Source organism: Streptomyces endocoffeicus, from assembly GCF_016741935.1.
GTDB lineage: Bacteria > Actinomycetota > Actinomycetes > Streptomycetales > Streptomycetaceae > Streptomyces > Streptomyces endocoffeicus.
Map to the genome: position 1 here is coordinate 113056 of NZ_JAERRG010000019.1, position 56717 is coordinate 169772.

Annotated in this window: 53 protein-coding genes (2 of these 53 only partly in view); 23 read left to right on the forward strand and 30 right to left on the reverse strand. The window is 70.4% G+C overall.

The window, feature by feature from the left end:
- The 3 genes from JK364_RS36100 to JK364_RS36110 all read right to left on the reverse strand — a co-directional run.
- Window positions 1–655: the 5' portion of an FAD-binding oxidoreductase gene (locus tag JK364_RS36100; protein ID WP_201855589.1), read on the reverse strand. The gene continues 761 nt to the left of window position 1, outside the view; only the first 655 of its 1416 coding nucleotides appear in the window; its start codon is at window positions 653–655; its stop codon lies off the left edge, out of view.
- 130 nt (window positions 656–785) lie between these two features.
- Complete coding sequence (locus JK364_RS36105; protein ID WP_201855590.1) at window positions 786–980, reverse strand: hypothetical protein; 195 nt, start codon at window positions 978–980, stop codon at window positions 786–788.
- Complete coding sequence (locus tag JK364_RS36110; RefSeq protein WP_201855591.1) at window positions 977–1762, reverse strand: restriction endonuclease; 786 nt, start codon at window positions 1760–1762, stop codon at window positions 977–979. The genes JK364_RS36105 and JK364_RS36110 overlap by 4 nt, the downstream gene beginning before the upstream one ends.
- Before the next feature lie 209 nt (window positions 1763–1971).
- On the opposite strand from JK364_RS36110, the gene JK364_RS36115 reads away from it, so the two are divergent.
- Complete coding sequence (locus JK364_RS36115; protein WP_201855592.1) at window positions 1972–2625, forward strand: ClpP family protease; 654 nt, start codon at window positions 1972–1974, stop codon at window positions 2623–2625.
- Between the two features lies 1 nt (window position 2626).
- Entirely contained in the window at window positions 2627–3232 is a 606-nt protein-coding gene (locus JK364_RS36120; protein WP_201855593.1) for a ClpP family protease, read from the forward strand.
- A gap of 44 nt (window positions 3233–3276) precedes the next feature.
- Here the strand turns inward: JK364_RS36120 and JK364_RS36125 are convergent, their stop codons facing one another.
- The 3 genes from JK364_RS36125 to JK364_RS36135 all read right to left on the reverse strand — a co-directional run bounded on the left by JK364_RS36125 (window position 3277) and on the right by JK364_RS36135 (window position 5955).
- Window positions 3277–3870 carry a helix-turn-helix domain-containing protein gene (locus JK364_RS36125; protein ID WP_307841476.1) on the reverse strand — a complete coding sequence of 198 codons (594 nt, stop codon included), beginning with the start codon at window positions 3868–3870 and terminating at the stop codon, window positions 3277–3279.
- 288 nt (window positions 3871–4158) lie between these two features.
- Window positions 4159–4821 carry a histidine phosphatase family protein gene (locus tag JK364_RS36130; protein ID WP_201855594.1) on the reverse strand — a complete coding sequence of 221 codons (663 nt, stop codon included), beginning with the start codon at window positions 4819–4821 and terminating at the stop codon, window positions 4159–4161.
- A 120-nt stretch (window positions 4822–4941) separates the two neighbouring features.
- Entirely contained in the window at window positions 4942–5955 is a 1014-nt protein-coding gene (locus JK364_RS36135; RefSeq protein ID WP_230993041.1) for an MASE1 domain-containing protein, read from the reverse strand.
- A gap of 294 nt (window positions 5956–6249) precedes the next feature.
- Between JK364_RS36135 and JK364_RS36140 the strand changes: the two genes are divergently transcribed.
- Both JK364_RS36140 and JK364_RS36145 read left to right on the forward strand, forming a co-directional pair.
- A complete protein-coding gene (locus tag JK364_RS36140; RefSeq protein WP_230993016.1) occupies window positions 6250–8514 on the forward strand; it encodes an RICIN domain-containing protein in 2265 nt (754 codons plus the stop codon).
- A 167-nt stretch (window positions 8515–8681) separates the two neighbouring features.
- Window positions 8682–9464, forward strand: a complete 783-nt coding sequence (locus tag JK364_RS36145; protein WP_201855595.1) for an alpha/beta fold hydrolase — start codon at window positions 8682–8684, stop codon at window positions 9462–9464.
- Here JK364_RS36145 and JK364_RS36150 read toward each other — a convergent pair.
- The 6 genes from JK364_RS36150 to JK364_RS36175 all read right to left on the reverse strand — a co-directional run bounded on the left by JK364_RS36150 (window position 9448) and on the right by JK364_RS36175 (window position 16663).
- Complete coding sequence (locus tag JK364_RS36150) at window positions 9448–10146, reverse strand: lytic transglycosylase domain-containing protein (RefSeq protein ID WP_201855596.1); 699 nt, start codon at window positions 10144–10146, stop codon at window positions 9448–9450. The genes JK364_RS36145 and JK364_RS36150 overlap by 17 nt on opposite strands.
- A gap of 84 nt (window positions 10147–10230) precedes the next feature.
- Window positions 10231–10920, reverse strand: coding sequence for a DedA family protein (locus tag JK364_RS36155; protein ID WP_201855597.1), 690 nt, complete (start codon window positions 10918–10920; stop codon window positions 10231–10233).
- Between the two features lie 252 nt (window positions 10921–11172).
- On the reverse strand, window positions 11173–11652 hold the full coding sequence (locus JK364_RS36160; protein ID WP_201855598.1) for a DoxX family protein: 480 nt from the start codon (window positions 11650–11652) through the stop codon (window positions 11173–11175).
- 138 nt (window positions 11653–11790) lie between these two features.
- Window positions 11791–13773, reverse strand: coding sequence for an FAD/NAD(P)-binding protein (locus JK364_RS36165; protein ID WP_201855599.1), 1983 nt, complete (start codon window positions 13771–13773; stop codon window positions 11791–11793).
- 296 nt (window positions 13774–14069) lie between these two features.
- Entirely contained in the window at window positions 14070–15833 is a 1764-nt protein-coding gene (locus tag JK364_RS36170; protein ID WP_201855600.1) for an alkaline phosphatase D family protein, read from the reverse strand.
- 170 nt (window positions 15834–16003) lie between these two features.
- A complete protein-coding gene (locus JK364_RS36175) occupies window positions 16004–16663 on the reverse strand; it encodes an HNH endonuclease family protein (RefSeq protein ID WP_201855601.1) in 660 nt (219 codons plus the stop codon).
- A gap of 733 nt (window positions 16664–17396) precedes the next feature.
- Between JK364_RS36175 and JK364_RS36180 the strand changes: the two genes are divergently transcribed.
- Window positions 17397–17978: a TMEM165/GDT1 family protein gene (locus JK364_RS36180; RefSeq protein ID WP_201855602.1), complete on the forward strand. Its 582-nt coding sequence runs from the start codon at window positions 17397–17399 to the stop codon at window positions 17976–17978.
- Window positions 17979–18175: 197 nt separating this feature from the next.
- Here JK364_RS36180 and JK364_RS36185 read toward each other — a convergent pair whose 3' ends face one another.
- Together JK364_RS36185 and JK364_RS57695 are read right to left on the reverse strand one after the other, a co-directional pair.
- Window positions 18176–18826 (reverse strand): HAD-IA family hydrolase, encoded by a 651-nt coding sequence (locus JK364_RS36185; protein WP_201855603.1) that lies wholly within the window; start codon window positions 18824–18826, stop codon window positions 18176–18178.
- A 484-nt stretch (window positions 18827–19310) separates the two neighbouring features.
- A complete protein-coding gene (locus tag JK364_RS57695) occupies window positions 19311–20366 on the reverse strand; it encodes a peptidoglycan-binding domain-containing protein (protein WP_201855604.1) in 1056 nt (351 codons plus the stop codon).
- A 164-nt stretch (window positions 20367–20530) separates the two neighbouring features.
- On the opposite strand from JK364_RS57695, the gene JK364_RS36195 reads away from it, so the two are divergent.
- Window positions 20531–22636, forward strand: coding sequence for an MFS transporter (locus JK364_RS36195; protein WP_201855605.1), 2106 nt, complete (start codon window positions 20531–20533; stop codon window positions 22634–22636).
- Between the two features lie 338 nt (window positions 22637–22974).
- Here JK364_RS36195 and JK364_RS36200 read toward each other — a convergent pair whose 3' ends face one another.
- Window positions 22975–23568, reverse strand: coding sequence for a GNAT family N-acetyltransferase (locus JK364_RS36200; RefSeq protein WP_201855606.1), 594 nt, complete (start codon window positions 23566–23568; stop codon window positions 22975–22977).
- Window positions 23569–23694: 126 nt separating this feature from the next.
- Between JK364_RS36200 and JK364_RS36205 the strand changes: the two genes are divergently transcribed.
- Together JK364_RS36205 and JK364_RS36210 are read left to right on the forward strand one after the other, a co-directional pair.
- Window positions 23695–24396, forward strand: coding sequence for a hypothetical protein (locus JK364_RS36205; RefSeq protein ID WP_201855607.1), 702 nt, complete (start codon window positions 23695–23697; stop codon window positions 24394–24396).
- Complete coding sequence (locus JK364_RS36210; protein ID WP_201855608.1) at window positions 24390–24950, forward strand: hypothetical protein; 561 nt, start codon at window positions 24390–24392, stop codon at window positions 24948–24950. The genes JK364_RS36205 and JK364_RS36210 overlap by 7 nt, the downstream gene beginning before the upstream one ends.
- 162 nt (window positions 24951–25112) lie before the next feature.
- On the opposite strand, the gene JK364_RS36215 is transcribed toward JK364_RS36210, so the two are convergent.
- Window positions 25113–26042 (reverse strand): NmrA family NAD(P)-binding protein, encoded by a 930-nt coding sequence (locus JK364_RS36215; protein ID WP_201855609.1) that lies wholly within the window; start codon window positions 26040–26042, stop codon window positions 25113–25115.
- A 121-nt stretch (window positions 26043–26163) separates the two neighbouring features.
- On the opposite strand from JK364_RS36215, the gene JK364_RS36220 reads away from it, so the two are divergent.
- Both JK364_RS36220 and JK364_RS36225 read left to right on the forward strand, forming a co-directional pair.
- Window positions 26164–26514, forward strand: a complete 351-nt coding sequence (locus JK364_RS36220) for a winged helix-turn-helix transcriptional regulator (RefSeq protein ID WP_201855610.1) — start codon at window positions 26164–26166, stop codon at window positions 26512–26514.
- A 190-nt stretch (window positions 26515–26704) separates the two neighbouring features.
- A complete protein-coding gene (locus tag JK364_RS36225; RefSeq protein WP_201855611.1) occupies window positions 26705–27850 on the forward strand; it encodes a serine hydrolase domain-containing protein in 1146 nt (381 codons plus the stop codon).
- A gap of 271 nt (window positions 27851–28121) precedes the next feature.
- Here JK364_RS36225 and thrS read toward each other — a convergent pair whose 3' ends face one another.
- From thrS to JK364_RS36255, 6 genes are all read right to left on the reverse strand, one after another.
- On the reverse strand, window positions 28122–29372 hold the full coding sequence (thrS, locus tag JK364_RS36230) for a threonine--tRNA ligase (protein WP_307841477.1): 1251 nt from the start codon (window positions 29370–29372) through the stop codon (window positions 28122–28124).
- 265 nt (window positions 29373–29637) lie between these two features.
- Window positions 29638–30828: an NAD(P)/FAD-dependent oxidoreductase gene (locus JK364_RS36235; protein ID WP_201855612.1), complete on the reverse strand. Its 1191-nt coding sequence runs from the start codon at window positions 30826–30828 to the stop codon at window positions 29638–29640.
- On the reverse strand, window positions 30825–31022 hold the full coding sequence (locus tag JK364_RS36240) for a ferredoxin (RefSeq protein ID WP_201855613.1): 198 nt from the start codon (window positions 31020–31022) through the stop codon (window positions 30825–30827). Before JK364_RS36240 ends, JK364_RS36235 begins: the two co-directional genes overlap by 4 nt.
- A 41-nt stretch (window positions 31023–31063) precedes the next feature.
- A complete protein-coding gene (locus tag JK364_RS36245; RefSeq protein WP_201855614.1) occupies window positions 31064–32308 on the reverse strand; it encodes a cytochrome P450 in 1245 nt (414 codons plus the stop codon).
- A 170-nt stretch (window positions 32309–32478) separates the two neighbouring features.
- Window positions 32479–33351 carry a sensor histidine kinase gene (locus tag JK364_RS36250; RefSeq protein WP_230993018.1) on the reverse strand — a complete coding sequence of 291 codons (873 nt, stop codon included), beginning with the start codon at window positions 33349–33351 and terminating at the stop codon, window positions 32479–32481.
- Window positions 33348–34082: a response regulator transcription factor gene (locus tag JK364_RS36255; protein ID WP_201855615.1), complete on the reverse strand. Its 735-nt coding sequence runs from the start codon at window positions 34080–34082 to the stop codon at window positions 33348–33350. The genes JK364_RS36250 and JK364_RS36255 overlap by 4 nt, the downstream gene beginning before the upstream one ends.
- 198 nt (window positions 34083–34280) lie before the next feature.
- Here JK364_RS36255 and JK364_RS36260 point away from each other — a divergent pair, with 198 nt between their 5' ends.
- Both JK364_RS36260 and JK364_RS36265 read left to right on the forward strand, forming a co-directional pair.
- Window positions 34281–35315 carry an SMP-30/gluconolactonase/LRE family protein gene (locus tag JK364_RS36260; protein WP_230993019.1) on the forward strand — a complete coding sequence of 345 codons (1035 nt, stop codon included), beginning with the start codon at window positions 34281–34283 and terminating at the stop codon, window positions 35313–35315.
- Entirely contained in the window at window positions 35312–36217 is a 906-nt protein-coding gene (locus tag JK364_RS36265) for a helix-turn-helix domain-containing protein (RefSeq protein WP_201855616.1), read from the forward strand. Before JK364_RS36260 ends, JK364_RS36265 begins: the two co-directional genes overlap by 4 nt.
- A 63-nt stretch (window positions 36218–36280) precedes the next feature.
- Here JK364_RS36265 and JK364_RS36270 read toward each other — a convergent pair whose 3' ends face one another.
- Window positions 36281–37696: an acyltransferase gene (locus JK364_RS36270; RefSeq protein ID WP_201855617.1), complete on the reverse strand. Its 1416-nt coding sequence runs from the start codon at window positions 37694–37696 to the stop codon at window positions 36281–36283.
- 393 nt (window positions 37697–38089) lie between these two features.
- Between JK364_RS36270 and JK364_RS36275 the strand changes: the two genes are divergently transcribed.
- From JK364_RS36275 to JK364_RS36295, 5 genes are all read left to right on the forward strand, one after another.
- Window positions 38090–39421 carry a phosphatase PAP2 family protein gene (locus JK364_RS36275; RefSeq protein WP_201855711.1) on the forward strand — a complete coding sequence of 444 codons (1332 nt, stop codon included), beginning with the start codon at window positions 38090–38092 and terminating at the stop codon, window positions 39419–39421.
- A 151-nt stretch (window positions 39422–39572) separates the two neighbouring features.
- A complete protein-coding gene (locus JK364_RS36280; protein WP_201855618.1) occupies window positions 39573–40913 on the forward strand; it encodes a sialidase family protein in 1341 nt (446 codons plus the stop codon).
- Window positions 40914–40981: 68 nt separating this feature from the next.
- On the forward strand, window positions 40982–41533 hold the full coding sequence (locus tag JK364_RS36285) for a YciI family protein (RefSeq protein WP_201855712.1): 552 nt from the start codon (window positions 40982–40984) through the stop codon (window positions 41531–41533).
- Window positions 41530–42084 carry a GNAT family N-acetyltransferase gene (locus tag JK364_RS36290; RefSeq protein WP_201855619.1) on the forward strand — a complete coding sequence of 185 codons (555 nt, stop codon included), beginning with the start codon at window positions 41530–41532 and terminating at the stop codon, window positions 42082–42084. Before JK364_RS36285 ends, JK364_RS36290 begins: the two co-directional genes overlap by 4 nt.
- Before the next feature lie 200 nt (window positions 42085–42284).
- Window positions 42285–44588 (forward strand): tetratricopeptide repeat protein, encoded by a 2304-nt coding sequence (locus JK364_RS36295; RefSeq protein WP_201855713.1) that lies wholly within the window; start codon window positions 42285–42287, stop codon window positions 44586–44588.
- A gap of 29 nt (window positions 44589–44617) precedes the next feature.
- Here JK364_RS36295 and JK364_RS36300 read toward each other — a convergent pair whose 3' ends face one another.
- A complete protein-coding gene (locus JK364_RS36300; RefSeq protein ID WP_201855620.1) occupies window positions 44618–45814 on the reverse strand; it encodes a helix-turn-helix domain-containing protein in 1197 nt (398 codons plus the stop codon).
- 758 nt (window positions 45815–46572) lie between these two features.
- Between JK364_RS36300 and JK364_RS36305 the strand changes: the two genes are divergently transcribed.
- Complete coding sequence (locus JK364_RS36305; protein WP_201855621.1) at window positions 46573–47004, forward strand: hypothetical protein; 432 nt, start codon at window positions 46573–46575, stop codon at window positions 47002–47004.
- A 23-nt stretch (window positions 47005–47027) separates the two neighbouring features.
- A complete protein-coding gene (gene fxsT / locus JK364_RS36310; protein WP_201855622.1) occupies window positions 47028–49286 on the forward strand; it encodes an FxSxx-COOH system tetratricopeptide repeat protein in 2259 nt (752 codons plus the stop codon).
- A gap of 448 nt (window positions 49287–49734) precedes the next feature.
- Here fxsT and JK364_RS36315 read toward each other — a convergent pair whose 3' ends face one another.
- The 4 genes from JK364_RS36315 to JK364_RS36330 form a co-directional block, all read right to left on the reverse strand.
- On the reverse strand, window positions 49735–50025 hold the full coding sequence (locus JK364_RS36315; RefSeq protein WP_201855623.1) for a hypothetical protein: 291 nt from the start codon (window positions 50023–50025) through the stop codon (window positions 49735–49737).
- A 172-nt stretch (window positions 50026–50197) separates the two neighbouring features.
- A complete protein-coding gene (locus JK364_RS36320) occupies window positions 50198–50458 on the reverse strand; it encodes a hypothetical protein (RefSeq protein WP_201855624.1) in 261 nt (86 codons plus the stop codon).
- Window positions 50451–50726 (reverse strand): hypothetical protein, encoded by a 276-nt coding sequence (locus JK364_RS36325; protein ID WP_230993020.1) that lies wholly within the window; start codon window positions 50724–50726, stop codon window positions 50451–50453. Before JK364_RS36325 ends, JK364_RS36320 begins: the two co-directional genes overlap by 8 nt.
- Before the next feature lie 493 nt (window positions 50727–51219).
- Window positions 51220–52404 (reverse strand): helix-turn-helix domain-containing protein, encoded by a 1185-nt coding sequence (locus JK364_RS36330; protein ID WP_201855625.1) that lies wholly within the window; start codon window positions 52402–52404, stop codon window positions 51220–51222.
- 133 nt (window positions 52405–52537) lie between these two features.
- Between JK364_RS36330 and JK364_RS36335 the strand changes: the two genes are divergently transcribed.
- The 3 genes from JK364_RS36335 (at window position 52538) to JK364_RS36345 (ending at window position 54943) form a co-directional block, all read left to right on the forward strand.
- Window positions 52538–53101, forward strand: coding sequence for a flavoprotein (locus JK364_RS36335; RefSeq protein ID WP_201855626.1), 564 nt, complete (start codon window positions 52538–52540; stop codon window positions 53099–53101).
- A gap of 514 nt (window positions 53102–53615) precedes the next feature.
- Window positions 53616–53975, forward strand: coding sequence for a hypothetical protein (locus JK364_RS36340; RefSeq protein ID WP_201855627.1), 360 nt, complete (start codon window positions 53616–53618; stop codon window positions 53973–53975).
- 608 nt (window positions 53976–54583) lie between these two features.
- On the forward strand, window positions 54584–54943 hold the full coding sequence (locus JK364_RS36345; protein ID WP_201855628.1) for a hypothetical protein: 360 nt from the start codon (window positions 54584–54586) through the stop codon (window positions 54941–54943).
- 158 nt (window positions 54944–55101) lie between these two features.
- On the opposite strand, the gene JK364_RS36350 is transcribed toward JK364_RS36345, so the two are convergent.
- Together JK364_RS36350 and JK364_RS36355 are read right to left on the reverse strand one after the other, a co-directional pair.
- Entirely contained in the window at window positions 55102–55428 is a 327-nt protein-coding gene (locus JK364_RS36350) for an antibiotic biosynthesis monooxygenase family protein (protein ID WP_201855629.1), read from the reverse strand.
- Between the two features lie 58 nt (window positions 55429–55486).
- On the reverse strand, window positions 55487–55897 hold the full coding sequence (locus JK364_RS36355; protein ID WP_201855630.1) for a DUF2000 domain-containing protein: 411 nt from the start codon (window positions 55895–55897) through the stop codon (window positions 55487–55489).
- A 712-nt stretch (window positions 55898–56609) separates the two neighbouring features.
- On the opposite strand from JK364_RS36355, the gene JK364_RS36360 reads away from it, so the two are divergent.
- A protein-coding gene (locus JK364_RS36360) for an AraC family transcriptional regulator (RefSeq protein WP_201855715.1) crosses the window boundary here: on the forward strand, window positions 56610–56717 show its 5' portion. 705 nt of this gene lie beyond the right edge of the window; the window shows 108 of its 813 coding nt (coding positions 1–108); the start codon lies at window positions 56610–56612; its stop codon lies off the right edge, out of view.

Consider the following 56717-nt stretch of genomic DNA (forward strand, 5'->3'; position numbering starts at 1 on the left):
TGAGCGGATGCAGGCGGAGGGTGAAGGCGGTGGCCACGCCGAAATTGCCGCCACCGCCATGGAGGGCCCAGAAGAGCTCGGGGTGCTCCTCCTCGTCGATGTGGAGTCGCTCGCCCTGCGCCGTGACGAGGTCCACGGCCAGGAGGTTGTCGCAGGCCAGCCCGAAGGCGCGGTCCAGCCAGCCCGCGCCACCGCCCAGCACGAACCCGCCGACCCCGGTGGTGGAGACCCGGCCTCCGGTCGTCGCCAGACCGTAGGCCTGCGTCCCCCGGTCGAGCTCGCTCATGATCGCCCCGCCGCCGACCCGCGCCGTACGGGCGCCGGGGTCGACCGTCACCGCGTTCATCCCGCGCAGATCGATGACGAGACCGCCGTCGACGATCGACATTCCGGCCACGCTGTGTCCGCCGCCGCGGACCGCGATCGGCAGGTCATGATCGCGGGCGAAGCGGATCGCGCGGGCGACGTCCTCCTCGTTCTCGCACCGCGCGATGGCGGCCGGGCGCCGGTCGATCATCGCGTTGAAGATCCCGCGGGCCTCGTCATAGCCCGCGCCGTCGCCCGGCGTGATCACCTCACCGACCAGCCGCTCGCCGAGGTCGGTGAGGTCGGCGAGGTTGGTGAGGGCTGTGCCATTGATGCCACCGGGTGCCATGGGGCCCACTTCCCGGAGTGAGGGTCAGTGAGGGCCGGACATCGCGCTCCCCCTGCCGACCCGATCGTCAGTCATCCCCCAATCCCCATCGTAAGGAGCGGTCCGGTCCGAGGCGCGCCGAGAACGGCGCTCAGCGGGTCCCGATGGGTTCGGTGAGTGAGCGTACGAGTGTCGTCTCCAGCGGCGTGGTGAGTTCGGCGGGCAGCCGTTCCCAGTGGCGCCGGGCCCCGAGCTCCTGGCGGAGCCACCGTGTCCATCGGTTCAGCGCCGGCGTGATGTCACCGCGGACGGCGAGGACGATATCGGTGTCCGAGCAACTGATCACGGAGGCGGGTGCGGTCCTCGATGGTGAACATCACGGTTCTCTCCTTCGCCGCCCGGCTGGGGACCCCCGAGGCTTCGGGGGCGACGGCGGGTGCGGTCGTTGCCCGTGCCGTTGAGGGGGAGCAGGGACTCCAGGGTGGCGCCCCGCACCCAGGCGCCGAGGAGGTTCCGGTGCAGGGCGAGGATCTCGTGCTTCATCGCGAGCTTCTCCGCCTCCCGTGTGAAGGCGCAGGTGGCGACGAACACCGCGACATCCGCGCCGTGTTCGGCCTTCGCCGTACCGAGGAACTTCTGCATATCGCCGCTCGGCACGGTGCGATGGGGTGCGTAGTGCTTGCACTGGATCACCAGCAGGCGGCCGTCCGGCATGCGGCCGATGACGTCCGCGCCCAGGTCGCCCGACCTCCCGGAGACGACCACCTGGGTGCAGCCGTCCCGGCGGCACAGCTCCGCGACGTAACTCTCGAACCGCTGCCACGTCATGGCGTCCACCTCGGCCATGGACCGCTCACGTGCCGCGTTCTCCTGCTCGGTCTGCCAGGCCCGGTGTCGCGTCACGGTGCGCAGACGCGTTTTCCACAGCCACCAGCCGATGGTGCCGAGCAGGCCGGCGAGGACCACCCCGAGGACGTACGGCCATACCGTCCTCCAGGTCAGGGCCAGCACGAGGGCCGCCGCCGCGCCGCCGCTCCAGGCCGTGCGGCGCAGCCGTGCCCTCGCCCGCCGTAATGCCGCTTTACGCCGTCGTCGCTGTCGCTGTCGCTGCCGCCCTCGTACGGTCATTGATCGCGCCCCCCTGTCGGCTCGTTTCCCTTCCCCCCCCCGCAGTGTCGGGAGCGGCGGGACGCCCCCGCAAGAGCGCCCCTCGCGCAGCGGCCGGGTCTGCCATGGGCGAATCTGCTGCGGGCCGAGATTCCTTACGGAGCAGGCGAATTGGGTCGATGGTGAAAGGACCGCGGCGGTGTGGGTCGCGGTATTCACAGGGAGGTCCGATGGGAACATTCACCACCGGCTGGGAGCCGGCGATGAGTCCGCGAGCCACGGAGGGGGATACGGCACCCACGCGGTTCGACGATCACCTCGCCGCGCAGCTGCTGACCCAGCGCATCGTCTTTCTCGGCACACAGGTGGACGAGGTGTCCGCGAACCGGGTGTGCGCGCAGATGCTGCTGCTCTCGGCGGAGGATCCGCGGTCGGACATCAGCCTCTACGTCAACAGCCCGGGCGGTTCGGTGACGGCGGGGCTGGCGATCTACGACACGATGCGGCTGATTCCGAACGACGTCTCCACGCTCGTCATGGGATTCGCCGCGAGCATGGGGCAGTTTCTGCTCACCGTGGGCACGACCGGAAAGCGCTACGCGCTGCCGAATTCCCGCATCATGATGCATCAGCCGTCCGCCGGTATCGGGGGGAGCACGGCCGATATCGCGATTCAGGCCGAGAATCTGGAATTCATGAAGCGGTCGATCGAGCGGATCACCGCGGAGCACACCGGACAGAGCGTGGAGACCATTTCGCGCGACGGCGACCGCGACCGGTGGTTCACACCGGAGCAGGCGAAGGAGTACGGAATGGTCGACCGGGTCGTGGCGTCGCTCGCGGACGTACGGCCCGCCGGTACGCGGCGCAGGATGGGGATCTGACATGGCGCAGTACACGATTCCGACGGTCGTCGAGCGCACCACGCAGGGGGAGCGGGCGTACGACATCTACAGCCGGCTGCTGTCCGAGCGGATCATCTTCCTCGGTACGGAGATCGACGACGGCGTCGCCAACGTCGTCATCGCGCAGCTGCTCCACCTCGAATCGTCGAGCCCGGAGCAGGAGGTCTCGATCTACATCAACTCACCGGGTGGCTCGTTCACCTCGCTGATGGCGATCTACGACACGATGACGTTCGTGTCCGCGCCCATCTCCACGTTCTGCGTGGGGCAGGCGGCCTCGACCGCGGCGGTGCTGCTGGCCGGGGGAGACCCCGGGCGGCGGTTCGCGCTGGAGCACGCCCGGGTGCTGCTGGGGCAGCCGGTGAGCGGGGGTCAGCAGGGGACGGTCTCGGACCTCAGTCTGCAGGCCAAGGAGATGCTTCGGATCCGCTCGCAGGTCGAGGAGGTGCTGGCCCGCCATACGCCCCACGACGCCGCCACGCTCCGCGCCGATATGGACCGCGACAAGGTCTTCACGGCGGAGGAGGCGGTGGCGTACGGGCTCGCCGACGAGGTGCTGAGCCGGCGGATGGCCCGGGGATTCTGAGGGCTCGGTGACTCGGTGACTCGGTGACTCGAGGGCTCGGTGGCTCAGGCGGCCAGGCGTACGTCGCCCTGCCGCCCCGCGTGCCGGGCCCCGCGGTCCACGACGGAGGCGGGGGAGGTGACGGACGTGACGGACGTGACGGACGTGGCGGAGGTGACGGACGTGAGGGACGTGACCGACATCGCCGCGCCGTCGCGCCGCCGCGGCCCGGAGACGAGCCGGATCAGCTCGCCCTGGGCCATCGCGAGAAGGTCGGCCAGGCCCAGGCCGAGTGCGCGGGCGGCGGCCGCGAGAACCTCGGACGACGCCTCCTTGCGGCCCCGTTCGAGCTCGGAGAGGTACGGCATCGAGATCCGCGCCGCCTCGGCCACGTCCTTGAGCGTGCGCTGCTGAGCGAGGCGCTCGCGCCGCAGCACGCCACCGACGACATCCCGCCACAAGGGCTCCTTCACCGGCTCCCGGCCGGGCCGCTCCGGTCCGCCGGGAGCACCCGGGGCGCCCGGAACGGCGGGGGATGCCGGGGCGGGGGCGGCCGTGGGGGATCCGGCCCCGGCGGTGGCTCCCGACCGGGGCGCCGGGTCCGCGGTGGCCGGACGCAGGGGAATGACGCGGGCTCGGTTCGACGCGTGGCTGCTCACCCCCTCAGGGTAGGAGCGTCGCGCCCGACGGGAAGGGGACAACGCTCTGCCCTTGGCGAATCGCTCAGGCGTTCGGTGCGGGGCGGGTGGCGCGAACCGGCCCGCGCGCACCCCGCGCATCCCCGGCGAGGAGCCCCGTTGTCAGTGCCGGGCCCTAGCGTATGGCTGTCCTTATTCACGCTTGCTGGGCTGCTTGCGTAACTCGGACACGGCGGGGGCCGGACCCAACAGCGCGGGTCCGGCCCCCGGCGGAAAGTCGGCTCGCTCGCCCGGGGGCACGGGGCCGGGTCAGGAGGTGATCCGCAGCTCCGGCGGATAGCCGGTCCAGCGCAGTGGCGCGGGCAGGTGCGCCATGTCGTTGGAGAAGAGCACCGAGGGCGGCCGGCCGGGCGGGGGACAGCGGATGACGGTCAGCGCCGCGTTGCACTGGTTGAGGCCGAGCCAGCGCCACTTCGGGGCGTCGAGCACGGCCCGGACCAGCCAGCCGATGAGGAAGTTGTGCGTGACGACCAGCTCATGGCGGTCCTCGGGGCCGTCCACCGGGCCCGTGAAGCGCTCCTCGGCGGCACGGGCCAGCAGCGGGCCGCGGGCGCGCTCTTCGGGTGGGAAGCGATGGACGAATTCGAGCAGGAAGTCGGCGGAATCGGCGGGCAGTTCGTCGCGCCGGGGCGTGTACGGCACATAGTCCCCGGCCGGTTCGCAGACATGGGCCGGTACGCCGTCGAGTTGGTCGCCGATCAGCCGGGCGGTCTCGGCCGCCCGGGGCAGCGGGCCGTGGTGGATCGCCGACAGCGGAACGCCCCGGAGCCGCTCGCCGAGCAGCGTGGCCTGGCGGCGGCCGGTGGGCGTGAGCCCGCCTTCGTCCGGCGTGGCCTCGCCATGGCGGGTCAGATAGAGATAGCGGGTGGCGTGGGGCGTGGGGGTTGGGTGAGTCGTTTGGGTCGCGGTCATGGTCCCTGTCCGTCGAGAGTCGTTGGAAGGGACGGCCGGTGGCGGGTGGCGGGTTCCGGCGGCGCCCGATTGTTCCGGCGGTGCCCGAGGCCACGTCCGGCGGCGCAGCGGTACGGCCCGCTAGCGCCTGTCCGGGGATCTGCGGTCGCCCTCGGGTGGGTGGGGCTCGTCCGGGGTCAGGCGGAAGACCACGTCGGCCAGCTGGGCGCAGACGCGTTCGATCTGGCGGCGGGTGGTGTTGCGTTCGGTGATGATCGCGGACAGGAGCAGGGCCGTCAGGGCCGTCGAGCCGTTGAACGCCTGGAGGGTGACCATCCGGGCCGGGAGCGAGTGGTGGGAGAACGGGCCGGTGCCCTTCGCCGTCGAGGCGATCGCGAGGACCGTGACGATGAGCGAGCACGGGGCGGCGCCCGCGAGCTGGAAGCGCAGGGCGGCCCAGATCAGGAACGGGAAGACGAGGAAGAGCAGGCTGACGTCCGTCCGCATGGCCACCAGCGCGACGGCCGCCGTGCCCAGCAGCAGGGCCACCGCCTCCAGCAGGCGGTACGGGCCGACGCCGCGCGGGAGCCGGGCGCGGCGGAGCACCAGCAGTACGGGGGTGATCACCAGGACGCCCATCGCGTCGCCCGTCCACCACACCGACCAGGCGGTCCAGAAGTCAGCCGCCGCGAGCGCGCCCGACAGCAGGAGCGCGGCGGTGCCCACCGTGGCGCTGATCAGCATGCCCGCCAGCGCGCCGAGGAAGACCAGGACCAGCGCGTCCCGCAGCCGGTCCACGGCGGGCCGGAAGTCCGCGCGTCGCAGCAGCAGATACGAGCAGACCGGGGCCAGGGTGTTGCCCGCCACGATCGCGAGGACGGCCAGGGGGGACGGGCCGATGGGGGCGTTGACCGCTACGGCGCCGAGGGCGACGCCCGGCCAGGCCATCGGGCCCAGCGTCAGCAGACAGGCCAGGGCGATGCCGGTCGGCGGCCACAGCGGGGTGACCTGACCGCGCACCAGCTCCTGGAGCAGTCCGATCCTGGCGCCCGCGTAGTAGAGGGCGGCGACGGTCACGAGCCGCAGCGCGGTGGCGCCGTGGCGCCGGAGGCCGTTGTTCCGCCGGATCCCCATGTCGCGCGCCACAGCCGCCATCAGACTACGGGCGCCCTCGGACGGCGCGGCTGACACGCGGCCACCGGGGCCGGGCTCGCCCGTACGCAGCACAGAGAGCCCCCACAGCCGCGCCCGTACGACTCACCCGGGAACAATTTCACGGCTTGACTTAAGGCTCGTATTGACACCGGAATCCCATGGTCATACCGTCCTCAAAGCCGCGGTACAGACCAACCAACTCGCCGGTGACAAGGGCTCGTTGGCACGCGCGGCGCCCGCCCTGTGACCGCACCGGGGCGCTCTTCCCCACCCCCACGAGGAGAGGCTTCCGTGATGCGAAGACCGGCACGATCCGCGAAACGCCCCGGGCTCCCACGAGCGCTCAGGCTCCCAAGAGCGCTCAGGCCCCGAAGAGCCCCCAAGTCCCGGAGAACCGCTCTGCTCGCCGTCTTCGCCCTGCTCACCGCCCTCTGCGGCGCCCTGGCGACGGCCCCCGGAGCGAGCGCCAAGGCCGCGGCGCTGCCGACGGGCTGGGCCACCGCCGTCAACAAGGGCAGCGGCAAGTGCGTGGACGCGCGCGGCGCGGCGACGGTGAACGGCACCGCCGTCCAGCAGTACGGGTGCAACAACTCCGCCGCCCAGCTGTGGAAGTTCGAGGCCACGGGCGACGGCTACATCCGCGTCGACAGCCGCAACGACGCCGCTCAGGCGTGGGACGTGACGGACGTGTCCACCGCCGACGGCGCCGCCGTCCAGCTGTGGACCTACGGCGGCGGCGACAACCAGCAGTGGCAGGCCGTGGACGAGGGCGGCGGGGCGTATCACTTCGTCAACCGGCACAGCGGCAAGTGCCTCGACGTGCCCAGCGCCTCCACGCAGGACGGGACGCAGCTCCAGCAGTACGCGTGCAACGGCAGCGCCGCCCAGTCCTTCCAGGTGGCCGAGGTCCCCGGCGACCCGGGCGGCCCCGACCTCGGCCCGAACGTCGCCGTCTTCGATCCGACGATGCCCGCGTCGACCATCCAGAGCCGGCTGAACTCCATCTTCCAGCAGCAGGAGCGGAACCAGTTCGGCTCCAACCGCTATGCGGTGCTCTTCAAGCCGGGTACCTACAGCGCCGACGTCAACGTGGGCTTCTACACGCAGGTGCTGGGCCTGGGGATGTCACCGGACGATGTGACCGTCAACGGCGCGGTGCACGCCGAGGCCGACTGGTTCCAGGGGAACGCCACGCAGAACTTCTGGCGCGGCGCGGAGAACCTGTCCGTGACCCCCGCCTCGGGCACCGACCGCTGGGCGGTTTCCCAGGCCGCGCCGTACCGCCGGATGCATGTCCGCGGTTCGCTCCAGCTCGATGACGGGGGCTGGTCCAGCGGTGGATTCATGGCCGATACGAAGATCGACGGCCAGGTGCGCTCCGGCTCGCAGCAGCAGTGGCTCTCCCGGAACACCCAGTGGGGAAGCTGGTCCGGATCGAACTGGAACATGGTGTTCGTGGGGGCCGTCAACGCGCCCTCGGGGAACTTCCCCAATCCGCCCTTCACGGTGGTGAACCAGACCCCGACCGTCCGGGAGAAGCCCTTCCTCTACGTGGACCAGGCGGGCGCCTACAAGGTCTTCGTGCCCGCGACGCGGTCGAATTCCCAGGGCACCACCTGGGCCGGTGGCGCTCCGGCGGGGTCGTCGCTGCCCATCGACCAGTTCTTCATCGCCAAGCCCGGGGTCTCCGCGTCGGCCATCAACGCCGCGCTCGCCCAGGGCAAGCATCTGCTGTTCACCCCGGGGGTCTACCACCTCAGTGAGACGCTGAGGGTGACCCGGCCCGACACGGTCGTCCTCGGCCTCGGGCTCGCCACCCTCGTCCCCGACAACGGCGTGACCGCGATGTCGGTCGCCGATGTGGACGGGGTCAAGGTCGCGGGGCTGCTGTTCGACGCCGGTCCGGTGAACTCCGCCACGCTGATGGAGGTGGGCCCGAGCGGGGCCGGCGGGAAGCACGCGGCGAATCCGACGTCCCTGCACGATGTGTTCTTCCGCGTCGGCGGGGCCGGGGTCGGCAAGGCGTCCAGGAGCCTGGTGGTCAACAGCTCGAATGTGATCGGCGACCATCTGTGGATCTGGCGGGCCGACCACGGTGACGGCGTCGGCTGGAACACCAACACCGCCGCCAACGGTCTGACCGTCAACGGTGACGACGTCACCATGTACGGCCTGTTCGTCGAGCACTATCAGCAGTACCAGACGATCTGGAACGGCAACGGCGGACGGACGTACTTCTACCAGAACGAAATGCCCTATGACCCGCCCGACCAGGGCGCCTGGACGAACGGGAACACCCAGGGCTACGCCGCCTACAAGGTGGGGCCGAACGTCACCGGCCATGAGGCGTGGGGTCTTGGCAGCTACTGCTACTTCAACGTGAATCCCGGTGTTGTCGCGGCCCGCGCCTTCGAGGTCCCCGACACCCCGGGCGTCCGCTTCCACCACATGGTCACCGTCTCGCTCGGCGGCACCGGCACCATCAGCCACGTCATCAACAACACGGGCGGGCCATCCAATTCCGGCAACAACGTGGCGAACCTCGTGAACTATCCGTAGCACCCCCGCCACACGGACGACCCCGCGCCCGCGATACGACCCCTCCCCGGGTCGTATCGCGGGCACGCATATGCGCATCGGGCTTGCCCACCCGAAGCGGGAGACGTCACCGTTGTCCCTCACGGGCACGCGCCGCGCGCCCGTATTCGACTGGGACCGGAGGTGCCATGGGACCGATCGTTCCACCCCTCGTTCCACCGTACGAAACCGTCGGCGACGGGCCGCACCATGTGATGGCGGTGCACGGCTGGTTCTCGGACCGGGCCGCGTACGCCGCGATGCTGCCGCACGTCGACCGGCGCGGATTCACCTATGTGCTGCCCGACCTGCGCGGCTACGGCGAGGCGCGCGACATTCCCGGCGCGTACACCACCGGCGAGGCCGGGGGCGATCTGCTCGCGCTCGCCGATCACCTCGGCTGGGAGCGGTTCTCGCTCATCGGCCACTCGATGGGCGCGGCCGTCGTCCAGCGCGTCGTGGCGGCCGCCCCGGACCGGGTCCGCCGGCTGGTCGGGGTCGCGCCGGTGCCGGCCAGCGGGGTGCCGATGGAGGGCGAGCAGTGGCAGCTGTTCGCGGCCGCCGCCGACCGCCCGGAGAACCGCCGGGAGATCATCGACCGCACCACCGGTGGCCGCCACCCGGCCGCCTGGCTGGATCTGATGGTGCGGCACTCACTGGAGCACAGCGACCCCAAGGCGCTCCGCGCATGGCTGGACTCCTGGGCGCTGGAGGACTTCCACGAGGACATAGCCGGTGCCCAGGTGCCGGTCCGGATCGTGGTCGGCGCCCACGACCCCGCGCTCACGGCGGAGGTGATGCGGCAGACCTGGCTGCGCTGGTACGTCAACGCCGAGCTGGTGGAGCTGGAGTACGCCGGGCACTACCCCGCCGATGAGACACCGCAGGAACTCGTACGGGCCGTGGAGGACTTCATCACGGCCGACGCGTAGCCGCCGGTGCTGAGTCGGAGGCGGGCCCGGACGGATCGCCGGAGGGCGAGGGGGAGGCCGGTGCGGAGGGTGCGGCGGAGGCACCGCTGGTGTGCTTCCCCTCGCTCCGCCGGTACTTCTCCTCGCTCTCCTGGTACTTGGGCAGCAGCTCCTTCAAGATCTTGTCGACATACTCCCGCGTCTCGAGGATCTTCGGGATGCCGCGCGCCCGGAGCACCGCGTTCGGCCCCGCGTTGTACGCCGCGAGCGCGAGCCGGGTCGCCCCGAGCCCGGCCTTGCCGCCCGGGACCGCCTTGACCACCTCGTACAGATGGCACATGTAGCGGGCCTGTGAGGGGATGGCGTCGCGGGGCTCCCAGACGTCCGCTTTGCCGTCGCCATCGCCGTCCTTGCCCCACTCCTTCCAGGTGACCGGGGAGAACTGCGAAATGCCCTGGGCGTGCCCGGAGTCCGCGTCCCGGCGCCAGCCGCTCTCCGCGTCGATCTGGGCGGCCAGCAGCGGCACGCTCAGCGGGGAGCAGGTGCGGACCGCCGCCTCCACGACGGGGCGCCTGGCATCGGGGATCACCGGCAGCTCGGGCTCCGAGGGCTCGGTGAGATGCCGTACGACCAGGACCGCGGCGACGACCAGGGCGAGGCCGGCGAGGAACGCGGCGACCATCCCGGCGGCGCGGGTCAGCATGCCGCAACCGGCACGATGGGGGTACGCATGCAGGGACCGTAGCCGGTATCGCGGGCCGATAAGTAATCGTTCGCCGACACGGCCCTACCGTGCCTGGTGGGCGCCGGGCAGCGGCTGCCCGGCCGGACCCGCGGGGAGCGGACCCGTCTCACCCCCAACCGGACGTTTCATCACATACGCCGCACCGGCGCCCGCCCCGAACAGCGCGAGCACCGAGACCGCCGTGCCGAGCCAGGTGGCGCCGAGCCACTGGCCGCCGACATAGCCGAGGGCCACGCTGTACGCCGCCCAGGCGAGCCCGGCCACCGCCGACCACGGCAGGAATTCCTTCACCCTCCGGTGTGCCGCGCCCGCGCTCAGGCTGACGACCGAGCGTCCCGCGGGCGCGAAGCGGGCTATCACCACGAGCGGGCCGCCGCCGCGCACCAGCGCGGTGCCCAACTTCTCCTGGGCGGAGGTGAGTCGGCGGGAGCGGGCGATGGCGCGGTCGAGCCGGTCGCTGCCGCGCCAGGCCAGCCGGTAGGCGACCATGTCCCCGAGGACGGAGGCGGTCGCGGCGCACAGCACCAGCGCGAACATGGCGGGGAAGTCGGCCGCGCCGGCCTGGCGCACCACGCCGACGGCGTCAACGGTGGTGCCGGCGGCCGCGGTGGCGGCGGTGATGACCAGAACCCCACTGGGCAGAACGGGCAGGAAGACATCGAGCAGGACGGATGCCCCGATCACCACATAGATCCATGGGGTGTTGGTCAGCGACCCCAAATGTTCCAACAACGTACTACTCCCGATCCCGGTCCCCCCGCTGCGCATGTCGCCGGGAAGCGGCAGGCGTCAGCCTGTTACAGCCATACAGCGTACGCCTGTGACTGAAGAGGATATCGGTAAGGGGTGTGATGATGTTGTTCGAATCACGCCATGCGGGGCGTTCGGCCCCGCATGGCGTGATGGGTGACGTGATGTCGAATGCGCGGAACTGACGGCTGGACGAGGGTGACGTCCGGCTGCCGTCCGTCCGGTCGCGGTCCGTCAGACCCGGGACGGCTCGGGCCGCGCCTCCGGCGTCGCCTCGCTCGCGCGGGGCGAGCCGAATATCCGGTCCAGTGCCCAGGGGCCGGGGCCGGTGAAGACGATCAGCAGCAGGGTCCAGCAGAACATCGCGGCGGGCTCGCCACCGTTCTGGATGGGCCACAGCTTCTCGGGCTGGTGCTCGTGGAAGTACGCGTAGGCCATCGAGCCCGAGGAGATGAAGGCCGCGCTGCGGCTGCCGACGCCGAGCATCACCAGCGCGCCGCCGACGAGCTGGATGACGGCCGCGTACCAGCCCGGCCAGGTGCCGGCCTCGATGGTCTTGCCGGTGCCCATCATGCCGCCGAACCAGCCGAGCAGCGACGAGGCGCCGTGGCAGAAGAAGAGCAGTCCGACGACGATGCGGAAGAGGGAGAGGACATACGGTCTGGCGCTGTCGAGCGCCTCACCGAGGGTGCGGGGGGTGGGGGAAGAAGGCATGGGAGGGAAGCTCCTTGCTCCTGGGGACGGGGAACAGCGGAACGCCAGGTTAGGTTCCCCTCACCTTTTGTTGCAAGTTCAAGTTCCTGCCAATCCGGGTGCCCCGGAAGCCCCTTCCCGACCCCCTGAACCCGCTCCTCAGAGCCCCACGGCGCACATCGGGGCACCTTCCTGTCGGGGCTCTCGCGCGGTCGTCACGCGCAGCACCGCCCGTGCCACGGCGTCCGTGTCGCAGAGGGTGACGGAGTTCACGCCCGGCCGCGCGCCCGCGGCCGTCACCCAGTGGACCCCCTCGGTCGGCACCCCGAGGGCGAACCGCCGCGGATGCGGGCGGCCCTGGGCGTCCACCAGCCGGTAGGGGGCGGTGGTGACATCGAGGCCGCCGGTCTCATAGCCCTCCACCCGGTGCGGGCGGCCCTGCCCGGTCTCCAGCAGATGGATCAGCAACTCATCGGCGGTCCGGCGCACATCGGGCTCCGGCAGCCGCGCCTCGATCAGGGTCGTGGCCGCCACCGGCGGACCCGGCACCTCGGCCGACCGCGCGGCGAAACCGGCCTCGCCTCCCCCTTGGTCTGGACTTTCCAAGGTCAGTTCAAGCCGTGGGCCGAGGACGTCCAGGACGCCCGCCTCGATCAGCGCGGCCATCTCCTCGATCCGGCGGCGCGGCGGGCCGATCGAGAGGAAGGCGTTGAGCGGGGTGTACCAGCGGTCCAGATGGGCGCGGCGGGACGCCCCTGTCAGCCCGCCGTGGTCGACGATCAGGCGCACCTCGTTGCGGAGGTCGCGCAGCACGTCGAGGGCGGCCTTGACCGGGCCCTCGACATTGCCCAGCCGCGCGTGCGCCGCGTCCTGGTGGGCGTAGGCCAGCAGCCACCGCCGGAATTCGTCACGCCCCGTGAACCGGCGTCCGCGGTGCGGCTGGGCCACCGTGTCCCAGGACCAGCGCTCCGCCTCCGGAATGCCGTACTCCGCGAGCATGGCGGCCTCTTCGGGGCTGCCGTGCTCGGTGGCCAAAAAGTGACGTCTGAAGCGTGCTGGGGTGAGCGGGGCGGGGGCTCCGGAGTCGGCCTCCAGGGCCTCCAGAGCCTCCGGGGTGGCCGGGGGATGGGTGTCGGGGGCGCGGAGGGCCAGCAGCGCCTCGTAGTAGACCGTCTCGGCCTCCTTGGCGACGAGTGGCCATATCTCGGTGCGGAAGTCCGGCGGATCGCCGGCGTCCGCGCGCTTGCGGAAGTGGCCGAGCGCATCGGGGGTCAGCAGCAGCGGGGTGTGGCGGCCGCACGGCCCCTTCGCGTTGTCGCCCCGCGCGTGGTACGGGATGCCGCGCCGCGACCCCGCGTACAGCCGTGGCTCGAGCCCCGAGGGCCGGTAGACCAGACCGCCGCGGCCGTTCGGGGCGAATGTGCCGCCCCGGCCCGCCGTCAGCAGCGCCATGTGGTCGAAGAAGTTGAGGCCGAGGCCGCGCAGCAGTACCGGCTCGCCCGGCGCGATGAGCGACAAGTCGACATCGGCGGGGTTGGCGGGCGGGTAGTAGCGCAGCCCGTACCGCTCCGCGTGGGCCGCGTACCGCCGCTCGGTGGCGTCGGTGGCCGCCGGAAGATGGCCCTGCGCCAGGACGACCGCGCGCAGCCCCTCCAGACGGCTCCCGTCGTCCAGCGTCAGCACCTGCGCGCCGTCGGCCCGTTCCTCCAGCCGTACGGCGCGGGCCCGGTGCGTCCGGACGGTCACCGTGTCCGGCGCGCCCCGCACCACCTCGCCGAACACCCACTCCAGATAGCGGCCGTAGAGCGCGCGGCTGGGGTAGTCGTCCGGGCCGAGGCCGGGCGCCAGCCCGTGCGCGGTGACCCATTCGTACAGACTCGGCCCGGTCCGCACCGGTCCGCCGCATTCGACGCTGGCGTCGGTGAACAGGGTGACCTGCGAGGCCACGGTGTTCATCAGCAACTCGTCCGGCTGGGCGGTGCGCCAGACCCGTCCCGCGCCGGGCGGGGAGGGGTCCACCATGTGCACCGTCAGCGGGGTGCCGGACGCCAGCTCCGGGGCCGAGGCGCACAGGCGCTCCAGCACGCTGGTGCCGCGCGGCCCGGCGCCGACGACGGCTATCGCGTGGGGGTCTCCGGCCAAGGCTGTGTCTCCCGGGGCAGATGTGACGCAGGATGCGCGCCCATCATGCCGCCCGCTCCACGCGAATCGACCCGGTCTCCGGAACCTGCCGCTCCGTTGTGGCCTGTATCACGGACGTACGCCGACATCACGTGACGTACGGCGCGGAACGGTGCCCAAGGGACGGCGCTCAACGGTGCCCAAGGGACGGCGCTCAACGGGGGGCGGATCTTTCCCCTCCCGCCCCTTCCCGCGGCATCGGTATGCGGCTCCGCCGCGTGGGAAGGGGCGGGGAGGAGAGCGGCCCGCCGCGGGCGTCACGATCCGCCGGACACCCCTTGGCCCGCCCAGTCCGTCTCCAGCGCCGTCACCAGCCGGGCGCCGCCGCCCGCGGGGTCCGACTGCGCCTGGTCCAGCCGCAGATGCGCGGTACGGCCCCGCAGAGTCAGCGTCATCAGCTGGTTGCCGAACCAGGGCCCACCCGTCTTGTGCCAGCTCAAGCGGGGGTGCGGCACCCGGCCATGGCGCCGGAACGCCCGGCCGAGGGCGCGGCCCGCCGCGCTCCAGCCGAAGCGGAAGCCGAGCCGTATCGAGGCGTAGATGCTGTTGTGGACCGGGGAGCAGGTCAACTGGCGCACCTGGCTGCGGGGCGGCCGGGACGGCCACTTCGACCAGTCCGGGGTGGCCACATAGGCGTGGTGCACATCGCCGGAGAGCACGCTGATCGTGGCGGGCGCCCCCGGCGCGCCGCCCACCGCGGCGATGGTGTCGGTGAGCGCGTCGAAGGACTCGGGGAACGCGGCCCAGTGCTCCAAGTCGCCGCGCTGCCGCAGATCCTCGGCGATTCGCGCCCAGCGCCCACCGCGTCTGCCGCCGCACACCGAGGCGTTCCACGCCTCCACGTCATGTACGAAGTGCGGCAGCAGCCAGGGCAGCGAGGTGCCGAGCAGCAGATGGTCGTAGCTGCCGGAGGTCTCGGTCTCCTCCGGGCCGGGTGGGCCGGGGAGGCCGGGGAGGCCGGGTGGGCCGCCCACGCCCTCCATGGCCTGCTCGCGCACCCAGGCGAGCTCCTTGTCGGTCAGCATCGCCCGCCGGCCCTCCTCGAGCACCCGCGCCGCGCGGGTGTCGACCATCAGCAGCCGGGTGCGGCCGAAGTCGCGGCGGTAGCTCCAGCGGGTGTACCCCGGATCGGCGTCGGCGCGGGCGGCGAACTCCCGCAGCGCCTCGGTGCCGTCCTCCGCCGCGCGCACCTCCGCGTAGAGCGGGTCGGCGGCCAGTTCGGCGGGGGAGAGGTTGCCCAGGTGCTGATGGACCCAGTAGGACATCAGCCCGCTCAGTATCCGCTCCCGCCACCACGGGGTGGCGCGCATCCGGCGCTGCCATGCCTCGCTGGTGTTCCAGTCGTCGATGACATCGTGGTCGTCGAAGATCATGCAGCTGGGGACGGTGGAGAGCAGCCAGCGCACCTCGGGGTCCAGCCAGGACTCGTAGTAGAGCCGGGTGTACTCCTCGTAGTCCGCCACCTGCTCACCCGGCGGCTCGCTCAGATCGCGGCGCTCGGCCAGCCAGCGGCGGGTCTCGGTGGAGGTCTCGTCCGCGTACACCTGGTCGCCCAGCAGTACGAGCACATCGGGGCGCGGGGCCTCCGGGGCGCGGGCGAGCGCCTGCGCGAGGGTGTCGAGCGCGTCGGGCCCCACGGGGTCGTGCGAGGCGTCGGAGGGCGGCGCGGCCCACCGGCAGGAGCCGAAGGCCACGCGCACGGGCGCGGGTTCCGTGGGGTCGGCCCCCGGGGCCGGGGTGCGGATCGTGCTGTCGGGGAACGGGGAGTCCGGCAGCGGCCAGACCTGCTCACCGTCCAGCAGCACCCGGTAGGGGGTCTCGCTGCCCGGCCGCAGCCCGGTGACCGGGATCAGGGCGTAGTGATGGTCCGCGATCCGCCAGGTGCGGGCGGTGCCGCCCGCGCCGTCGGCGCACCGCACCTCGGCCTCACAGGGCCGGTCGGCCTCGATCCAGATGGTCGCGCCGGCGCCGGTCTCCCAGTCGACATGGCGCAGCAGTGGTCCCAGGCGCAGCCCGGCCATCCGGACCTCCTCCGTCGTTCTTCGATGTGCTCGTCATGCGTACGGTACGGAACGACGGAGGAGGTGCGGCGGTTCCTCCGGCCGGTGCGCCGGATGGAGCGGTGTCTCAGGCGGTGTCTCGGAGCGGTGCTTCGGAGCGGTGCTTCGGAGCGGTGTCTCGGAGCGGTGTCTCAGCAGCCGTTGAGGATGCCGCTGAGCGCGGACTTCTCGGCCGAGTCGAGCGTGAGCTTGTAGGTGTACTTCACCGAGACCCACATGCGGGCGTACATGCAGTGGTAGGCGCTCCGGGGCGGCAGCCACTCGGCGGGGTCCTGGTCGCCCTTGGACTGGTTGACGTTGTCCGTAACGGCGATGAGCTGGGAGTGGGTCAGGTCGTTGGCGAACGACTGGCGCTGGGCGGTGGTCCAGCTGTTGGCGCCGGACTTCCACGCCTCGGAGAGCGGTACGACGTGGTCGATGTCCACGTCGCCGGAGGCGGACCAGGTCGCGCCGTCGTACTCGGAGTACCAGGTGCCGCTGGTGGCCGCACAGCTGGAGTCGGTCTGGACGTTCTTGCCGTCGCGCTTGAGGACTACCTCGCGGGTGTTGCAGGCGCCGCTCTGGGTGATCCAGTGCGGGAACTTGTCGCGGCTGTAACCGTCGGACGAGCCTTCGGCCTTGACGGTCAGCGAGGCCAGCTGGGTACGGGCGGTGGCGGCGCTGGGCGGGGTGGGCGGGGAAGCCTCGGCCGCGGGCCCGCTCAGCACGAGTGTGCCCAGCAGGGCGACGAACCCGCCGAAGACGGAGGCGCGACGCGCGTAGACGCGACGGCGAGTAGACGTGTCCGACATGCGAACTCCCTTGAGGGTGGGGGGTCATTGGCCCCTGGTGCCCGGCCATGGTTGCGGCGCCGGGTTGCTGTGGGGTGGGCGCCAGGTAACAGGGTGACGACGCGGTCATGTCAACGCAAGGGGTTCCGGGAGGCAGTTGGTGCCGCGCACCCGCCCCGGCGCGGCGGTCGCGCGTTCACGATGCGGCCGTGTGCCGCGTGCGCCCGCGCTCGCCGCGCCGGCATCGCCGCCGGTCAACGCCGCGCCCGGCGCGGCGCTCGCGGCTCCGCCGCCCGGCGCGCGCCCAAGCCGCCCCGCGAACCGGGCGCGCGAGCGCCCATGGCGCTCCGGGCGGCCTGGGCGCGCCCAGCGGACCATGACGCCTGCGGCGGGCCGCCTGCGGCGGGCCGCCTGCGGCTCCGCCGCGTCGTCCGGCGGACGCCCGGTGGGGCGCGCTGTCGCCGGGGCTCGACCGGGCCCTGGGCTTGTGGGGTTCGTCATACTTCCCGGCGGCCGGGTGCGGCGGGGGTTCCCGTATTCTTGGCGGCAGCAGAAGGGGAGTAGCTCCTCGCCGGACCGTCGACATACTGCCCGCCCCTCGAGGTGCGGGCCGGCGCCCGGAGCGTACGGATCACCGCGTGACGCGGGGGCCGTGTGCCAGCGAGACCTTCGGCCGCAGTGTCCGACGCTGCCGTGCCGAAGCGATCCCTCCCCGGGGCCCTTGGTGCGGCCCGATCTACGAGGTATCCATTCCGTGTTCAGCATCACCGTCGCCGCCGTGGTCTTCGGCGTCGTCTTCCTCGCCGAACTGCCCGACAAGACCGCCCTGGCCGGGCTGATGCTCGGCACCCGCTACCGCGCGTCGTACGTCTTCGTCGGCGTGGCCGCCGCCTTCGCCCTCCATGTGGGGCTCGCGATCGCGGCGGGCAGTGTGCTCACCCTGCTGCCGCACCGCCTGCTCCAGGCGATCGTGGGGGTGCTCTTCCTCGGGGGAGCGGCGATGCTGCTCTTCAAGAAGGACGACGGCGAGGAGGAAGTCCGCAAGCCCGCCGACCAGAGCTTCTGGAAGGTCTCCGGGGCGGGCTTCATGCTGATCCTGATCGCCGAGTTCGGCGATCTGACCCAGATCATGACCGCGAACCTCGCCGCCCGTTACGACGACCCGCTGTCGGTGGGGGTCGGCGCGCTGCTGGCCCTGTGGGCCGTCGCGGGGCTGGGCATCGTGGGCGGCCGCACCCTGATGCGGTACGTACCGCTGCGGCTGATCACCAGGGTCGCGGCCCTGGTGATGCTGGCGCTGGCCGGCTTCAGCCTGTACGAGGCCATCGCGGCCTGACGCCTGACCGGCGGGGCGTCCGGGCGGGCGGGCGGCCGTCCGGCCGGGCACCCGGGGCGCGATCGCCGCACGGCGTGGGCCCTGGGCGCTCGTCCGAGGACGCCGGGCAGCCTGGGCCCCGGTACTCGGTCCGAGGACGCCGGGCAGCATGGGCCCCGCGCTCAGTCCGAGGACGCCGCGCAGCATGGGCCCCGCGCTCAGTCCGAGAAGTGCAGCCGCATCGTGCCGTCCGGCAGGGCCTCGATCCGCACCTGCTCCAGGTCCCGCACATGCGCGTCCGGGGCGTGGGCCCCGGCGCGCGGGCCGATGCCGACGACGCGCATTCCGGCCGCCCGGCCCGCCGTGATGCCGGCCTCCGAGTCCTCGAAGGCGACGCAGTCGGCGGGGGCGAAGCCGAGCTCGGCCGCGCCCTTCAGGAAGCCCTCCGGGTCGGGCTTGCTCGCGCCGACGCGTTCCGCGGTGACCCGTACCTCCGGCATCGGCAGTCCGGCCGCGCCCATGCGGGCGCGGGCGAGGGCCTCGTCGGCGGAGGTCACCAGGGCGTGTGGGAGTGCGGCCAGCGCGGCCATGAAGGCGGGCGCGCCGGGCACCGGCACGACGCCGTCGAGATCGGTGGTCTCGCGCTCCAGCATCCAGTCGTTGTCCGCCCGGTTCCGTTCCACCGGGCGGTCCGGGAGCAGCTCGGCCATCGTGGCGTGCGCCTGCCGGCCGTGGACGACCTTGAGGATCTGCTCGGGGTCGAGCCCCTGCTCGGCGGCCCAGATCCGCCAGTAGCGCTCGACCACGGCGTCCGAGTTCACCAGGGTGCCGTCCATGTCGAGGAGGAGTGCGCGGGTGGTGAGGGACATCGGGACTCCTGGTCGCGAGCGCGGAGCGCGGAATGCGGACCGCGGACCGCGGAAAGGCGCAACGGAAAGGCGCAATGGCAAGGGAAACAAGCGGCTCCGCCCGCCGGTCAGGGAAAACGGGCGGAACCACTTTGTTCCTTCACGATACAAAGCGGGGCCGATATGCGCCAGGGGGTGGGCCCCCTTAGGGCTTGTCCGGCGGATCGTGACGCCTGCGGCGGGCTGCTCCCCTCCCCGCCCCTTCCCGTAACTGGGGCTCCGCCCCAGACCCCGCTCCTCAAACGCCGGAGGGGCTAGAAGGCGGGGCTCTGCCCCAGGCCCCGCTCCTCAAACTCCCCCAGCTACCGCTGGGAGGTGCCCCCTGGAGGGGCTGGAAGGCGGGGCTCTGCCCCAGACCCCGGGGGCCAGGGGCGGAGCCTCTGGTAGGGGGAAGGCGGGAAAGGTTCGCCGGGCGCCCATGGGGCTCGTGGCCGGCTCATGCCGCCTACGGTTCGTTGGTTCTCGATTCGAGGTCGCCGCGGGTGTTCTCCCCGTAGACACCGTCCGGATCGCCCGTGATGTCGTGCTGGTCCTGGTAGCTGGAGACGATCCGCCGCAGCCCTCCGTCGTACTTCCCGTCCGCCACACCGATGTACTGCAGCAGCTGGATCAGCCGCTTCTGGAGCTCGACCACCTCGGCCCCGCTGTCGCCCTCGCGCAGCACCGGAGGGCCGGGCGGCTCGGGGGTTTCGGACGGGGCGGAGGTCGGGCCGTCGGACGCGCTCGGTCCGGGCTTCGTCGCCGAGCCGGTCGCGGAGGCCGACGCCGAGGCGCGGGTCGAGGCCGAGGGGCCGCCCTCGCTCGGGGTCGCGCTCGCCCGCGCCGAACCGGACGCGGAGGGGTGGGGTGTCGCACTCGACGAGGGGGAGCCGGACGATGTGCCGGGCCCTTCGGCCGGCAGCTCCTCCTCGACCGGGGGGCTGACGGTGCTGTCGGCGAGAGTATGGTCGCTCGCGCCCCCGCCGCCGCTGCCGTCATCCTTGTGGTCACCGCCGACCAGACCGGTGCCGATCGCCAGCGAACCGGCCATCGCCACGGCCGCCGCGCCCGCGAGCACCGCCGTCATGACCTTGCGCTTGCTCTTGCGGTGACGGCCGGGGCCGGGGGCGTCGGCGTCTCCGTCGGTCTCGGCCCCCTCGTCCCCGCCGGGTCTCTCCTCGACGCGGTCGATCACCCGCGTCTCCTCGTCGTCCCCCTTCCCGGCGTTCCCGGCGTTTCCGGCGTTCTTCCCGGCGTTCCGGGCGTTCTCCCCCTTCGCCGCCCCCTTTGCCGTCGCCTCCGCCTCCGCCGCCTTCTCCGCCTCCTCGAAGAGGCGCAGATCGCGCGGATCGGGGCCGGCCGGGCGCTCCTCCGGGAGCGTCACCTGGGGGTTCGGCCGGGTCTGGTCATCGGTCGCACCTGCCGTCGCGGTGGACGCGGCGGCGCGTTCGGCACACGTACAGCCGGGGCGGCCGTTGGCGCGCGCCGGTGCGAAGCAGTGCGGGCAGGACTCTGCCGTCACGGAACTTTCCCTCCCTGGAGTTCGCAGCGATTATGCGCATCCGAACGCCCTCCGCGCAGGTGTTCGCCCGCCGTGCGGACCGGTCCGGCGGGCCGTAACAGGGCATAAAGGTGAGGATGGGATGAGGATGAGGAGGGGACGGAGGGGAGCGAGGAGGAGTCGCCATGGCGCGGGACGCCGGCAGCCCGGCTCCGGCCCCAGGGGGCCCAGGAACCCCCGGCGCCGTGGCCCCCGGCCCGGGAGCGGGCCGGGGGCCACGGCGCACGGTCCTGGTGGCCATCGGCGCGCTGCTGCTCGGCATGCTGCTCGCCGCGCTCGATCAGACGATCGTCTCCACCGCGCTGCCCACGATCGTCAGCGACCTCGGCGGCCTGGAGCATCTGTCCTGGGTCGTCACCGCGTATCTCCTCGCCTCGACCGCGGCCACCCCGCTGTGGGGCAAGCTCGGCGACCAGTACGGCCGCAAGAGGCTCTTCCAGACCGCGATCGTCATCTTCCTGATCGGCTCCGCGCTGTGCGGACTCGCCGGGAACATGGCCGAACTCATCGCCTTCCGCGCGCTGCAGGGGCTGGGCGGCGGCGGCCTCATGGTGCTGTCGATGGCCATCGTCGGCGATATCGTCCCGCCCCGTGACCGCGGCCGCTACCAGGGCCTCTTCGGCGCCGTCTTCAGCGCCGCCAGTGTGCTGGGGCCGCTGCTGGGCGGGGTGTTCGTGGACCGTCTCAGCTGGCGCTGGGTGTTCTACGTCAATCTGCCCCTCGGCATCGTCGCCCTCCTCGTCGTCGCCTCCGTCCTGCACATCCCGGTGCGCCGCACCTCGCACACCATCGACTACCTCGGCACCTTCCTGATCGCCGTGGTGGCCGCCGCCCTGGTGCTGATGACCTCCCTCGGCGGGGTCACCTACGGCTGGGGCTCCTGGCAGATCGTCGGGCTCGCGGTGGCCGGCATGGTGCTGCTGGCCGCCTTCGTACGGGTGGAGACCCGCGCGGCCGAGCCGGTGCTGCCGCTCACCCTCTTCCGCAGCCGCACCTTCACGCTCTGCGCGGTCATCGGCTTCATCGTCGGCTTCGCGATGTTCGGCAGCATGACCTATCTGCCGACCTTCCTGCAGATCGTGCAGGGCGTCTCACCGACCACGTCCGGCCTCCATCTGCTGCCGCTGGTCCTCGGCACGCTGGTCTCCTCCACCGTCTCCGGCCATCTGGTCAGCCGCACCGGCCGCTACAAGGTCTTCCCGGTGCTGGGCACCGCGGTCACCGCCGTCGGGCTGCTGCTGATGCACCAGCTGCGGGAGTCCAGCGGGGTGGCCGAGATGAGCGCGTACTTCTTCGTCTTCGGCTGCGGTCTCGGCCTGGTCATCCAGGTGCTGGTGCTGATCGTGCAGAACTCCGTCCGCTATCAGGACCTGGGCGTCGCCACCTCCGGCGCGACCTTCTTCCGCTCGATCGGGGCCTCGTTCGGCGTCTCCGTCTTCGGCACGATCTTCGCCAACAACCTCGGCCCCCACATCGCCGACGCCCTCGCCGGGCGGCGCCTGCCGCCCGGAGTCACCCCCGGCGCCCTCACCTCCGACCCCCGCACCCTCGGCCGGCTGCCGCCCGCGGACCAGGCCGCCGTCCGGCACGCGTTCTCCGTCTCCATCACCGACGTCTTCCTCTACGCGGTGCCGGTCGTGCTGCTCGCCTTCTTCCTCGCCTGGTACCTCCGGGAGGAGCCGCTGCGCGCCAGCGTCACCGCGCCCGACGGCAGCGAGATACTCGCCAGCAACCCCGTGGAACGCACCTCGCGCGACGAATGCGCCCGCGCGCTGTCCCTGCTGGGCAGCCGGGAGGGCCGACGGCAGGTCTACGTGGACATCACCCGGCGCGCCGGTCTCGACCTCGGACCGGCCGCGAGCTGGATGCTGCTGCGCATCCAGCACTACGGCTCGGTCGAACCCGCCCTGCTCGCCGAGCGCACGCCCGTACCGCTGCGGGCCATCACCGAGGCGGTCCGCCAGATCGAGGCGCGTGGCCTGGGCCGCCGCTACGGCGTGGAGCTGTTCCTCACGGACGACGGCCGCGAGATCGCGACCAGGCTCTACCGGGCCCGCGAGGCGTCCCTCGCGGAACTCCTGGGCGACTGGTGGTCACCCGACCGCCCGACCGATCTGACCGAGCTGGTGGACGAGCTGACGGGCGAGCTGTGCGGCTCGGACGCGGAACAGCCGAGGGAGGGCGCGCCCCGCCCGGACCACCGCAGACCACCGCCACCGCCGCGTGGGTAGGGCCCGCCGCCGCGTGGATAGGGCCCTTCGCCGCGTGGATAGGGCTCTTCGCCGCGTGGGTAGGGCTCTTCGGGCCCGGCGGCCGCGCCCCCGCGACGTGCCGGTCAGCCGCCGTGGCCGAGGACGGCGGTGACCCGGATCTCGACACGCATCCCCGGGGCGCCGAGGGCCGACACCCCCGACCTCGGCCCAGATGGGCGCACGGTCGCCCATGGCCGCTTCACGATCGCGGCCCTGACCGACGCCGGCTACAAGGTGGTTGTCGCCGCGGCGCCGACGCATGTGCGCGCGGTGCGTCAGCTGGTGCGGCACCCCGGCGGACCCCGGCGCGCCCCGCCTCAGCCCAGCTCCTTGGCCATCCAGACCTCGGCGTACGGCCCGTCCGTGAAGGCCGGAACCTCCCGGTAGCCGTGGCGCGCGTACAGCCCACGCGCCTCGACCAGATCGAGGCGGGTGTCGAGCACGATCCGCCCGGCGCCCAGTTCGCCCGCCGCCGCCTCGACGGCCGCGAGCAGCGCGGCGCCCCCGCCCAGGCCCCGCTTGGCGGGCCGTACGTACACCCGCTTCAGCTCCGCCGTGCGCGCGTCCAGCAGCCGTACCCCCGCACATCCGGCGAGTTCGCCCTCGTGGTGCGCCAGCAGGAACACGCCCCGCGGCGGGGCCAGATCGTCGCTGGGCATCTCGGCGAGCGCCTGCTCGATCTCCTCCGGGGTCGAGTCCCGTTCCTCGTGGAGCTGGTAGTAGCGGTCGGCGACATCGACGAGGTACTCGCGCAGCAGCACGACCGAGACGGGGTCACCGACGGGCCGCGCGGCGACCGTCCACGCGGAGGACGCGGGAGACGCGGAGGACGCGGAGGGTGCGGGGGACACGGGAGACACCGGGCGCGCGGGGGCGGCCGGAACGGCGTGGGCGCGTGGCGTACTCGTCATGGCCCGCATCCTGGCACCCACCACGCCTCTGACGCACCGCAGTTTGAGGGCCGAAGACCGGGCTACCCGAAGAGAGGAGCCCCCCGAACGCGGAGGGGGAAGCCAGCGGGAAGGCAGAAGCAGACCATGTCAACTGGTGCGATCAGCATCGTGGTTGTCGTCGCGGTCGTCCTCGCGGCCGCGCTCATCATCCGCGTCGTCCGCGCGGGCGCCGGCCGTAAGGAACGCGCTCTGCGACGCCGCTTCGGGCCCGAGTACGAACTGAACGTCGCCCAGCACGCGGGCGACACCAAGGCGGCGGAGCGGGAACTCGAGGAACGGCTGCGGCTGTACGGCGATCTGAGGACCGAGCCCCTGCCCGGTGAGCTGCGCGAGCGGTACGTGGCCGAGTGGGCCGGTATGCAGGAGATGTTCATCGAGTCTCCGGAACACGCGGTGACCGGCGCCGATCAGCTCCTGGCCCGGCTCGCCCACGACCGGGGCTATCCGTCGGGCCGTTACGAGGAGCAGGTGGCGGCGCTGTCCGTGCACCACGCCGAGCACATCCAGGGCTACCGGCAGATTCACGACACCGCCGCCCGCGCCCGCGAGGGGCGCGCGGACACCGAGGAACTGCGCGAGGCCGTGGTGCACGCCCGGCCGTTCTTCGAGGATCTGGTCAGGCCGCCGCACCACGGCGCCCCGACCGGCTCCGAGAGCGCGCGGCAGCACCACCACGGCGAGCGGCGTAGCGGGAGCGGCCCCCGGAGGTGGCTGCCAGGGTCCGGGACGGGGACGGGACCGGGCCATACGCGGTTCGGCCACACCAGGAAGGGCGGCGCGTGGTGACGGACCCGACCGACCCGGCGGAGAACGACGGGCAGCGGCGCCATGGGCTGGAGAAGCATGAAGCGGCCCCGCTGCCCCAGCGGCCGGGCAACACGGAGGCGGCGGAACCGATGACGTCCTGGCACGCCACGGTGCCGAAGCACGAGCCGACGAACGGGAGCCGGCCGACGCCGACGAACGGAAGCGGGCCCACGCCGGCGAACGGGAGCCGGCCCACGCCGACGCACGGGTCCTCCGCCCAGCCGTCGGGCGAGCCGTCGCACACCCCGAACGGCCCCAGCTTCCCCGTGCTGCCCACGAGCGAGTACGACAAGCTCACCCGGCGACTGCGGTACGCGGTCAGCGGTTTCGTGGACTCCCCGCACGGCGCCGTGGAGGAGGCCGACGCCCTGCTCGTGGAGGTGGCCACCCGCCTCACCGACCTCCTGGCCGAGCGCCGTGCCACCCTCCGTGCCGCCTGGCACGAGGACGACGCGGTCATCTCGGAGACGGAGGAGCTGCGTCTGGCGATGCGGGGCTATCGCAATGTGCTGGAGCGCCTCATCAGCATCTGAGTGCTCTGCGGAGTGCTCTGCGGGGTGCTCTGTGGGGTGCCCTGCGGGGTGTCCGGCGGACCACGCGGCGGAGCCGCGTATCGACGCCTTCCCCTCCCCGCCCCTCCCCGCCCCAGGGGCTGGAGGCGGGGAGGGGGAGCCCCCGCGCGGGGAGCTCAGCGATCAGGCACCCGTCCACCCCGTGCGGCGCAGCCAGTCCTCGAAGGTCATCACGTCGGGGTGCAGGCGGCGCAGGAGGGTGATGTCCCGGTCGCGGGTGTAGAGGTCTCGGTCGGCGAAGAACTGGAACATCGCCACGTAGTCGTGGCCGAAGTCGGGGAGCGCGGCGCGCAGGTCGTCGTGCGGCATCGGGGTGTAGGCGCTGGGGACGCCCGTCACCCGCGCGAAGGTGGCGGCGATCTCGTCGCCCGTGAGGCTGTCGCCGATCACCGCGAGGTCGCGGGCGCCCCAGGACTGCCAGTTGTCGAACATGTGGCCGGTGAACCAGGCGATGTCGTGGAGGGCGATGAGCGGGTAGTGGGCGGCACCGAGGGGAAGGGTGAAGGTCAAGCCTCCCCGGCCGTCCGGTTGGGGGGTGAGGCGGTACCGCAGGTTCTCGAAGTACGGCGCCGTGGTCAGCACCGACACATGGTTCGTGTACCAGCCGTCGGTCTCCTCGCGGAGCATTTCCTCCGACCGCATCAGGTCGATATGCGCGGCGACGGCGGCCTTGCTGTCGAAGTGCGGAACGGGATGGCCGGTCAGGGACATCGCGCTGTCCAACGAGGACCAGATGAAACGCTCCACGCCCGCCGCCTCCGCGGCGGCCAGCAGGTCCAGGCCCTGGCGATATTCGCCTACGGCGCTGCCCGTCGCGAAGAAGTCGGTGTTGGCGAACACGCGGTCGGCCGTCTCGACCAGGACGTCGAGGGCCGCCGTGTCGGAGCGGACCAGTTCCACGCGGTCGGGCGCGGTGGCGGCGAGTTCGGTGGCGTGGGCGGACCCCGGGTCGCGGGTGGGGACGGTGATGGCGGCGTCGGTGGTGGTGAGCAGGCGTTGGATCACGTGGCTGCCCATCGCCCCGGTGCCGCCGACGACGAGGATGCGGGTCATGGCTTCCTTCCCTGGTGTGCCGTCACGCGGTTCCCTTTCTCGGGTCTCGGTAGCTCCCGACGGGGACGCTAGTGAGGCGCCAGGTACCTCCGGGTTCCTGGCGGCGGGTTACCGTCGGGGTGTGCGTGTGTACTCCGGCAGCGTCTTCCTCGCCGACTGCCCGGCCCGGTTGGCGATCGAGATCATCGCCGACAAGTGGGCGGCGGTCGTGTTGTTCGCGTTGAGCCGGGAACCGTGCAGACACGGTGAACTGGTGGATCTGATCGGCGTGATCTCGCGAAAGGTCCTCACCCAGACGCTGCGGCGGTTGCGGGGGTACGGCCTGGTCGACCGCTACGCCGAGGGCGGGAAGGTCGAGTACGTACTGACCGACCTGGGCCGGACGCTGGTGGAGCCGATCGCCGTACTGACCGAGTGGGCCCATGTGCACGGCCGGGCCGTGGTGGAGTTCCAGGAGTCCCAAGCGGAGTAGCCCGTCGAGCGGTGGCCCGCCTTGACGTCGCCACGGTCGTCGTCAAGGGCGACAGCGGACAGCTCTGACGCTACGAGCCACCGAGCTCACCCCTTGGCCGGGGGCCCTCGTAAATCGGTCGTGGTGGGGCCGGGCCACGGCCTACCGTGGCGCGGTTGTGGTCACGCGGGGTTCATGAAGGGCCGGGGCAATGAGGTCGTACAGCGGGTGGGTCGACGAGGGATTCGGCGGCGTCGCCGATGTGTTCGCGCGGAACTTCGAGGAGTTTCCCGAACTCGGGGCGGCCACCACCGTCTTCGTCGGCGGGCGCAAGGTCGTGGAGCTGTGGGGCGGGGTCGCGGACGAGGGGAGTGGGCGGGAGTGGGAGCGGGACACCGTCGTACCGGTGTTCTCCTGCGCCAAGGGCCTGGTGAGCGTGTGCGCCCACCTCCTCGCGCAGGAGGGGCGGTTGGACCTCGATGCCCCGGTGAGCCGGTACTGGCCGGAGTTCGGCCGGTACGGCAAGGAGGCCATCACCTGCCGGATGGTCCTCGGGCACCGGGCGGGGGTCCCCGCGCTCGACGGGGTGCTGACGTTCGAGGAGATCGCCGACTGGGCGCCGGTGATCCGCGCCGTCGAGGAGCAGCAGCCGCTGTGGGAGCCGGACACGGCGTACGAGTACCACGGCCATGTCTTCGGCTTCCTCATCGGTGAGGTCATCCGGCGGATCACCGGGCACACCCCGGGCGCGTACTTCCGCCGGGCCGTGGGGGACCCGCTGGGGCTGCGGGCCTGGATCGGGCTGCCCGGGGCGGAGATGGACGGGCGGGCCCGGCTGGTCGAGGCCGAGGGGCGGCCCGGGATGCCGGGGCCCGAACATCTGCTGACCCGCATCGTGACCATGAACGGCGCGCTGGTCTTCCCCGGCCTTGACGAGCCGCACGGCTGGAACGACCCGGCGCTGCTCGGCATGGAGCTGCCCGGCGCGGGTGCCACCGCGTCGGCGAGCGGACTCGCCGGGCTGTACGCGGCAGCCGTGACCGGCATCGAGGGCCGACGGCGGCTGCTGGCCCCCGAGACCGTGACGGACGCGGTCCGCGAGGTCTCGTCCGGCAAGGGCTGGCTGGGCTTCGACATGGGAGCGCGCTGGGGTTCGGGCTTTCTGCTCGACTCGCCGGCCTTTCGGCCGATGCTGGGGGAGCGGAGCTTCGGCAACGACGGGGCGGGCGGGCAGTTCGCCTTCGGCGACGACGAGTTCGGCGTGGGCTTCGCGTATGTGGCCAACCGCATGATCGGCCACGGCGATGCGCGTGCCTCTCGTCTTGTCGCCGCCCTGCGGGAGGGTCTGGGCGGTTGATCGCCCCCACCCCGCCCCTCCCCGAAACCGGAGCCCCGCGCCGGCCCCCGCCGGAGCTCCGCCCCGAACCCGCAGGGGCCCCGCTCGACCCCGGGGATCCGGGGGCGGAGCCCCTGCCACGCGCCGGAGCCGCCGCACATGGATGCTGCGGCGTTACCCATCCCAGCCCCTCCGGCGATTGAGGAGCGGGGTCTGGGGCGGAGCCTCAGGTTCGGGAAGGGGCGGGGAGGGGAATAGCCCGCCGCAGGCGGCACGGTCCGTCGGACGCCCTCTACGCCGCGTCCCACAGCTCGGTGCTGTGTGCCCTGACCAGTGCGTCGATCCGGGCCAGCGCCTCGCCGGTCGGCAGTGGGTTCAGCCGACGGCCGTCCCGCAGGCGCAGGGCCAGCCGGCCGTCCGCGGCCTCCCGGGGGCCCATGACGGCCTGGTACGGGACCAGGCGGGCCTCCCGGATGCGGGCGCCCAGGCTGCCGCGGTCCGGTCCGGCGAGCTGCGCGCGCAGGCCGAGTTCAGCGCACCGCCGGACGAGTTCCCCGGCCCGCGCCAGCTCGGTCTCGGAGATCGGCAGGACCACCAGTTGGGTGGGGGCCAGCCAGGCGGGGAAGGCCCCGCCGTGCTCCTCGAGGAGATGGGCCACGGCCCGCTCCACACTGCCGATGATGCTGCGGTGGACCATGACCGGACGGTGCCGGGCGCCGTCCGGGCCGACGTAGCGCAGATCGAACCGCTCGGGCTGGTGGAAGTCGACCTGGACGGTGGACAGGGTGGACTCGCGTCCGGCGCCGTCGGCGACCTGCACATCGATCTTGGGGCCGTAGAACGCGGCCTCGCCCTCCACCGCCTCGTACGCCAGCCCGGAGCGGTCCAGGACATCGGTCAGCACGGCGGTCGAGCGACGCCACAGCTCGGGGGCGGCGACGTATTTGCCGCCGGGGCCCGGGAGGGAGAGCCGATAGCGGGCCGGGGTGATGCCGAGTGCCTCGTACGCCTGGCGGATCATCTCCAGGGCGGCCCCCGCCTCGTCGGCGACCTGGTCCAGGGTGCAGAAGATATGGGCGTCGTTGAGCTGGATGGCCCGGACCCGGGTCAGCCCGCCGAGCACGCCTGACAGCTCCGAGCGGTACATCCCGCCCAACTCGGCCATGCGCAGCGGAAGTTCGCGGTAGCTGTGGGCTCGGGAGCGGTAGATGACCGCGTGGTGGGGGCACAGGCTCGGGCGCAGGACCACCTGCTCCGCGCCCAGATCCATCGGGGGGTACATGTCGTCGCCGTAGTGCTGCCAGTGGCCCGACAGCTCGTACAGCTCCCGTTTGCCGAGCACCGGCGAGTACACATGCCGGTAGCCCGCCCGCCGCTCGGCGGCGCGGATGTACTCCTCGAGGGTGTGCCGTACGGTCGCGCCGTCGGGCAGCCAGTACGGCAGGCCCGCGCCGATCAGCGGGTCGGTGTCGAACAGGCCCAGTTCACGGCCCAGCTTGCGGTGGTCGGACATCGCGGTCTCCTCGTCAACGTCGGTGGACATCGGGCGAGTGACCGCACGGCGAAGCCCCGGGGCACTCGCCCCGGGGCTTCGGATCAGAACGTCGATCAGCGCGCCGGGACACTCTCCGGCGTCGTCGTCATCGCGATCGCGATCGCAGCGCGCTTCATGCCGCTCACCGTAGCAAGGCCCGGCGCGGCCCGCCCGGCGATTTTCCGGGCGTACGCCACACCGGGCACACTGGGCACACCGGGCACGCCGGGCCACGGCCCGCACCCGCGCTACCCGCTACGCCACGCGCTACCCGCTACGCCCCCTCCGGCAGCAGCTCCCCCACCGCGTCCCGCCACGCCGCCCGCGTCGCGACCGCCTGCCGCCACGTACGCACCGCCTTCGGTGGCATCCCGACGGCCAGCACACCGGCCACCCGGTCCCCGGAGCGGTAGACGGCCAGGAACTTCCGCTCCGCCAGCTCGCCCTCCACCACCGCGACCTCCTCATGGCCGCGCAGATACCCGTGCGCCTGGATCCGGAAGTCGTACTGGTCCGACCAGAAGTACGGCACCGGGGCGAACGGCCGCCGCTCGTCCGGGCGGAGGAGGTTGCGGGCCACGGCCATGCCCTGCTCGGTGGCGTTGGTCCGGTGCTCGATCCGCATCGCCGTGCCGAACAGCGGATTGTGCCAGCGGGCCACGTCCCCCGCGCCGTACACATCCGGCGCGGCGGCGCTGTACTCATCGCACTCCAGGCCGTCGCCCAGGGTGAGCCCGCTGCCCTCCAGCCAGCCGGTGTTGGGCACCGACCCGATCGCGACCAGCACCTCGTCGGCCTCGACGAGGGTGCCGTCCGTCAGCCGTACCCCGCCGTCGGTCACCTCGGCCACCGCGACCCCGGTGCGCAGATCCACACCGTGGTCGTGGTGGGCCTGGGAGAGCATCCGCCCGACCCGCTCGCCGACCGCCGGGGCCAGCGGCACCGGGGCCGGTTCCAGCAGCGTGACCTCCGCGCCCAGTCCCCGGGCGACGGCGGCGGCCTCGGCGCCGAGGAACCCGGCGCCGACCACCGCCAGCCGCCGCCCGGGGCCCAGCCGGTCCCGCAGGGCCAGGGCGTCGTCCAGGGTGCGCAGCACATGCGCGCGCTCCCCGCCGTCGCCGGGCAGCCGGCGCGGGCGGACGCCGGTGGCGATGACCAGGCCGTCGTACGGCACCCGCGCCCCATCGGCCAGCGCGACCGTACGGCCCGCGAGGTCGAGCCCGGTCGCGGCGACGCCGAGGCGCAGTTCGAGGCCGAGCGCGTCCAGGTCGGCGGGGGCGCGCAGCGGCACCCGGTCGGGTTCCCACTGGCCGCCGAGGATCTGCTTGGACAGCGGTGGCCGGTCGTACGGGTGGTACGGCTCGTCGCCGATGAGCGTGAGCGTGCCCTCGTAGCCCTCCCGGCGCAGCGTCTCCGCCGCCGCCAGACCGGCGGCGGAGCCACCGACCACCACCACGTGCTTCACTTCTCGACCACCCGTATCGCCGCCGCCGGGCAGACCACCGCGGACTCCCGCACATCGGCGTGGAGTTCGGATGCGGGCTGTTCGTCCAGCAGGACCACGATGCCGTCCTCCTCCCGCTGGTCGAACACATCGGGTGCGATCATCACGCACTGCCCCGACGCCACACACTTGGGCACATCGACTTCCACACGCATGGTGACTCCCTTGCCTTCGCCGCTGCCTTCGCCTCCGCCGCTCATGACGTCCAGGTGACGGGCAGCTCATAGACCCCGTAGACCAAACCGTCGTCTTTGAACGGTAGTTGGTCGATTCCGGTGGCCAGCCGCAGGGTGGGGATACGGCGGTAGAGCGTGCCGTAGACCACCTGCAGCTCCATCCGGGCCAGCGGCTGGCCCAGGCACTGGTGGACGCCGAAGCCGAACGCGATGTGGCGGCGGGCGTCGCGGCCGATGTCCAGCCGCTCGGGCTCGGCGAAGACCTCCGAGTCCCAGTTGCCGGTGCCGGTGTAGACGATGATCCCCTCGCCGGCGCGGATGGTCTCACCGCCGATCTCGATGTCCTCCAGGGCGACCCGGCGACGGCCGTTGTGCACGATCGTCAGATAGCGCAGCAGCTCCTCGACGGCGCGGGCGATCACCTTCGGGTCCTCGGTCTCCCGCAGGATGGCGAGCTGGTCGGGGTTCTCCAGCAGGGCCACGGTGCCGAGGGCGATCATGTTGGCGGTGGTCTCATGGCCCGCGACCAGCAGCAGCACGCCCATGTTGGCGGCGTCGCGCTGGGTCAGCTCACCGGCCGTGACCCGGGAGGCCAGCTCGGAGAGCATGTCGTCGGCCGGGTTGGCGAGTTTGGCGGCGACCAGCCCGTCCAGATAGTCGGTCAGCGCCTCGTTGGCACCGACCACCTCCTCGGCCGAGGAGTGCCGGTTGATCAGTTTCGAGCTGTTCCGCTGGAAGAAGTCGTGGTCCTCGTACGGCACCCCGAGCAGCTTGCAGATCACCAGCGACGGCAGCGGCAGCGCGAGCGCCCGCACCAGGTCCACCGGGGCCGGCCCGGCCAGCATGGTGTCGATCAGCTCGTCGGTGATCTTCTGGATCTCGGGCCGCATCGCCTCGATCCGCTTGATCGCGAACGGGCCGGTGACCATCCGGCGGATCCGGGCGTGCTCGGGGTCGTCCATGGTGACGAACGACCGCCGCCGCCCGGCGTTCTCGCGGAAGCCGGCGCTCGCGTGCGGATACCCGGGCAGCGTGGGCTCGGCGCTGACCCGCGGATCGGCGAGCAGGGCGCGCTGGTCGGCGTACCCGGTCACCAGCCAGGGGGCGCTTCCGTCCCACAGCCGTACGCGCGCGACCGGCCGTTCGGAGTGCAGCGCCCGTGCGGTCGGGGGAGGGTCGAAGGGGCAGCCGGCCGCCCGCGGCATCGGAAACTCCGGAAGCGGCTCTTCCGCCTCGGGTGCGGTCTCTGCCAGCGTCTCGGTCATGTCTCTCCTCGGGTGGGGGTTCCGATGGGAGCGGAGGGTGAACCTTCGGGTCGGTGGGGACGGGTGTCTTGGCGTTACGGGGACGCGAACCTTCGCGTTACGGGGGACGCGGACCTTCGCGTACCGGGGACGTGATGACCAGCGAACCCGCTCGACCTGACTCCCCCCGGTCAGTTTCCTGACGAAACGCTGACAGTGGGGAAGACCACGGTGACCGTGGTGCCGCGGCCCGGTGCGCTGCTGACGCTCACCTCCCCGCCGTGCCGCTCGACCACCCGCCGCACGATGGTGAGGCCGATGCCGCCGCCCAGCTCGATCCGGCGGTCCTCGTCGCGCGGGGAGGTGAGCCGGGCGATGTCCCGCGGGCCCATGCCCGGCCCCTGGTCGCTGACCGACAGCTCGACGCGCGGCGTTCCGCCGGTCCGGGTCCCGGTCCCGGTTCCGCCCTCGCCCTCGTCCCCGGTCCCGGTCCCGCCCTCGCCCCCGTCCCCGGCCACCGGACCGCGCACCGCGACGGTCACCGGGGACCCGGCGGGGGTGTGGCGCAGCGCGTTGTCCAGCAGATTGCGCACGGCGTGCCGCAGCAGGCGGTTGTCGGCGACGACGGTCGTCCGGCCGGAGTTCTCGCGGGCGATGGGGCGTTCGGGGTCGAGCAGCCCCAGATCCGCCACCGCCTCGTCCGCCACGTCCCGCAGATCCACCGGCTCCGGATCCAGCGGCCGTACCCAGGAGACGTCCGCACGGGGGAACACCAGCTGGACCGCCTGGTGCATATGGTCGGCCTCGTCCTGGATCCGGCGCAGGGCGCGCACCATCAGCTCGGGGTCGTCGCTGAGCCCTTGGAGCGGGAGTTCGGCCCAGCCGCGGATGGTGGTGAGGGAGGTGCGCAGCTCGTGCAGCAGGACCTCCAGCCGCTGCTGGCGGTCGTAGGCGTCCTCGCCGCGGGCCTCGTCGCGGGCCTCGTCGCGGGCCTCGCCGCGGGCCTCGTCGCGGGATGGGCCGTTCCCGCGAGGCTCGTGCCAGTGGTGCTCGTGGGCGCTCATCCGGAGGCGAGTCCGCCGAGCCAGTAGCCGAAGCCACGGCGGGTGTGGATCAGGGCGGGTCCGGGCTCGTCGACCTTGTGGCGGAGGCGGGAGATCAGCTTCTCGATGGCGTTGTCCCCGTAGCGCCGGTGGTCCGCCACCCACAGATGCTCGCCGATCTGCTCCTTGGACAGCACCTGCCCCGCGTTGACCAGCAGATAGCGCAGCAGCCGGAACTCCGCCGGGGTCAGTTCCAGCGACCGCCGCCCGCGCCGCGCCTGACGGGTCGTCTCGTCCAGCACCAGATCCGCGTAGTGCGGCGACGGCTCCTCCCGCCGCCGGTTGCGGGTGCGCAGCAGGGCCTGCACCCGGGCCAGCACCTCGGCGATCCGGAACGGCTTGGTGACGTAGTCGTTCGCGCCGATACCGAGGCCGGTGACCAGTGAGTCGAGCGAGTCGCGGGCGGTGAGGAAGAGCACCGGCGGATGGTTCTCGTCGGCCGCCACCAGGCGACGGCACACCGTGAAGCCGTCCAGATCCGGCAGCATCACATCGAGGATCACCAGATCGGGCCGGTCCCGTCCGACCCGGTCGAGCGCCTCCCCGCCGGTGGCCGCGGTGCCGACCCGGTAACCGGCCAGCTCGAGGGTGGTCGAGAGCAGTTCGGCGATTCTCGATTCATCGTCGACGACCAGGATGCGCTGCCCGTTGCCACGGGCCGGCGCTGGTTTCTCGCTGACACTCCCGTACACGCCATGACACTACGTGAACCGACCGTTCCGGGGCACGGGTGCCTTGACCGCGACCGATGAGATCCGGACACGCTCATCTCATCCTGGTATCGCGGTTCCAGAGATGAGCCGGGTACTGGCTGGGCCACGCGGATGCGCTGAAGCTGCTTCCCACAGGCCAGTTCGTGGTCACGAAGCGCATCACTCTCGGAGGCGATCATGCCGAAACACCTTGTCTTCCGCCTGGCGGTGGCCACTGCCGGCGCGGTGATCGGACTTACCGCGGTCTCGTCAACAGCCGAAGCGGCCGTACCGCCCCTCTCGCACCCGCGGATCGTCGCCCACTTCGACCGTCCGGCCGGGCAGGTGGCGGAGAGCGTCATCGTGCGGCCGAACGGGTCAGCCGATGTCGGCCTCATCCTGTCGCGGCAGGTGGCTCATGTCACGCTCGGCGGACGTGTCGAGGTACTGGCGACCATGCCTCTCCCCGCGGATGGCGGCGTGAACACCCCCGGCCCCGGGGCCGCTTCCGTGACGGGGATCGAACGGACCGGAGACGGAACCCTCTACTTCCTCTACTCGGCAGGAGACGAACACCTCACCGGTCTTTGGAAACTGCGCCCGGGAGGCAAGCCGGAACGCATCGCCGCGCTGCCGGCCGCGAGCTTCCTCAACGGACTCGCCAGGGACGACCGTACGGGGAACTTCTACATCACTGACTCCACACAGGGCAGAATCTGGCAGGTCGGATCGCACGGCGGAACCGCCGAGCTCTGGGCCGCGGGGGAGGATCTCGCCCCGGTTCACTTCTTCGGTGCCAACGGCGTGAAGGTGCACAACGGAGCTGTATGGGTCTCCAACCTCGACCGGGGAACGATCCTTCGTATACCGCTGACGGGCAAGGGAACAGCCGGCCCACATCAGGTCAAGGCATCCGGACTCGACAGCGTCGATGATTTCGCCTTTACCGGTCGCGGCGACCAGCTGCTGGCCGCACTCAATATCCCGAGTCAAGTGGTCCTCATCACTCCGGGCAAGGCCGACCGTATCGTCCTCGATGAGCGCGATGGGCTGCAGAACACCACGTCAGTGGCGGTCGACGGCGATACGGTCTATGTCGCCAGCGGCGCGCTCACCACGGGCGGGGACGCGAATCTCCTGACGGCCCGTCTCGGTCGCCTCAGCCGTCCCATTCATCCCAGGAACGGCAGTCCCATGCTAACGACCGAGGGGTCGACGACAATGGGACCATGAGTCGTCCAGACAACTCGCTGGGTAACACGCTGCGTGCATGGCGTGGCCGAATCACGACTGAAGACGTTGGACTGCCGGCCACCCGACGACGACGCACCGATGGCTTGCGCCGCGAAGAACTCGCTCTGCTGGCCGGAATATCCACGGACTACCTTCTCCGTCTTGAGCAGGGCCGGGCCCTGCGCCCATCTCGAGACGTCGTGGCCTCACTTGCCCGCGCGCTGCGACTGAGTACGAATGAGACCTGCCACTTCCACCTGGTGGCCGGGCTTCTTCCGCCGAAGCCCCAAGGCATCCCGCATCAGCTGCCGCCTGGTGTGCAACGGCTCGTCAGCCGCTGGGGGAACATTCCGGTGGGAGTGTTCTCCGCCTCATGGACCTTGCTGACGTGGACATCGATGTGGGCGGCCCTGCTGGGGGACCCGTCCCTTCGACCGCCGGAAGAACGAAACCTGGTACGCGCGGTGTTCAAGGAGCCGCCATCGGACACGGGCTATCCGCTCTTTCCCGCCGAGCAGAGCACCACTGAATTCAAGGCCGCTCTCGTCGCAGACCTTCGGATCACGCACGGAGCGTATCCTCATGATGAGGAATTCAAAGCTCTGATGGGTGAGGTCATGAGCAGCAGCGAAGAGTTCCGAGGCCTGTGGGGTGCCCCGGCGCTCGGCTCACGCCTGGGTGGCCACAAACGCCTGCGGCATCCTCTCGTGGGGGAGATAGGCCTCGACAGCGATGTGCTGAAGGTGCCCGACCACGATGTGAGGATCGTGACCTGTACGGCAGAGCCGGGAACCCCGGACGAGGAAAAGCTGGAGTACTTGCGAGTTGCCGCCGCCCAGGCCGCCCAGGCCGCCCAGGCCGACCAAGCCGCCCAGGCCGCGCTGCCGCTGTCATCCGGCTGAGCCGGGCACCGTGGGCCGTGGGGGCGCCCCCACGCCCCCACGGTCCACGGCTTTCCGACTTCCTCAGCGTTCGGCTTTGGCCGATCCGAAATTGAGCGGGGTTGCCCCGCCGGAATCCGCGTATCGGTGGAACCGGTCGGTCCAGGACTTTTCCTGAAGGGTCCGGACCAGTGCGCGGGGCACTGCCATCTGCACATCGCGGCCACCGGGCTCATCCGCCGGAGTCGGCGCGATGAGCACCGTCCAGGGAGTGGGCAGCGCCGGGACGTCGTACCAGAAGGGTGTGCCCTGCCCGAAGTCCAGGGTGTAGAAGGGGAGCTTGGACCAGTTGTTGATCACGATGGTGCTCTCGAACTTGTCGAGCGTCATGGTGGGAAGGACGCGCTTGAGGCGTCCCGCCTCGTATTCGGCACAGAGGAAGGCCGTTTCCCGGCGGATTTTCTCCTCCGTGTTCGCGGCATAGCCCGAGCGGACCGTCAGGGCGACCTCGCCGAGCGGTCGTTCGCGCAGCTCGGCCGCGGTCATCCCGGGCCGGGTGTTGGTGACGGTGTTGCCCCAGTAGTCGTCCGGTACGGCGGCACCGGCGGACGTGCGGAAGTCGGCGAGGAGGCCGAGCCTTTCCTCGCTGGTATCGGGGCGGGCGCGCAGTGCGCCGAGCACTTTCCACAGATGGGCGGTCAGTGCGTCATTGGTCGAGATCCACCGCTCCGTGCCCGCGAGGTCGGCCATCGCGGCGTCCTTCATGGTGGCCAGTTCGGCGGCCGTGAAGCGGGTGGTCACCATCGTCGTCGTCTTGGCGATGCTGCCCAGGATGACGCGGCTCACGAAGACGGACTTCCCACCTCGCCGGGTGACCGTGAAATGGGGGTTGTCCGATGGGGCGTCCTGCGCGACGGGCGCCGCGAGCGCGTCGATGACGCTGCGGTCGTGGCCGGGCCCGGTGTACTCGAGCCCCCGGTGCTCACGTGACCAGCTCTCCAGGAACCTCATATAGGCGGACCCGTCGGCCACGGCGTGATTCATCGTGAACCCCAGGACGGAGCCGCCGCCTTGCATATGGGTGAGCTTCACCGTGAAAAGCGGTGTGTCGTGGTCGACCACCTGGAGCGGGTTGACATGGCTCAGATAGCGGTTGATGCCCTTTTTCGCGGTGTGGTGGGGCCCGTGGTCCGGCATGGGCACGGATGCGTGTGTCTCGATGAAGCGCACGCCGGAGTCGTCGCAGAGCACGCTGAGACGGCCGTCGGGATCCTTCTTCATACGGCCGGAAACCATCGGGAAGTGAAGCAGCGTTCTGCTGAGGGAGGCGCGGAGCGCTTCGCCGTCGAGCGTCTCGCGATAGAAAAAGGTACGGGGGGTGTAGACCAAGCCGATGAGCAGGTCGTAGACACTCAAGCGTATGCGGTCACCGTTCGACGCTTCGGCGCGTACGGTGAACGATCGTTTGGTGCTGCTCTCGGTGGCAGTGGGGGATGCCATTATCTTCGCACATTCTTTCGTCCGGCCCGAATGTTACTGGGTTGACGTATTGACCCTACCCCCGGCCGGGAGCGATCTCTTTGAGTAGAACGTGTTTCAGGCAATTTTGAAAATGAGCGTGGTCGACCCGCCGAGAGGCGTTCGCCGGACCCCGACGGCACCTCGCGCCCGCGCCAAGATCCGCTCCCTGTCCTGGGTGGAGTCCTGGGCGGAGCCCTGCCCGCGCCGCTCGGATAGCATGATCCGAACTCACGACGAGCGCCCCCATCGCCCGCCCTTCACCGGAAAACCGTGCTATCCGGTGCGAAGAGTGACCTACAGCCCACATCGAGCAAATCGGCCAAACAATTGATATCTACAGCATCACGGGTGTTTTCGCGCATAAACAGCAGAATGACGTTCGCCGCGTGGCGCCGACCACGGGCGGTGCTGTGGGCTGTGGCCGGTGTGGTGTGCCTCGGGTTCTTCGTCGCGCTGGAGCTCGTCGCCCGACGTTACGGCCTGCCGGGGCCGATGACCAATCAGGTGCAAGAGATTGCATTTGCCCCTAAATCGGGCTTTCTGCTGTACGCCGGTATGGGCTTGATGATGGTGGTGCTCACCTGGCGGGAGCGGCTCATCGCGGCCGGTGCCGCGATCGGCGTCGACATCGTCATCTTCCTGGTGCGGTGGGTGGCCGACGCGAAGGTGACCGAAGGGCACCCCTTCGGCAACGGCGCGTTGTGGGTGATGCTGGGCTGTGTGGTCATCGCGGTCACGCGCCGCACCGGCCGGGAACGCGCCCTGCTGCTGAAGGGCGTCGGGCTGGGCCTGCTGCTGGTGGCCGGCCGCAAGACCGGTGATGCCTGGCTGCTCATCACGGCGAAGACCCGCCCGGCGGTGCTCGATCCGTACCTGGCGACCGCCGATCACGCACTGGGCAACCCGTCGTGGCTGGCAGGTCGGATCGTCGAGGCCATGGGGCCGGTCGGCGCCCATGTTCTCGACTACGTCTACATTCAGCTTCCGATGGCCGCGGCCATCGTCTCGATCTATCAACTGCGTAACGTGGGGGTCGAGCGCCGCTTCCCGAGCCACCATCTGGTGCGCACCTTTCTGGCCATCGGCCTTCTCGGACCGGCCATCTACATGATCTTCCCGGTGGTCGGACCGATCTTCGCCTACGGCGGTGGCGCCTTCGGTACCGGCGGCGAGCACTGGGCGATCGCCAACCTGTGGCCGCACACGCCGCCGCCCATCAGCGCTCCGCACTCGATCCGGTTCGACGAGATCACGCCACGCAACTGCATGCCAAGTCTGCATACGGCGTGGGCCACAGCGATCTTCGTTCACTCCCGCCAGGGCCCCCGGATCCTGCGGTTCGCGGGAACGTTCTGGCTGGTCGCCACGCTCGGCGCGACGCTGGGATTCGGCTACCACTACGGCGTGGATCTCCTCGCGGGCGTGGTGTTCGCGCTCACGATCGAGGCGGCGCTGCGCTCCCTCGCACGAGGCTGGGACCGGTCGGCGACCCAACTGGTCGCCCACGGCGCGGCGGTCTTCGCCGCACTCCTGGTGGCCTACCGCTATCTGCCGGTGGAGATGGCCAGACATCCGTGGGTGTTCGGACCCCTTCTCCTGCTGGCGATGGGCTCGGTGATCCACGGCTATGTACGGACGACCAGGCTGTGGGAGCCGAAGGCCGCACCGGCGCTGCAGCCGGAACCGCAGCCCGAACCGGTGTGAGCCGTGTCGACCGTAAGGCGACGATGAGGCGGGCCAAGAGTCGGTTAGCGACGCGTTAGCCGATCGGCAGGGGACCATCAGCGGCGGCGGACAGGCTGGTCGGCACAGGTCCCGGACGACGGGGACCGCCCGCACCACAGGGGGAGACTCCATGCCGCGCCGTATCGCCCGCCAGCACGCTCGCAACGCCGCCGTCGCCATGGTGGCCGCCATCGCCGCTTTCGGGCTGGCCGCCTGCCAGGACACGTCGGACGGTGCCTCCGGAGCCGCGTCCTCCACCGCCTCCCAGGACTCCGCCTCCCGGGACTCCGGTTCCAAGGGCTCCGGTTCCAAGGGCTCCGGCTCCCAGGGCTCCGGCTCCTCCGACGCCGAGGCGAAGAACGGCGAGGGCAGCGCGGCGGCCCTGCGGAAGACGGACCCCAAGCCGCTGCGCGACGGCGCGGGCCTCTACCCCCGGGCGATCCGTCTGGAGCACAGCGGGAAGGACAACGGCCGCGTGCTCGCCTCGACCGTCGTCCCCAACGGCGGCAACGGCATCGGCGCCATTCAGGAGAGCACCGATGGCGGAGCCAACTTCAACCAGGTGGGCACCATCGCCGACCCCGCGTCCGCCGACGGCAAGGGGCTGTGCTGCTCGGTCCTCTACGAACTGCCGCAACAGGTCGGTGACATGCCGGCCGGCACCCTGCTGTGGGCCGCCTCCTTCGGCCAGGACGTACCCAAAGCCGACCGCCACATGTCGATACGCGTGTTCAAGAGCACCGACGTGGGACGCAGCTGGAGCTATCTGTCCACGGCCGCCACCGCGACGGACGCCAACGGGCTGTGGGAGCCGGAGTTCTCCATCGACGCCGACGGCAACCTGGTCTGCCACTACTCCGACGAGACCGATCCGAACCACAGCCAGAAGCTCGTCGCCGTACGCTCGCGGGACGGCGTCTCCTGGGACGGCCCGCATGACACCGTCGCCAGCGCCCCGGCCTCCGACCGCCCCGGGATGGCGGTCGTACGGAAGGTGCCGGACGGCAAGTACGTCATGACGTACGAGATCTGCTCCGACGACCCCAAGTTCTCGTGCGTCGTGCACTACCGCACCTCCGCCGACGGATGGGACTGGGGCGACCCCGCCAACCTCGGCACCCGGCCCGAGACGGCCGACGGCAAGTACTTCAGGCACGCGCCCACCCTGGCCTGGGCGCCGGAGGACGGAAATCCGCAGGGCAAGCTGCTGCTGGTCGGACAGGTGATGTACAACGCGGACGGCAGCAAGGCCGAGGGCAGCGGGCGCACGGTCTGGACCAACAGCAAGGGCGGAGAGGGTGCCTGGAAGGAGATCCCGGCCCCCGTCACCGTGAAGTCCGACAAGGTCGACTTCTGCCCCAACTACAGCTCCAGCCTCCTGCCCTCGGCCGACGGGCACCAGCTGCTGGAGATCGCGACCGACTACGACGGGGGAGTGTGCCGCCCGTACCACGCCACGGATGGCATGTGACCCGGCCGCTGACCGGTGCCCACCGATATCCGCTGTACCGGCTGCCCATGGGCCGAAAGACTGCCGGCATGGAGTTCTTCTGCTACCACCGCGACCGGCCCGGCTCGCTGCCGCTGCGCCAAGAGCTGGTCGAACAGCACTGGTCCTACATGGACCGGTACGCGTCGGAGATGATCGCCCGAGGGCCGACCCTCGCCGACGCCGACGGGGCGCCGACCGGCAGTGTCCACATCGTCGACCTGCCCGACCCGGCCGCCGCCCGCTCGTTCGCCTTCGACGAGCCGGGCTACCAGGCCGGTGTGTACCGGGACGTACTGCTGCGGCGGTGGCGCAACGTCCTGGGGCGCACGATGTGGGAATTCCCCGGGGGCCGGACCGGGGGCACCCGATTCCTGGTCCTCGGCCTGGCCTCGGGCGAGCCCGCCGACGCCTGCGTGCCGCCCGACCGGGACGAGCTGATCGCCTACGGGCCACTCCTGTCCGACGACGAAAGCACATGGCTGGGTACGGCGGCACTGGTCCGAGCACCCGACCCGGAGACGGCCCGCGCCGTCCTGACCCCGGACCGGTACGCGGACATCGAGGTCCACCACTGGCAGTTCGGCGGGCGGCCGTCATGACCCGCGCGCTTGGACCCGTCGCCTGGCCACCTGCCCCGATACGGACCGAACGGCTCGTGCTCCGCGCGTCCGAGGCCCGGGACCGTGCGGCGTTCATCGAACTGCTCGCCTCACCGGAGGTGCATACCTACCTCGGTGGCCCTCGACCGCGTGATGAGCTCGACCGCGCGGTGCCTGAGGTTCCCGGGCGGCGCCCTGGCCTTTTCGTGATCGAGTTCGATGGAGCGATGATCGGCACCATCGAGCTCAAACGGCACGACGCGGAGAGTCCGGGGCACATCCGTCCGGATCTCGGGGAGGCCGAGCTCGGCTACCTGTTCCTGCCGGAGGCGTGGGGACACGGGTACGGCGCCGAGGCGTGCGCGGCGGCACTCGACTGGTTCGCCGACGCGCTTCCCGGCAAGTCGGTGGTGCTGCGCACCCAGACCGCCAACGAGCGCTCGATGAGCCTTGCGGCAAAGCTGGGATTCACCGAGGTGGAACGGTACGAGGCCTATGGCGCCGAGCAGTGGTTCGGCGTGTGGTCCTCCCCGGCCACGCCGTCCGGTTGAGCGGTCCGAAATGCCGGGCCGGAAAGGCAATCACCATTTCGGTCCAGGATGCGCGAGGAGCCGCCGCGGTTGGTTAGGCTGGGTTGGCCGTTATGCCGCTGTCTACGGAGATGCCAGCGGTTGGTGACACTCGGGGGATGCGGCATGTCCGTTGATGTGGTTCAGCTTGGACAGGACTGATCCCCAGCAGGGGTGAGGTCATGACGTACAGCGCATCACCTAAGAGCCCGAGCCCGATGACCTCGGGCGCCCGGTCACCCGCGATCGGCACCAACCACGGCGCCGTCTTCACCGGCGACACCACCGTTCAGGCTTCCCTGGTACTGCCATCGCCCGCCAGCGTTCTCGCACCTCGCGGGCTGCACAACCTCCCGCGGCCCGCCGGTCACCGATTCGTCGGCCGTCAGGCGGAAATGGCTGCGCTGGAGCAGGCATTACGACCACGGAACGAACGGGCAGTCACGCACGTGGTCACTCAAGCCATGTCCGGGCTCGGTGGGATCGGGAAGTCCGCTCTCGCCCTGCACTTCGCCCATGTCCACCTGCCCGAATACGCCGCGGTCTGGTGGATTGACGCCGAGACCCCCGAGACCATCACCGAGTCCCTGGCGCGGCTCACCGCACGGACCAACCCCGAGACCAATACCAGCGGCGCACCCAGCACAGCCCTCGCGGAATGGGCCCTGGCTTGGCTGGAGACCCATCCCGGATGGCTTCTGGTCTTCGACAACGCCACCCACCCTGATCACCTCGGCCCCTACGTGGCCAGACTCACTGGCGGCGACCACCTCATCACCAGTCGTCTCACCTACGGCTGGCACGAGCTATCCGCCACACCGCTGCACCTGGATGTCCTCTCCACACCGGCAGCCATCAGCCTGCTGCGTCAACTCGCCGGATCCGAGCGCGGCAACGAGCCCTCGGCGGCCGATGAACAGGCGGAGGAACTGGCCGACGAACTTGGACACCTCCCCCTGGCACTGGAACAGGCAGGTGCCTACATCCGCCGCACCCGTAACACCTACTCCGGCTACCTGCGCCGCTTCCGCTCTCAAGCCGCGCGGATGCTCAACACCCCGGGCGACGGCGCCCCACACAGCATCACCATCGCCCGGACCTGGCGCGTCACCCTCGACATCATCGCCGACCGCGACCCACTCACCGTTCACCTGCTGCGGATCATGGCGTGGTTCGCTCCCCGCGACATACCCCGCGATCTCCTCAGCGGTGCGGCCGACGAGCCAGACGCGGACATCGACGCCCTCGCTCTCCTCAACGACTTCAGCATGATCACGCTCACCGAGAGCACCGCCGCCGTACACCGCCTCGTCCAAGCACTCGCCCGAACCCCAGACCCCCGAGACCCGCATCGCAGCGAGTCAGCCATCAGCCAAGCACAGTCCACCGCTGCAAGTCTGATCAGGGATGCGCTGCCCAGCGATCCGGAGACCAATATTGCCGGATGGCCGCGATGGCGCGCCCTTCTCCCTCATATCGACGCATACCTTGCCCGCACTCCCCCGAGCACGGACACCGCCGAAACAGACTTCATTCTGTACAGCGCTTCTCAGTTCCTGCACGGGCAGGGCCAACTCCTTCAAGCCACCCAATATGCACACAGGTCTGCCACTACATCAGCGCGACTCTACGGTGAGGATCACCCGTCCACCTTGTCTTCCCGCAACAACCTGGCGGGCACCTATGAGTCGGCGGCGGATTTGGACCGCGCTATCCCGCTGTACGAGCGAACCCCCACCGACAGCGTCCGGGTTCTGGGCCAGGACCACCCCGATACTTTGGCTTCGCGCAACAACTTAGCGGGCGCCTACGAGTCGGCGGGGGATCTGGACGGCGCTATCCCGCTGTACGAGCGAACCCTCACCGATCGGGGCAGGGTTTTGGGCGAGTACCACCCCGATACTTTGGCTTCGCGCAACAACTTAGCGGGCGCCTACTGGTCGGCGGGGGATTTGGACGGCGCTATCCCGCTGTACGAGCGAACCCTCACCGACAGCGTTCGGGTCTTGGGCGAGGACCACCCCGATACCTTGACCTCCCGTAGCAACCTTGCCTACACCTACGCGGCGGCGGGGGACCTGGGCCGCGCAATCCCCTTGTGCGAGCGAACCCTCGCTGACCGGGCGAGGGTTCTGGGCGAGGACCACCCCGATACCTTGACCTCCCGTAGCAACCTTGCCTACACCTACGCAGTGGCGGGGGATCTGGACCGTGCCATTCCGCTGTGCGAGCGAACCCTCACCGATCGGGGCAGGGTTCTGGGCGAGGACCACCCCGATACCTTGACTTCCCGCAACAATCTCGGGGGCGCCTACTGGTCGGCGGGAGATCTGGACCGCGCTATTCAGCTGTACGAGCGAACCCTCGCTGACCGGGCCAGGGTTCTGGGCGAAGAACACCCCGCCACCCTGACCTCCCGCAACAACCTCGCAGGCGCCTATGCGGCGGCGGGGGATCTGGACCGCGCCATCCCGCTGTACGAGTAAACTCTCACCGACCGCATCCGGACCACGTATCACAGGGTGAATGGGTCCTCGTCGAGCTTTTCTGCCAGGTGCTCAAGAGTGTCCGTAAGGCTTGTCGGTGCACCGTTCAGCCTTTCGCGCTGCTTGGCGACATGACCGATGAGGCGGAGGGTCCGACCCGAGGAAATTCCGGGTGCGGCGGTGACCAGGGCGCTGACGACGTCTTCCGCGTCGCGCCAGGCATTGACGTCCAGTAGGCATTGGGCGAGCCGTGCGGATGACATACTTGCGTAGCCGGTCGCGACGCCACACCCTGGTTTTGCGGATTGCAGTAGCCGCTCGATGGCTTTCTGTATGTCACCGGCGATCTGAAGTGCGTGACCCCAGTGGCCGTCAATTTCCCTGTCGGTCAACCACCATGACCAGTCCGGTTCGCCGACGTCGTTACCGTCCTCGATGAGGGACCGGGCGCGTTGAAGCGACTCGACGGCATCCGACGTACGTCCCGTGCCGACCAGTCCCTTCGCTTCACGCATGCGGAACATCGCCTCGACGCGGGGGGACAGCCGTCTACGGTTGAGTACCGACCGGGCGATGGACAGCGCCTCCTGGTTCCGTCCGCGCCATTCACTGTGCATCGCCATGTTCTGCAGCGTCAGCAGTGCGATGGAGCGGTCCCCCGAGAGATTCGCGAGGAACAGCGCCTCTTGGTTGAAGCGCCGGGCGGCGCCGTCTCTTTCCGCGTCAAAAAGAGCCCAGCCGGTTATTTCGGCGAGTTCCGCGGCCGCCGACTGAATATCGCGCTCATACCGGGGATCGTAGTCTCCGGCTCCGAGCCGCCGATGCACGACCTTGAACGCGCGGCCTGCGGGCTCCGCGATGGATACCCCGCTGAGTTCGTTGTCCAGGACGACCAGCAGATGGGAAGTCTCCCGGATGGCTTGTACGAAGTCGGCTTCGCGTGCCTCGTTGAGTCTGAGTATCCGATCAGTGATGGCCGGTGATTCAGCAATTTCCGGCGAAACCGTTGGGGGCGTCACTCGTGCCGCGATTTCGGCGAGTTTCCCGTTTGCCCTGAGCAACTGGTCCAATCCCGTGACGAGTTGCGTCGATGGCCGCTGCTTCCCGGAGAGCACGCGGGACAGATAGGCGTGGTCGTAGTTCAGGTGGCGGGCAACCGCCCGGACGCTCATGTCCCGGTCGCGAAGCAGGTCGCGGACTCTCTGGCTGAACTCCCCGCTGTCCATGGTGACCAGGGTACGGCTGTCACCTCGCAGTCACCACGTGGTCACCACCCGCGACCGCACATTCACGGTTGTCTTTTACGTACGTGAGGACCCCCGCGACCGTGCGACCGGCCCGGGGGCATGGCCATCGCTAACAGGAGCGACAACGTGTCGGACACTAGCCCAGCCACCCCACCCGCGAACATGCCGCCCGACGGCGACTGCGATGTGTGCGGGGCGCTGTTACGGCAACAAGCCGAAGCAAGGCGTAACGGGGATCAAAAGTGGGCGACCACCTGTCTCATCGAACTCCAGCGGCACCACGAGGGCCCGTTTCACGGTGGGGCGGCCCGGTGACGGGCCGCGCGATGATGACCATGCGTGTGTCACGGGACAGCGGGAAGACCTACGGGCCGACACACGTGGTCAAGTCCACCGAGCCCCTGAGGCCGCTGGAGACCTCGGTGTGGCCGCCATGCCAGTGCGTCCGATGTGTACCGGCGCGAGTGGCCGGCCGCCAGTCGTTCTGACGGGCGCGGTACGAAATCGCCGGCCCCCGTGCCAAGGGCAGGGGGCCGGCGAGGGGCTGGCTCAGCTTTGTTTGGGGGCGCGAAGCAACTGACGATGGACTCGGCTTTCCAGGAGCCAGGCCGGAAAGCATTCCCCCAGAGCGGCCCAAAGTGTGCCGGGAAACAGGGTGATTAGCTACGCTGGGTTGCCCGTTATGCCGCTGTGTAGGGGAACTTCAGCGGCTGGTCAGACTTCAGGGGGATGCCGCTATGTCTGTGGACGTGGTCCAGCTCGCGCAGGACCTCACGCCGTATGCCGCTACGGCCATCACCGCTTACGGGGCCGCGGTCCTGGCCCGAGTCGAGGGTGACGCGGCCGATGCCACCATCTCCTTCGGGCAACGCATCCTGCGACGTCTCACCGGCCGCGACACCCCCGGCAGTGAAACCTCCGCCGAGCAAGAAGCCCTCGCCGACACGGTCACCGAGCTGGCCGGCACGCCCGGTGACGCAGATCTGGCCGCCGTACTCCGCGTGCAGATCCGCCGCCTGATGACAGCCCATCCAGACATCGCCGCTGACATCGCCGGATGGGCACTACCCGCCGAGCCCGCCACAGTCACCATCACCACGTCCGGGGACAGGTCACCAGCCGTCCACAACAACTACGGCACCATCAACACCGGCGACTCCACCACCTGAACCCGGCCGGGGGTGAAAGTTTCATGCACAGCGCCTCACCGGAGACTCCGGGGCTCGCTACGGCGGGAGCCCGGTCACCCGCCGTGGGCACAAACAACGGCGCCATCTTCACCGGAGACACAACCATCCAGGCGCCTCTGGTGCTCCCACCGCCCGCCGACGTCCCCGCGCCTCACGGGATGCACAACCTCCCGCGGCCCGTCGGTCACCGATTCGTCGGTCGCTCGGCGGAGATGGCCACTCTGGAACAGGCGTTAGGGCCCCCGAATGAGCGGGCAGCCACGCATGTCGTCACTCAGGCTATGTCCGGGCTCGGCGGCATCGGAAAGTCCACTCTGGCGCTGAACTTCGCCCATACCCACCGCACCGGCTACACAGCGGTTTGGTGGATCGACGCCGAGACCCCCGAGACCATCGCCGGTTCCCTGGCCCAGCTCACCATCCGGGCTAACCCCGGTACCAATACCAGCGGCGTACCCAGCGCAGTCCTGGCCGAGTGGGCCCTGGCCTGGCTCGATAGCCATCCCGGATGGCTCCTCGTCTTCGACAATGCCACCCACCCCGACCACCTCGCCCCGTACCTCGCCAGACTCACCAGCGGCGACCACCTGATCACCAGCCGTCTCACCTACGGCTGGCACGACCTGGCCGCCACACCCCTGCACCTGGACGTCCTCACCCCACCAGCCGCCACCCGCCTGCTGCACCAACTTGCCGGGCCCGGCCCCAGTAGCGAAGCCGCAGCAGCTCAGGAACTAGCCGACGAACTCGGATACCTCCCCCTGGCTCTGGAACAAGCCGGTGCCTACATCCGCCGCACACGCAACACCTACTCCGCCTACCTGCACCGCTTCCGCACCCAGACCGCCCGCATGCTCAACACTCCCGGCAACGGCGACCCCCACAGCACCACCATCGCCCGGACCTGGCACGTCACCCTCGACACGATCGCCGAACGCGACCCACTCGCCGTCCACCTCCTGCACGTCATGGCATGGCTCGCACCCCACGACGTACCCCGCGACCTCCTCAACGGCATCGCCGACGAGCCCGACGCGGACACCGACGCCCTCGCTCTCCTCAACGACTTCAGCATGATCACCCTCACCGAGAGCACCAGCGCCATGCACCGCCTCCTCCAAGCACTGGCCCGAACCCCAGACCCTAAGGACCCCCACCGCAGCGACTCAGCCATCAGCCAAGCACAATCCACCGCCGCAACGTTGATCCATGATGCGCTGCCCGACGACCCGGAGACCAACACCGCCGGATGGCCGCGCTGGCGCGCCCTTCTCCCTCACATCGACGCCTATCTCACCCACACTCACCCGGACACGGACACTGCCGAAACAGACGGGATTCTCTACAGCGCCTCGCAGTTCCTGCACGGTCAGGGCCAGCTCTCTCAAGCCACCCAATACGCGCAGCGGTCTGTCACCACATCAGCAAGGCTCAACGGCGAGGACCACCCTGACACCCTGACCTCCCGCAACCACCTCGCGAGCGCCTACGAGTCGGCGGGAAGCTTGGGCCGCGCCATCCCGCTGCACGAGCAGACGCTCACCGACAGCATCCGCGTCCTGGGCGAGGACCACCCCGACACCCTGATCTCCCGCAACAACCTGGCGGGCGCCTACGGGTCGGTGGGGGATTTGGGGCGCGCCATCTCGCTGTACGAGCAGAACCTGACCGATCGCATCCGCGTCCTGGGCGAGGACCACCCTGACACCCTGATCTCCCGCAACAACCTCGCCTACGCCTACACGTCGGTGGGGGATTGGGGGCGCGCCATCTCGCTGTACGAGCAGAACCTGACCGATCGCATCCGCGTCCTGGGCGAGGACCACCCCTCCACCCTGATCTCCCGCAACAACCTCGCGGGCGCCTACGGGTCGGTGGGGGATTTGGGGCGCGCCATCTCGCTGTACGAGCAGACGCTCACCGACAGCATCCGCGTCCTGGGCGAGGACCACCCCTCTACCCTGACCTCCGGCAACAACCTCGCGGGCGCCTACGGGTCGGTGGGGGATTGGGGGCGCGCCATCTCGCTGTACGAGCAGAACCTGACCGATCGCATCCGCGTCCTGGGCGAGGACCACCCCGACACCCTGACCTCCGGCAACAACCTCGCGGGCGCCTACGAGTCGGTGGGGGATTTGGGGCGCGCCATTCCGCTGTACGAGCAGACGCTCACCGACAGCATCCGCGTCCTGGGCGAGGACCACCCCACAACTCGTATCGTGCGGGACAACCTGCGTGAGGCACGGTCCAAGTCGGACTGAGGCTGGCTCGCTCAGCGGCCGACTGGGCGTAGGTGTCGAAACCTGTCTTCACTTACTCAAGGGCGCGCCTTGCGGCGCGCCGGGCGGTCTGGCCGCCCCGCCGGGCTGCGGCGTGGCCGCCGGTCCCGTCGGGCGCCCGCCGCCCGCACTCCCAGCGCACCCGCGATCGCTCACCGAGGAGCCGACCGCCCGTCGGGGTAGGGGCGTTGTGGCTGGGGCCGACGGCCTACGCGGCTTTTGGGCAGCCACCACGGGGCGAGCCTCTAAGAACAGGGGGCCGATCGGTCGCAAACGCGGGCAGGATCACAGACCCGCCCGATTCGCCGGGCCAGCGTAAAGCCCCCTGTTCTCTCGCCCCATGGCAGCTCCCGCCCCAAAGCCGCTACGGCCGGCGGCGTGCCCATAGCGCGCCGATCCAGCACCGCACGCCCGCCACCGGCCACCCCGGTCAGCTCGCCCTGCCCAGCCGGGGCGCCGTCATCCGCGCCAGCATCGCCACCTCACGCGCCGACGCCGCTGACAGCTCCAGCCGGACGACCCCGGAGCCGTCTGCGCCTGAAGCGGCACGCAGCCGCACCCCTGCCATCTCCACGCCTACGAGCCTCAGCGCTTCGCCCAGCTCGGTCGCGGCTTCCCTTGCGTCCCGCCAGTCCCTCATGTAGTCCACTCCGAATACCCATATCACCGCCTCCAGGTCTGCCGCCTCTCTGTCGAACCTGTCGTCCTCAGGGCCGCCCATTTGGCCAAGTTCCCTTCTCTGCAAGCCGCCTGACAATCAATGACCGGGCCGCGTCGAGCGGGCCGAGTTTCGTAATCGATCCCCAGCCGGACCACCCCAGTAGCCGTCCAGGCCAAAGGGGTGGTCCGGTATCGCTTCTTCGGTTGTTGCGCGTGATTCCGCAGTGGCGGCCTCAGTACTTCTGCCGGCCACCCGGATAGCGCACCGGCTTTCGGCACTCCGGCGCGTCCTCAGGCGCGGGCTCGCCGCCGAGCGCGTAGCACAAGGCGGCGTGCAGCTGCTTCGCTTCCACCACCGTCAGCACCAGCGATGCCAGGGATGCGCGACCGGGCCGGAGGACTCGAAGCGGCAGCTTGAGCAGACCGTCTTTGCCGGGACGCAGACCGCGCCCCGGTGCGGGACCGACCTGCCAGCCTTCTGACGCCCTACTCATTCGGCCCCTTGCTCGTCTGACTCGATCCGTTGTTCTTGCACTCGCCCGGCCCGGGAAGGCGCCCGCCGCGACTCTCCGCGATCCGGAGCGCGTCTTGCAGCGCTTCGATCAGGCGGTTCGAGAGGTAGCGGAGTTCTCGCGGGTCCGCCTTCCGGTCGCGGAGCAGTAAGCGGGCGTGCCCGATGAGTTCAGCGCCCATCTGGAGCTGGACCGCTTCCATCTCGTCGGCCAGCCGCGACAGATACCCCGTGCCGTCCGCATCCGACATCAAGTAGCACGGCTTCCCGGCAGGGCCGGGCCACGGAAGCAATCGCGGTTGCGCACTCACCTGACCACCACCATCCCGTGCGGCGCGCACAACAGCTCCACCCGAGGCACGTCCTTCCGACGTTCATGTGCCACCAGATAGGGCCGGACAAGCTGCACGTCCTCGCCGCGCAGCACAGGCTTACGCGACATCTGGTGCACAGCAGGCAGTTGCGACGTCGGGGCGTCAGCACAGTCCACCGGCCGACGTGCCCCAACCGTGCGATGACGTCCCCGGCCGGGCCGTAGCACTCTCGCCAATGGTTCGAAGACCCTGCCGATACAGTTCCGCATGTCGACCTGCTTCCTCAGGTTGGCCACGCCCCGGGGGCGCACGCCCGCGTCGCCGGGGTCCTGTGGCGGATGAAAAACCGGCTGAGTATTCATGCTGGTGACATGCGAAGCCCCCAACTTTCACAGTTGAGTGAAAGCCGGGGGCTACTGCGGTGAAAGTGTCAGAGGCCCACCCAAGCAGCCAGGTGATCCAGGCTGTCCGGGGTGCGACGGGACAAGTGGATCAGGCCCCGGATGGTCTCGCGAGCGCCCGCGTGGTACCTGGTCTGCTGCGGCGCCAGCTTCCGCGCGGTCACGATCGATTTCAAGGCCGCTTCAGAGCGGCCCGTTTCCATCTGGGCGCGTGCCTGGTCCACGTAGAAGTGCGCGGCGCGGGAGACAGCCCAGTCCTGCGGTATCCGCACCTTCGCGGCCTCTTGCAGAGCTTCGCCGTAGTGTCGCATCTCGACACGAGCCGACACCGCGTGCACGGTGACATTCGTGGGGCCGAAGGACAGCCAGTGCACGTCCGTTGCTTCGCCTGTCCGGTCCGCGTAGGACCGGGCCTCTTCGAGGTGGTTCTTGACCGCGTCTTCGTCATGAGCGCGGGCAGCGATGATGCTTGCCCCTAGGTGGAGCTGCCCGGCGACGGCATGCCGCTCTCGTGCCTGCGGGGATTGCTGCAACAGTCCCTGTCCGGAGGCTACGAGCCGCTGACCGATGGTGTACTCGCCCTCTCGGAAGTAGACGAGGGCACGCATGTACTGGCGCACTGCGGAGAGCAGCGGATCGGATGCCCGCGACGCGGCCCAGTCCATACGGTCCAGCGCCACCGTGGACAGGTCGTAGTAGCCCAGCTTCACGGCCAGGTCGTGCGCGGTGCGGTAGGTACTGGACAGGGCAGCCCACAACTCGGACGACGGCGTCCGATAAGCGGCTGTAGTGATCTCCGCCATCGTTCCTGGGAGATCAAGAGCGGCGTCATGGAGCTTCGTGGCCCGGACCTGCTGACACAGAGTGTGGGCAGCGGTGATGAGCTGAGGAGTGGGGCGCGGTGTGATCGCCGGATCGGCCCCCAGGTCGTAGAGGTCGAGGGCTTCACGGATCGGGCGGACCAACGCGGCCAACCGGTCCTGCTGTAGCTCGGTTACGTAGGGCTGGCCGGTCAGCGCCGTGACGTCGATGGACAGTGCTTTCGCGACTGCGGCCACCAGGTCGGGGCTGGCTGGCTTGTGCCCGGATTCAACTTGCGTGAGCAGGCTGTAGGAGTAGGGGACTTTCTGAACCAAGCCTCGCTGAGTCAGCCCAGCCCGTTTCCGGTGATGTGCGATCCGAGCGCCCGTGTGCTCGTCGTCGGGGAGTGGCATGCATGCCTCCCTTTCGTGGCTCACTCAGCGGAAACGCTACCCGCCCGGCCACGGCAGAAGACGTTGAACGGCGATCTCAACCCCGAGCGTGCAGGGTTTGCGGAGGGAGGGCGCCGCACGGTGGACTGCCCGCATGACCGCGAACCGTGTCCTCTACCTGTTCGGAAGCGCCGCCCCGCCTGTGCTGAACATCGCCGGTGTGATCGCACGGGCACAGGCCGACGGCTGGAACGTCTGCCTCGGGTTGACCCCCACGGCCGCGCGCTGGCTTGACGATGAGCTGCCGTCGTTGGAGGAGCTGACCGGGCACCCTGTGCGCAGCCAGTACAAGCTGCCCTGGGAGCCGGACGCCTGGCCTCCCGCGGATGTCGCCGTGCTGGCACCCGCCACCTTCAACACGATCAACCAGTGGGCCCTGGGGATCACCGAGAAGTTCATCGTCGGATTCGTGGCCGAGGCCATCGGTAAGGGCATCCCCACCGTGGCCATGCCGTGCGTCAACGCCGCCTACGTCCAGCACACCCAGTTCGACACCAGCGTTGCCACGCTCCGCGCGATGGGGGTGCGCGTGCTCTACGGGGAAGGCGGATTCGTGCCCAACAAGCCGGGCCAAGGCCGACCGGAGAACTATCCGTGGCACCTGGCACTCGAAGCCGCAGCCTCAGCCGTCACGGGGCGCGATCCCCGCGGTGCATGAGCCGCCCCCGGACGGTGCAGCCAACGGGCAGGTGGCTCTGGCGTCGTCATTCGGCCCCGCCCGGACGGCTAGAGCTGGCCCCGATTCGTGAAGATCCGTGACGGCTTCAAGTGGCTCCTCCTGGTGACTGCCGCCTGGTCAAGGCCAGGCCCGAATGGGGCCGTTTCAAGCCGTCACTTCACATTTTGGGGCCGGCTGGGACGTCTTGGTGGGGCCGCTGAACAACGTCGAAGCCAGGTGAGGTGATCGAGCCTGGTGCTGACGGCGGCCGCGCGTGGGTCGCCGATGTCCGTCAGGACCGCAAGGGCCCGCCGCAGACGGGACTGCGCCGCGGTGGGCCGCAAGCCTCAAGCGTTAGGCGTACGTAGGCGCAGCGCTGCCACAAGGCCCAGCGTGCCCGATCGTGGTACGCACCGCCGACCACCGGCACAATCAAGATTCGCCTCAGGTTCTCCCACACCCGTTCCGGCACGCTGCCACCACAGCAACCGGACCCACACGAAAGCAGGCACACATGCGCAAGACACGCACCGCCCTCACCGCCCTCGCCCTCTCGGCCGCGGCCCTGACAGGCACGACCACCGGCGCCGCCGCCACCGACAACTTCTCAACCAGCCGCGCGGCCGCGGCTCCGTGCACCGTGCCCGACGCGTTCTGCGCCACCAACGGCAGCGGCGACCAGCTCGTCCTGCACTGCGGCGAGTCCGCATTAGAGCCTTGGAGCGGCGTCGGATACTGGGACAACCGCCTTCCCGGAGGCGGCATAGTCAAGATGTTCGACTACTACGGCTCCGTGAACCATGTCGCGCCCGCCGACTCCGGTCCCACCGAGATCAACTGGAGTCTCGTCTGGGCGCTGCGCGCCTACTGCTGACACCTGCTTGACGCGCGGCGCGTGCGAGAGCACTGCGAAGTCAGCAGGAGCTGCGTCAGAACCCTGCGATATGGGCCGGAGGCGGCGCCGAAGCCCTCGAAATGCAGGGCGCCGCCTCGCGGTGCGAGCCTGGCGGCTTCGACGTTGTTCAGCGGCCCCACCAAGACGTCCCAGCCGGCCCCAAAATGTGAAGTGACGGCTTGAAACGGCCCCATTCGGGCCTGGTCTTGACCAGGCGGCAGTCACCAGGAGGAGCCACTTGAAGCCGTCACGGATCTTCACGAATCGGGGCCAGCTCCAGCCGTCCGGGCGGGGCCGAATGACGGCGTCAGAGTCAGGGCAGGCGAACTCAAAGTCGCCTGACGGGCACAGCACAAAACCACTAAGCGAATCCGGCGAAGGCCACTGCTGATCCCGCTAGTGCTTGGAATAATGTGCCAATGGATTTAGGGGGTACAGCATTAATCGCCGCCGCTGCAGCTGTAGTTGGGGCCGGACTTGGCGCCTTTGGGGCCGTACGCGCGGCCAAGAACACGGGGAACTCCCAGCGCCGCTCACAGCACGAGCACTGGCGGCGGCAAACTCGCGCCGATGCCTACGCTCAGTTCGTGAACGCAACAGAGGAACTTGCGCCAGTGATGTCCGCGTTTGCCCGGATGGAGGACTCGGTGCCGGCAGACCTGCCGGAGCGAGCCGCCGAGGCGCGTCGGCTCATGTCGGCGCTCGCGAAGGCCGACAGCGCCGTGGCGCTGGCGGGACCTGACAGCGTTGCTGCGGAAGCCAAATCAGTAACACGGGGTTACGGGCTCATCCTGCGTAGCACCTTGGTGAGGTGGGGGCTGGAGCAAGCCAGGCGAGGCGATCCACCATCATTCACACCTGCCCATTGGCCGAGCTTGAGCCACTTCCGCGAATTGGCACGAGCCGCCCTGGACGATCCAGACGGCGCCCTGGAACAGCAGCCATAGGAACCGTCGCTAAGAAGATGACACGAAGTCCATCGCAGATCCCATCCCTGAAGGCTTCGTGGCCAGCAGGAGCGTCACGAGATCAGCAGTGGACTTCGTCGAGTCCGCTCAGCCCCCGCCCGGGTCAGGGGGCTGGCGCTGGTTCCAGGGGGCTCGGGTCAGCCCTGCTTGGGCGCGGCCTGCTGGACGACCTCGAAGGACCACAGCGTGGAGCCGGACGCGGCGGGCTTCTGCTGCGGGGCGTCCTCGCCGCCGCGTTGGTGGGCCGCCTTCATGGGGCCCTCCATCCATGCCTGGAAGTCCTCCTCGCTGCGCCAGCGCGTATAGACGAGGTACTGGTCGGTCCCCTCGACCGGGCGCAGCAGCTCGAACCACTCGAAGCCGTCGGAGTTCTCGACCGACCCGGCCCGTGAGGCGAAGCGCTTCTCCAGCACCTCGCGCTGTTCCTCCGGCACGGTCAGCACATTGATCTTGACTACGCTCATGGCCCCATCTTGCCGTAGCCCCTGCCGAGCGTCGGCGGCGCCTCGCCCCGGCCGTCCCTCAGCCGTGCAGCCGCAGGCCCTTCGTGACCTTGTCCACCTGGCCGCGCGGCCCGTAGACCGCGAGGCCCACCAGGTTCAGGGCGTCGGCGTCGACGGCGCGGACCGTGGCGCGGTTGTCGTCCTCGTTGTCGGTGCCGAAGAGCTCCTCGGTGTAGACGGACATCGGCAGGTCGCGGGAGAGGGCGCGGGCGTGGGTGCGGGTGAGGGCGGGGGTGTCGGCGGCGTAGACGAGGACCGGTTCGCGGAACATCGGAAGGTAGACATTGCCCGAGGCGTCCTCGTACGGCTTGCCGACGATCTCGTCCGTCGAATGCGCCAGGCCGCTGGAGAGGAAGGCGGTCACGTTCAGCTTCTGCCAGTCGGCGAGGTCGGTGCGGACGATGACGGCGATCTTGGTGTCGAAGCGCATGCCCATGACTTTGGCTCGCGGGCCGGGCCGCGGTCTTGAACGCTGGTGCGACGGACGGGTGCGACGGACGGGTGCGACGGGGCGCGGTCGGATCGTGCCCTGCCCCGCTCCGGCCGGAGGCGCCGCCTGGTTGGAGCGGGGCAGGTCGGAGCGGGGCCGGCGGGGCCGGTCGCGTCAGCCGACGCAGCCGGGGACCGCCCCCGGGGGGACGGCAGTTGTCGGGTGTGTTGTCGGCGACGCGGGACTTCACCAGGTTCACGGTCGATCCCGGCAGTTCGTAGATTCCGCCGCCGTCGCCAGGCGGGGCCACGGTATTGCGGGAGACGGAGGAGCCGGTGAGGGTGGCGGTTCCGGCCTCGTTGAACAGGCCACCGCCGAGGTCGGCCCGGTTGGCGGTGATTTTGCTGCCGTTGAGGAAGACCTGACCGCCGTGGTTGTGGATGGCGCCGCCCAGGCCGGTCGCCTCATTCTCCTTGAGGATGCCGCCGTTCAGGGTCAGCGTCCGGCCCGCGGCGACGAAGACGGCCTCGCCGTCGGTGGCGGAGTGCCCGTTGCGCAGCGTGACCTTGTCGCGAACCCGGGTGCGGGGCCCGGAGCCCTGAATGGGTGTGCGAGGCGGCAGAATGAGGGGGTGAACGAGGCCGGAGAAGGAGCGCGGGGCCGGGAGGACTGGGCCCGGTACTGGCGCGATCCCGACCGGCCCGTCGAGGCCATGCACGCGCACTTTTTCAGCCATCGCTTCCACCCCCACAGTCATGACACCTACTCCTTCGCCGTGACCGAGGTCGGTGCCCAGCGCTTCCGGTGCCGGGGTGCGCTG

Coding starts and splice junctions, on each gene's coding strand:
- JK364_RS36185 (WP_201855603.1), bottom strand. CDS start 18,826: ATGTCCCTCACCACCCGCGCACTCCTCCTCGACATGGACGGCACCCTG.
- JK364_RS36285 (WP_201855712.1), top strand. CDS start 40,982: ATGGAGTTCTTCTGCTACCACCGCGACCGGCCCGGCTCGCTGCCGCTG.
- JK364_RS36270 (WP_201855617.1), bottom strand. CDS start 37,696: ATGGCATCCCCCACTGCCACCGAGAGCAGCACCAAACGATCGTTCACC.
- JK364_RS36250 (WP_230993018.1), bottom strand. CDS start 33,351: ATGAGCGCCCACGAGCACCACTGGCACGAGCCTCGCGGGAACGGCCCA.
- JK364_RS36340 (WP_201855627.1), top strand. CDS start 53,616: ATGCGCAAGACACGCACCGCCCTCACCGCCCTCGCCCTCTCGGCCGCG.
- thrS (WP_307841477.1), bottom strand. CDS start 29,372: ATGTCCACCGACGTTGACGAGGAGACCGCGATGTCCGACCACCGCAAG.
- JK364_RS36320 (WP_201855624.1), bottom strand. CDS start 50,458: ATGAGTAGGGCGTCAGAAGGCTGGCAGGTCGGTCCCGCACCGGGGCGC.
- JK364_RS36305 (WP_201855621.1), top strand. CDS start 46,573: ATGTCTGTGGACGTGGTCCAGCTCGCGCAGGACCTCACGCCGTATGCC.
- fxsT (WP_201855622.1), top strand. CDS start 47,028: ATGCACAGCGCCTCACCGGAGACTCCGGGGCTCGCTACGGCGGGAGCC.
- JK364_RS36215 (WP_201855609.1), bottom strand. CDS start 26,042: ATGACCCGCATCCTCGTCGTCGGCGGCACCGGGGCGATGGGCAGCCAC.
- JK364_RS36130 (WP_201855594.1), bottom strand. CDS start 4,821: ATGACCGCGACCCAAACGACTCACCCAACCCCCACGCCCCACGCCACC.
- JK364_RS36290 (WP_201855619.1), top strand. CDS start 41,530: ATGACCCGCGCGCTTGGACCCGTCGCCTGGCCACCTGCCCCGATACGG.
- JK364_RS36280 (WP_201855618.1), top strand. CDS start 39,573: ATGCCGCGCCGTATCGCCCGCCAGCACGCTCGCAACGCCGCCGTCGCC.
- JK364_RS36205 (WP_201855607.1), top strand. CDS start 23,695: ATGTCAACTGGTGCGATCAGCATCGTGGTTGTCGTCGCGGTCGTCCTC.
- JK364_RS36140 (WP_230993016.1), top strand. CDS start 6,250: ATGCGAAGACCGGCACGATCCGCGAAACGCCCCGGGCTCCCACGAGCG.
- JK364_RS36325 (WP_230993020.1), bottom strand. CDS start 50,726: ATGTCGGATGCGGACGGCACGGGGTATCTGTCGCGGCTGGCCGACGAG.
- JK364_RS36315 (WP_201855623.1), bottom strand. CDS start 50,025: ATGGGCGGCCCTGAGGACGACAGGTTCGACAGAGAGGCGGCAGACCTG.
- JK364_RS36195 (WP_201855605.1), top strand. CDS start 20,531: ATGGCGCGGGACGCCGGCAGCCCGGCTCCGGCCCCAGGGGGCCCAGGA.
- JK364_RS36175 (WP_201855601.1), bottom strand. CDS start 16,663: ATGTCGGACACGTCTACTCGCCGTCGCGTCTACGCGCGTCGCGCCTCC.
- JK364_RS36160 (WP_201855598.1), bottom strand. CDS start 11,652: ATGCCTTCTTCCCCCACCCCCCGCACCCTCGGTGAGGCGCTCGACAGC.
- JK364_RS36120 (WP_201855593.1), top strand. CDS start 2,627: ATGGCGCAGTACACGATTCCGACGGTCGTCGAGCGCACCACGCAGGGG.
- JK364_RS36245 (WP_201855614.1), bottom strand. CDS start 32,308: ATGACCGAGACGCTGGCAGAGACCGCACCCGAGGCGGAAGAGCCGCTT.
- JK364_RS36295 (WP_201855713.1), top strand. CDS start 42,285: ATGACGTACAGCGCATCACCTAAGAGCCCGAGCCCGATGACCTCGGGC.
- JK364_RS36335 (WP_201855626.1), top strand. CDS start 52,538: ATGACCGCGAACCGTGTCCTCTACCTGTTCGGAAGCGCCGCCCCGCCT.
- JK364_RS36240 (WP_201855613.1), bottom strand. CDS start 31,022: ATGCGTGTGGAAGTCGATGTGCCCAAGTGTGTGGCGTCGGGGCAGTGC.
- JK364_RS36115 (WP_201855592.1), top strand. CDS start 1,972: ATGGGAACATTCACCACCGGCTGGGAGCCGGCGATGAGTCCGCGAGCC.
- JK364_RS36355 (WP_201855630.1), bottom strand. CDS start 55,897: ATGCGCTTCGACACCAAGATCGCCGTCATCGTCCGCACCGACCTCGCC.
- JK364_RS36170 (WP_201855600.1), bottom strand. CDS start 15,833: ATGGCCGGGCTGCGCCTGGGACCACTGCTGCGCCATGTCGACTGGGAG.
- JK364_RS36350 (WP_201855629.1), bottom strand. CDS start 55,428: ATGAGCGTAGTCAAGATCAATGTGCTGACCGTGCCGGAGGAACAGCGC.
- JK364_RS36150 (WP_201855596.1), bottom strand. CDS start 10,146: ATGCTGACCCGCGCCGCCGGGATGGTCGCCGCGTTCCTCGCCGGCCTC.
- JK364_RS36135 (WP_230993041.1), bottom strand. CDS start 5,955: ATGGCGGCTGTGGCGCGCGACATGGGGATCCGGCGGAACAACGGCCTC.
- JK364_RS36265 (WP_201855616.1), top strand. CDS start 35,312: ATGAGTCGTCCAGACAACTCGCTGGGTAACACGCTGCGTGCATGGCGT.
- JK364_RS36330 (WP_201855625.1), bottom strand. CDS start 52,404: ATGCCACTCCCCGACGACGAGCACACGGGCGCTCGGATCGCACATCAC.
- JK364_RS36110 (WP_201855591.1), bottom strand. CDS start 1,762: ATGACCGTACGAGGGCGGCAGCGACAGCGACAGCGACGACGGCGTAAA.
- JK364_RS36200 (WP_201855606.1), bottom strand. CDS start 23,568: ATGACGAGTACGCCACGCGCCCACGCCGTTCCGGCCGCCCCCGCGCGC.
- JK364_RS36300 (WP_201855620.1), bottom strand. CDS start 45,814: ATGGACAGCGGGGAGTTCAGCCAGAGAGTCCGCGACCTGCTTCGCGAC.
- JK364_RS36225 (WP_201855611.1), top strand. CDS start 26,705: ATGAGGTCGTACAGCGGGTGGGTCGACGAGGGATTCGGCGGCGTCGCC.
- JK364_RS36260 (WP_230993019.1), top strand. CDS start 34,281: ATGCCGAAACACCTTGTCTTCCGCCTGGCGGTGGCCACTGCCGGCGCG.
- JK364_RS36275 (WP_201855711.1), top strand. CDS start 38,090: ATGACGTTCGCCGCGTGGCGCCGACCACGGGCGGTGCTGTGGGCTGTG.
- JK364_RS36145 (WP_201855595.1), top strand. CDS start 8,682: ATGGGACCGATCGTTCCACCCCTCGTTCCACCGTACGAAACCGTCGGC.